Annotated in this window: 58 protein-coding genes (1 of these 58 running past the window's edge); 41 read left to right on the top strand and 17 right to left on the bottom strand. The window is 70.6% G+C overall.

All coding sequences use genetic code 11. The features are described 5' to 3' along the window. From VFR64_10910 to VFR64_10885, 6 genes are all read left to right on the top strand, one after another. On the top strand, positions 1-801 hold the 3' portion of the coding sequence (locus VFR64_10910; protein ID HET9490249.1) for an ABC transporter substrate-binding protein. The gene continues 741 nt to the left of window position 1, outside the view; the window shows 801 of its 1,542 coding nt (coding positions 742-1,542); its start codon lies off the left edge, out of view; it ends in the stop codon at positions 799-801. Positions 802-982: 181 nt separating this feature from the next. Further along, positions 983-1,987, top strand: a complete 1,005-nt coding sequence (locus VFR64_10905; GenBank protein ID HET9490248.1) for an ABC transporter permease — start codon at positions 983-985, stop codon at positions 1,985-1,987. Then, complete coding sequence (locus tag VFR64_10900; GenBank protein HET9490247.1) at positions 1,980-2,909, top strand: ABC transporter permease; 930 nt, start codon at positions 1,980-1,982, stop codon at positions 2,907-2,909. Before VFR64_10905 ends, VFR64_10900 begins: the two co-directional genes overlap by 8 nt. Before the next feature lie 39 nt (positions 2,910-2,948). After that, positions 2,949-4,004 carry an alpha/beta hydrolase gene (locus VFR64_10895; protein ID HET9490246.1) on the top strand — a complete coding sequence of 352 codons (1,056 nt, stop codon included), beginning with the start codon at positions 2,949-2,951 and terminating at the stop codon, positions 4,002-4,004. After that, the gene (locus tag VFR64_10890; GenBank protein ID HET9490245.1) at positions 3,997-5,301 is read left to right on the top strand and encodes a nitroreductase family protein; all 1,305 of its coding nucleotides are present in this window, start codon (positions 3,997-3,999) and stop codon (positions 5,299-5,301) included. The genes VFR64_10895 and VFR64_10890 overlap by 8 nt, the downstream gene beginning before the upstream one ends. After that, positions 5,294-6,349 carry an alpha/beta hydrolase gene (locus VFR64_10885; GenBank protein HET9490244.1) on the top strand — a complete coding sequence of 352 codons (1,056 nt, stop codon included), beginning with the start codon at positions 5,294-5,296 and terminating at the stop codon, positions 6,347-6,349. The genes VFR64_10890 and VFR64_10885 overlap by 8 nt, the downstream gene beginning before the upstream one ends. Here VFR64_10885 and VFR64_10880 read toward each other — a convergent pair. Together VFR64_10880 and VFR64_10875 are read right to left on the bottom strand one after the other, a co-directional pair. Next, positions 6,341-7,249 (bottom strand): NAD(P)-dependent oxidoreductase, encoded by a 909-nt coding sequence (locus VFR64_10880; protein ID HET9490243.1) that lies wholly within the window; start codon positions 7,247-7,249, stop codon positions 6,341-6,343. The genes VFR64_10885 and VFR64_10880 overlap by 9 nt on opposite strands. A 1-nt stretch (position 7,250) precedes the next feature. Further along, complete coding sequence (locus tag VFR64_10875) at positions 7,251-7,733, bottom strand: RidA family protein (GenBank protein HET9490242.1); 483 nt, start codon at positions 7,731-7,733, stop codon at positions 7,251-7,253. A gap of 399 nt (positions 7,734-8,132) precedes the next feature. Here VFR64_10875 and VFR64_10870 point away from each other — a divergent pair, with 399 nt between their 5' ends. The 5 genes from VFR64_10870 to ettA all read left to right on the top strand — a co-directional run bounded on the left by VFR64_10870 (position 8,133) and on the right by ettA (position 12,697). After that, positions 8,133-8,834 (top strand): sugar phosphate nucleotidyltransferase, encoded by a 702-nt coding sequence (locus tag VFR64_10870; protein ID HET9490241.1) that lies wholly within the window; start codon positions 8,133-8,135, stop codon positions 8,832-8,834. Between the two features lie 39 nt (positions 8,835-8,873). Next, positions 8,874-9,263 carry a response regulator gene (locus tag VFR64_10865; GenBank protein ID HET9490240.1) on the top strand — a complete coding sequence of 130 codons (390 nt, stop codon included), beginning with the start codon at positions 8,874-8,876 and terminating at the stop codon, positions 9,261-9,263. A 65-nt stretch (positions 9,264-9,328) separates the two neighbouring features. Beyond that, on the top strand, positions 9,329-10,462 hold the full coding sequence (locus VFR64_10860; GenBank protein ID HET9490239.1) for an HRDC domain-containing protein: 1,134 nt from the start codon (positions 9,329-9,331) through the stop codon (positions 10,460-10,462). 108 nt (positions 10,463-10,570) lie between these two features. After that, a complete protein-coding gene (locus VFR64_10855) occupies positions 10,571-11,017 on the top strand; it encodes a CoA-binding protein (protein HET9490238.1) in 447 nt (148 codons plus the stop codon). Beyond that, on the top strand, positions 11,018-12,697 hold the full coding sequence (gene ettA / locus VFR64_10850; GenBank protein ID HET9490237.1) for an energy-dependent translational throttle protein EttA: 1,680 nt from the start codon (positions 11,018-11,020) through the stop codon (positions 12,695-12,697). Here the strand turns inward: ettA and VFR64_10845 are convergent. After that, complete coding sequence (locus VFR64_10845; GenBank protein HET9490236.1) at positions 12,673-13,344, bottom strand: hypothetical protein; 672 nt, start codon at positions 13,342-13,344, stop codon at positions 12,673-12,675. The two genes, ettA and VFR64_10845, sit on opposite strands and share 25 nt — an antisense overlap. Positions 13,345-13,462: 118 nt before the next feature. Further along, entirely contained in the window at positions 13,463-14,230 is a 768-nt protein-coding gene (locus tag VFR64_10840) for a 3-hydroxyacyl-CoA dehydrogenase (protein ID HET9490235.1), read from the bottom strand. 101 nt (positions 14,231-14,331) lie between these two features. Here VFR64_10840 and VFR64_10835 point away from each other — a divergent pair, with 101 nt between their 5' ends. Continuing rightward, complete coding sequence (locus tag VFR64_10835; protein ID HET9490234.1) at positions 14,332-15,924, top strand: B12-binding domain-containing radical SAM protein; 1,593 nt, start codon at positions 14,332-14,334, stop codon at positions 15,922-15,924. Positions 15,925-15,928: 4 nt separating this feature from the next. On the opposite strand, the gene VFR64_10830 is transcribed toward VFR64_10835, so the two are convergent. Next, positions 15,929-16,126 (bottom strand): hypothetical protein, encoded by a 198-nt coding sequence (locus VFR64_10830; protein HET9490233.1) that lies wholly within the window; start codon positions 16,124-16,126, stop codon positions 15,929-15,931. Positions 16,127-16,202: 76 nt separating this feature from the next. Here VFR64_10830 and VFR64_10825 point away from each other — a divergent pair, with 76 nt between their 5' ends. Together VFR64_10825 and VFR64_10820 are read left to right on the top strand one after the other, a co-directional pair. Then, the gene (locus VFR64_10825) at positions 16,203-16,442 is read left to right on the top strand and encodes a hypothetical protein (GenBank protein ID HET9490232.1); all 240 of its coding nucleotides are present in this window, start codon (positions 16,203-16,205) and stop codon (positions 16,440-16,442) included. A gap of 80 nt (positions 16,443-16,522) precedes the next feature. Further along, positions 16,523-16,777, top strand: coding sequence for a GlsB/YeaQ/YmgE family stress response membrane protein (locus tag VFR64_10820; GenBank protein HET9490231.1), 255 nt, complete (start codon positions 16,523-16,525; stop codon positions 16,775-16,777). Between the two features lie 129 nt (positions 16,778-16,906). On the opposite strand, the gene cls is transcribed toward VFR64_10820, so the two are convergent. From cls to VFR64_10805, 3 genes are all read right to left on the bottom strand, one after another. Beyond that, positions 16,907-18,160, bottom strand: a complete 1,254-nt coding sequence (cls, locus tag VFR64_10815) for a cardiolipin synthase (protein HET9490230.1) — start codon at positions 18,158-18,160, stop codon at positions 16,907-16,909. 85 nt (positions 18,161-18,245) lie between these two features. Then, complete coding sequence (locus VFR64_10810) at positions 18,246-18,677, bottom strand: peptidoglycan-binding domain-containing protein (protein ID HET9490229.1); 432 nt, start codon at positions 18,675-18,677, stop codon at positions 18,246-18,248. 82 nt (positions 18,678-18,759) lie between these two features. Next, positions 18,760-19,839: a Gfo/Idh/MocA family oxidoreductase gene (locus VFR64_10805; GenBank protein ID HET9490228.1), complete on the bottom strand. Its 1,080-nt coding sequence runs from the start codon at positions 19,837-19,839 to the stop codon at positions 18,760-18,762. 198 nt (positions 19,840-20,037) lie between these two features. Here VFR64_10805 and VFR64_10800 point away from each other — a divergent pair, with 198 nt between their 5' ends. The 4 genes from VFR64_10800 (at position 20,038) to VFR64_10785 (ending at position 27,089) form a co-directional block, all read left to right on the top strand. Continuing rightward, a complete protein-coding gene (locus tag VFR64_10800; protein HET9490227.1) occupies positions 20,038-20,592 on the top strand; it encodes a hypothetical protein in 555 nt (184 codons plus the stop codon). Further along, positions 20,589-22,079, top strand: a complete 1,491-nt coding sequence (locus tag VFR64_10795; protein ID HET9490226.1) for a DNA polymerase Y family protein — start codon at positions 20,589-20,591, stop codon at positions 22,077-22,079. The genes VFR64_10800 and VFR64_10795 overlap by 4 nt, the downstream gene beginning before the upstream one ends. A gap of 210 nt (positions 22,080-22,289) precedes the next feature. Then, the gene (gene dnaE / locus VFR64_10790) at positions 22,290-25,985 is read left to right on the top strand and encodes a DNA polymerase III subunit alpha (protein HET9490225.1); all 3,696 of its coding nucleotides are present in this window, start codon (positions 22,290-22,292) and stop codon (positions 25,983-25,985) included. Between the two features lie 174 nt (positions 25,986-26,159). Beyond that, entirely contained in the window at positions 26,160-27,089 is a 930-nt protein-coding gene (locus VFR64_10785; protein ID HET9490224.1) for a hypothetical protein, read from the top strand. Between the two features lie 12 nt (positions 27,090-27,101). Here VFR64_10785 and VFR64_10780 read toward each other — a convergent pair whose 3' ends face one another. Both VFR64_10780 and VFR64_10775 read right to left on the bottom strand, forming a co-directional pair. Next, a complete protein-coding gene (locus tag VFR64_10780) occupies positions 27,102-27,776 on the bottom strand; it encodes a M48 family metallopeptidase (GenBank protein ID HET9490223.1) in 675 nt (224 codons plus the stop codon). Then, a complete protein-coding gene (locus VFR64_10775; GenBank protein ID HET9490222.1) occupies positions 27,773-27,958 on the bottom strand; it encodes a hypothetical protein in 186 nt (61 codons plus the stop codon). Before VFR64_10775 ends, VFR64_10780 begins: the two co-directional genes overlap by 4 nt. 272 nt (positions 27,959-28,230) lie before the next feature. Between VFR64_10775 and VFR64_10770 the strand changes: the two genes are divergently transcribed. The 4 genes from VFR64_10770 (at position 28,231) to VFR64_10755 (ending at position 31,078) form a co-directional block, all read left to right on the top strand. Next, on the top strand, positions 28,231-28,581 hold the full coding sequence (locus tag VFR64_10770; protein HET9490221.1) for a TraR/DksA C4-type zinc finger protein: 351 nt from the start codon (positions 28,231-28,233) through the stop codon (positions 28,579-28,581). A gap of 46 nt (positions 28,582-28,627) precedes the next feature. Beyond that, positions 28,628-28,939, top strand: a complete 312-nt coding sequence (locus VFR64_10765; GenBank protein ID HET9490220.1) for a BON domain-containing protein — start codon at positions 28,628-28,630, stop codon at positions 28,937-28,939. Between the two features lie 79 nt (positions 28,940-29,018). Beyond that, positions 29,019-30,431: a sigma-54 dependent transcriptional regulator gene (locus tag VFR64_10760; GenBank protein HET9490219.1), complete on the top strand. Its 1,413-nt coding sequence runs from the start codon at positions 29,019-29,021 to the stop codon at positions 30,429-30,431. After that, entirely contained in the window at positions 30,431-31,078 is a 648-nt protein-coding gene (locus VFR64_10755; protein ID HET9490218.1) for an ATP-binding protein, read from the top strand. The genes VFR64_10760 and VFR64_10755 overlap by 1 nt, the downstream gene beginning before the upstream one ends. On the opposite strand, the gene VFR64_10750 is transcribed toward VFR64_10755, so the two are convergent. Further along, positions 31,075-31,818, bottom strand: a complete 744-nt coding sequence (locus tag VFR64_10750) for a hypothetical protein (GenBank protein ID HET9490217.1) — start codon at positions 31,816-31,818, stop codon at positions 31,075-31,077. The genes VFR64_10755 and VFR64_10750 overlap by 4 nt on opposite strands. A 264-nt stretch (positions 31,819-32,082) precedes the next feature. Here VFR64_10750 and VFR64_10745 point away from each other — a divergent pair, with 264 nt between their 5' ends. The 3 genes from VFR64_10745 (at position 32,083) to VFR64_10735 (ending at position 35,054) form a co-directional block, all read left to right on the top strand. Then, positions 32,083-32,871 (top strand): glucose 1-dehydrogenase, encoded by a 789-nt coding sequence (locus VFR64_10745; protein HET9490216.1) that lies wholly within the window; start codon positions 32,083-32,085, stop codon positions 32,869-32,871. A gap of 146 nt (positions 32,872-33,017) precedes the next feature. Beyond that, positions 33,018-34,601 carry a phosphoglycerate dehydrogenase gene (gene serA / locus VFR64_10740; protein HET9490215.1) on the top strand — a complete coding sequence of 528 codons (1,584 nt, stop codon included), beginning with the start codon at positions 33,018-33,020 and terminating at the stop codon, positions 34,599-34,601. Between the two features lie 51 nt (positions 34,602-34,652). Then, positions 34,653-35,054 carry a hypothetical protein gene (locus tag VFR64_10735; protein ID HET9490214.1) on the top strand — a complete coding sequence of 134 codons (402 nt, stop codon included), beginning with the start codon at positions 34,653-34,655 and terminating at the stop codon, positions 35,052-35,054. A gap of 8 nt (positions 35,055-35,062) precedes the next feature. Here the strand turns inward: VFR64_10735 and zwf are convergent, their stop codons facing one another. Genes zwf through VFR64_10710 form a run of 5 tightly spaced genes read right to left on the bottom strand, consistent with a single transcriptional unit; the run spans position 35,063 to position 40,551 of the window. Continuing rightward, positions 35,063-36,541: a glucose-6-phosphate dehydrogenase gene (gene zwf, locus VFR64_10730; protein ID HET9490213.1), complete on the bottom strand. Its 1,479-nt coding sequence runs from the start codon at positions 36,539-36,541 to the stop codon at positions 35,063-35,065. Beyond that, the gene (locus VFR64_10725) at positions 36,525-37,832 is read right to left on the bottom strand and encodes a hypothetical protein (GenBank protein ID HET9490212.1); all 1,308 of its coding nucleotides are present in this window, start codon (positions 37,830-37,832) and stop codon (positions 36,525-36,527) included. Before VFR64_10725 ends, zwf begins: the two co-directional genes overlap by 17 nt. Beyond that, entirely contained in the window at positions 37,832-38,323 is a 492-nt protein-coding gene (rpiB, locus tag VFR64_10720; GenBank protein HET9490211.1) for a ribose 5-phosphate isomerase B, read from the bottom strand. Before rpiB ends, VFR64_10725 begins: the two co-directional genes overlap by 1 nt. 4 nt (positions 38,324-38,327) lie before the next feature. Then, a complete protein-coding gene (gene pgl, locus VFR64_10715; GenBank protein HET9490210.1) occupies positions 38,328-39,071 on the bottom strand; it encodes a 6-phosphogluconolactonase in 744 nt (247 codons plus the stop codon). Positions 39,072-39,102: 31 nt separating this feature from the next. After that, positions 39,103-40,551, bottom strand: coding sequence for a gluconokinase (locus tag VFR64_10710; GenBank protein HET9490209.1), 1,449 nt, complete (start codon positions 40,549-40,551; stop codon positions 39,103-39,105). Positions 40,552-40,590: 39 nt separating this feature from the next. Between VFR64_10710 and VFR64_10705 the strand changes: the two genes are divergently transcribed. The 15 genes from VFR64_10705 (at position 40,591) to VFR64_10635 (ending at position 53,405) form a co-directional block, all read left to right on the top strand. Then, positions 40,591-40,812, top strand: a complete 222-nt coding sequence (locus VFR64_10705; GenBank protein HET9490208.1) for a hypothetical protein — start codon at positions 40,591-40,593, stop codon at positions 40,810-40,812. Positions 40,813-40,846: 34 nt separating this feature from the next. Continuing rightward, on the top strand, positions 40,847-41,134 hold the full coding sequence (locus VFR64_10700) for a hypothetical protein (GenBank protein HET9490207.1): 288 nt from the start codon (positions 40,847-40,849) through the stop codon (positions 41,132-41,134). Positions 41,135-41,376: 242 nt separating this feature from the next. Continuing rightward, positions 41,377-42,435 (top strand): hypothetical protein, encoded by a 1,059-nt coding sequence (locus VFR64_10695; protein HET9490206.1) that lies wholly within the window; start codon positions 41,377-41,379, stop codon positions 42,433-42,435. A 215-nt stretch (positions 42,436-42,650) separates the two neighbouring features. Next, complete coding sequence (locus VFR64_10690) at positions 42,651-43,055, top strand: PaaI family thioesterase (protein ID HET9490205.1); 405 nt, start codon at positions 42,651-42,653, stop codon at positions 43,053-43,055. Between the two features lie 116 nt (positions 43,056-43,171). Then, positions 43,172-44,074, top strand: a complete 903-nt coding sequence (gene mmsB / locus VFR64_10685; protein HET9490204.1) for a 3-hydroxyisobutyrate dehydrogenase — start codon at positions 43,172-43,174, stop codon at positions 44,072-44,074. A gap of 50 nt (positions 44,075-44,124) precedes the next feature. Continuing rightward, on the top strand, positions 44,125-44,442 hold the full coding sequence (locus tag VFR64_10680) for a GYD domain-containing protein (GenBank protein ID HET9490203.1): 318 nt from the start codon (positions 44,125-44,127) through the stop codon (positions 44,440-44,442). Continuing rightward, positions 44,439-44,909, top strand: coding sequence for a 4Fe-4S dicluster domain-containing protein (locus tag VFR64_10675; protein ID HET9490202.1), 471 nt, complete (start codon positions 44,439-44,441; stop codon positions 44,907-44,909). The genes VFR64_10680 and VFR64_10675 overlap by 4 nt, the downstream gene beginning before the upstream one ends. Next, complete coding sequence (locus VFR64_10670) at positions 44,909-46,234, top strand: FAD-dependent oxidoreductase (GenBank protein ID HET9490201.1); 1,326 nt, start codon at positions 44,909-44,911, stop codon at positions 46,232-46,234. Before VFR64_10675 ends, VFR64_10670 begins: the two co-directional genes overlap by 1 nt. A gap of 5 nt (positions 46,235-46,239) precedes the next feature. Beyond that, positions 46,240-48,171 carry an aldehyde ferredoxin oxidoreductase C-terminal domain-containing protein gene (locus VFR64_10665; GenBank protein ID HET9490200.1) on the top strand — a complete coding sequence of 644 codons (1,932 nt, stop codon included), beginning with the start codon at positions 46,240-46,242 and terminating at the stop codon, positions 48,169-48,171. 102 nt (positions 48,172-48,273) lie between these two features. Continuing rightward, positions 48,274-49,158 carry a 2-hydroxy-3-oxopropionate reductase gene (locus VFR64_10660; GenBank protein HET9490199.1) on the top strand — a complete coding sequence of 295 codons (885 nt, stop codon included), beginning with the start codon at positions 48,274-48,276 and terminating at the stop codon, positions 49,156-49,158. Beyond that, positions 49,155-50,186: a GNAT family N-acetyltransferase gene (locus VFR64_10655; GenBank protein HET9490198.1), complete on the top strand. Its 1,032-nt coding sequence runs from the start codon at positions 49,155-49,157 to the stop codon at positions 50,184-50,186. The genes VFR64_10660 and VFR64_10655 overlap by 4 nt, the downstream gene beginning before the upstream one ends. Beyond that, the gene (locus VFR64_10650; GenBank protein HET9490197.1) at positions 50,183-50,539 is read left to right on the top strand and encodes a copper resistance CopC family protein; all 357 of its coding nucleotides are present in this window, start codon (positions 50,183-50,185) and stop codon (positions 50,537-50,539) included. The genes VFR64_10655 and VFR64_10650 overlap by 4 nt, the downstream gene beginning before the upstream one ends. A 9-nt stretch (positions 50,540-50,548) precedes the next feature. Then, entirely contained in the window at positions 50,549-52,123 is a 1,575-nt protein-coding gene (locus VFR64_10645; protein HET9490196.1) for a CopD family protein, read from the top strand. Between the two features lie 51 nt (positions 52,124-52,174). Further along, a complete protein-coding gene (locus VFR64_10640; protein HET9490195.1) occupies positions 52,175-52,633 on the top strand; it encodes an NUDIX domain-containing protein in 459 nt (152 codons plus the stop codon). Between the two features lie 13 nt (positions 52,634-52,646). Further along, positions 52,647-53,405 (top strand): VOC family protein, encoded by a 759-nt coding sequence (locus tag VFR64_10635; GenBank protein HET9490194.1) that lies wholly within the window; start codon positions 52,647-52,649, stop codon positions 53,403-53,405. Between the two features lie 4 nt (positions 53,406-53,409). Here the strand turns inward: VFR64_10635 and VFR64_10630 are convergent, their stop codons facing one another. Next, entirely contained in the window at positions 53,410-55,077 is a 1,668-nt protein-coding gene (locus tag VFR64_10630; protein ID HET9490193.1) for a hypothetical protein, read from the bottom strand. A 107-nt stretch (positions 55,078-55,184) separates the two neighbouring features. Here VFR64_10630 and VFR64_10625 point away from each other — a divergent pair, with 107 nt between their 5' ends. Next, complete coding sequence (locus VFR64_10625; protein ID HET9490192.1) at positions 55,185-55,586, top strand: luciferase family protein; 402 nt, start codon at positions 55,185-55,187, stop codon at positions 55,584-55,586. Positions 55,587-55,751: the final 165 nt, after the last annotated feature.

The following is a 55,751-nucleotide window of genomic DNA, read 5'->3' as shown; positions in this document are numbered from 1 at the left end:
GTGGCCCAGGTGCCCGCCTTCGACGTGGGCAAGCTGGAAAACAGCCCGGACATCCGGCTCCACGCCGTGCGGGCCGCCCGCATCCACATGCTGTTCATGAACCCCATCGTGCCGCCGCTCCAGAAGAAAGAAGTGCGCCAGGCCATCCACGCCGGCGTCGACATGGACACGATCCTCAAGACCGTGCTTGAGGGACGCGGTTACCGGCTCAGCCAGATGGTGGGGCCGACCCAGGTGATGACGTACGACCCGGACCTCAAGCCGGTGCCCTACGACCCGGCGCGGGCCAGGAAACTGCTGGCGGCTGGCGGCTATCCCAACGGCGTCGACATCGACTTCTACGACTTCGGCTCCTACAACGAATACCGGCCCATGGCCCAGGCCATGGGCGAGCAGCTGGCGAAGATCGGCGTGCGCCTGAACATCAAGTCGGTGGAGGCCGGCGTGTTCCGGCGCATGTGGTTCGCCAGCGAGATGCCGATGTACTTCATCTCCTACGGCAACGTGGCCGAGGACGCCTCGGCGTTCATCCAGACCTACTTCCGGACGGGTCGCGACCGGCGCTCCAAGCACAGCATCCCGGCCGCGGACGCGCTGTTCGACCAGCAGGAAGTGGAGGGCGACGCCAAGAAGCGCCAGACCCTGAATCGGCAGCTCATGCGGCTGCTCCAGGAGGAAAGCCCGGCGGTACCGCTCTACAACCCGCAGTACACGGTAGCGGCGCGCAAGCACGTGGTGATCCCGGCCGGGATCCCGAACGCCGGTGAGTACGTCTGGTTCGGCAAGATGGACCTCGCGTAAGCGGGTCCGGATCCGCCGGTGAGACACGCGCGCGGTCGCAGCTCGCGCGAACCGGGGAGGCATTGGAGGGGGCGTCTCGCCCCCTCCGATGAGAACAGGTGCGGGTGAGACACGCGCGCTGTCGCGCCTGGCGCGAATCGGGGAGGTATCGGAGGGGGCGTCTCGCCCCCTCCGATGAATAATGTCGAGCTTCCTCGCCACCCGGCTCTGGGCCAGCCTGGTCAACGTGGTCCTCATCACGGTGCTCATCTTCGCCCTGTTGCATCTGGCCCCGGGAGACCCGTCGGACCAGCTGGTACCGCCCGATGCCACCGACGCGGAGCGCGCCGAGGCGCGCCGGCAGTGGGGGCTGGACCGGCCGGTGACCGTGCAGTTCCTGGCTTACGTCGGCAACCTGGTCCGGGGGGACCTGGGGCGCTCCCTCTACTTCGACGAGCCAGTGGCTGGCCTCATCGCGGCCCGGGCCCCGGCCACCCTGGAGCTGGGTGGGCTGGCCTTGCTCTTCGTCATCGTGATCTCGTTGCTGCTCGGTATCGTGGCGGGGGCCCGCGCCCACAGCCTGCTCGACCAGGCGCTGATGGCGGTGGCGGTCTGCGGTGTCGCCATGCCGGCGTTCTGGTTCGCGCTGCTCCTGATCCTCCTGATCGGCGGTGGCTTGCAGCTGCTGCCCGTGGCCGGCCGCCTGTCGGAGACGGTGTCGCTCACGCCGATCACCGGCTTGCACCTGCTCGACAGCGCCCTTACGCTGAACGGCGCCGCCTTCTGGGACGCGGTCCGACATCTGATCCTGCCCGCGGCGGCCCTGTCGGGGCCGGGCATCGCCTTTCAGAGCCGCCTCATGCGCTCCAACCTCCTGGAGGTCATGCAGGAGGACTACGTGCGCACGGCGCGGGCCAAGGGTCTGCGCGAGGTGGCGGTGATCACCCGGCATGCCGTGTGGAACGCCCTCATGCCGATGCTGGGGGCCTGGAGCCTGCTGTTCGTGTTCCTGCTCTCGGGCTCCGTCATCATCGAGACGATCTTCGCCTGGCCGGGGATCGGGCGGCTGGCCGTGCAGGCCGTGGCCAACCGCGACTACCCGCTCGTGCAGGGCATCGTCCTGGTGTTCATCGTGCTCGTCGTCGTGGTCAACACGGCCGTGGACATCCTGGCGGCCTGGATCGACCCGCGGGTGCGCTATGACTGACGCCGACGCCGCCGTCACCACCACGGCCGGCGTCGCCACCTGGCGGGCCGAGGACGTCGTCGTCCGTCATCGTCCCGCCTGGTATCTGCGCCCGGGCCTCCTGCGCTGCGCGGTGGGCGGCGTCCTGATCGGCGCGGTCCTGATCGCCGCCGTGCTGGCGCCGCTGGTGGCGCCGACGCCACCGGCCGCCCAGGACCTGGCCCGGCGGCTCACGCCGCCGGCGTGGCTGACCGGGGGCAGCGCGGCCAATCTGCTGGGCACCGACCACCTCGGGCGCGACATCCTGAGCCGGGTGTTGTACGGCGCCCGGATCTCGGTGCTGGTGGGTGTCATCGCGCTCATCATCTCCGGGCTGGTGGGGACGGCGCTGGGCCTGCTGTCCGGCTTCTACGGGGCGCGAGTCGACCTGGTCATCATGAAGATGGTGGAGGTCTTCCTCACCATCCCGTTCGTGTTGCTGGCCCTGGTCGTCATGGCCCTGTTCGGTCAGAACCTCATCATCCTGATCCTGGTCATCTGCCTGAACCGGTGGATCCACTACTGCCGGGTGATCCGCAACGAGGTGCTCTCCCTGCGCGAGCGGGACTTCGTGACGGGGGCCCGGGCCCTGGGCGTCTCCCACGGACGCATCCTGGTGCGACACATCCTGCCCAACACGGTGGCCTCGCTCAGCGTGGTGAGCACGTTCTCGCTGGCCACCATCATCCTCATCGAGGCCTCCCTCTCGTTCCTCGGCCTCGGGGTGCCGCCCAGTGTCCCGACCTGGGGGCTGATGCTCAACGAGGCGCGGCCGTACATGACGCCGTCGTGGTGGACGTCGGTCTTCCCCGGGCTGGCCATCTTCATCACGGTGCTGGGGGTGAACCTGCTCGGCGACGGCGTGCGCGACGCCTACGATCCCCGCCTGCGCCGGAGCCAATGACGCAGGACGTCCCGAACTTCTGACCGAAGGAGCCTAGCGATGCCCGACGCAGTCGTCACGCAGGTGATCACGAGCTGGAAGCCCCGCATCGTCAACAACGGCGTCGACATGAACGACTACCAGTGGACGGTCGAGGGGCTGGAGCGGTGGGCGCAGTGGTACGACGCGTGGATGGGCCTGGGCCGCAAGCACGAAGAACTGGCCCTGGAGGCGGCGGGCCGAGGCCGGACCGTCACCGCGGGCGAGGCCTACTATCGGGCGGCCATCGCCTATCACTTCGCCGTCTTCTGCTGGGTGCACGACCTGGACGAATACACGGCCGGCCACCGCAAGCGCGTGGAGTGCTACGGGCGGGCGCTGGCGGCCCTCGATCCCCCCGGCGAGCGCGTGCAGGTTCCGCTCGAGGGGATCACCATGCCCGCCTACCTGCGCCGGCCGCGCGGCGTGGCCCGGCCCCCGGTCGTGCTGTTCCTCTCCGGCCTGGACTCGGCGAAGGAGGAGCACGCCACGTTCGAGCGCTTCTTCCTGAGCCGAGGCCTGGCGACCCTGACGCTCGACGGTCCCGGGCAGGGCGAGACGTGGTTTGCCATGAAGATGCGGGTGGACTTCGAGGTGACGGCCACCGCGGCCATCGACTGGCTGCTCACCCGCGCCGACGTCGACGGCACCCGCGTCGGCATCTGCGGGGTGAGCCTGGGCGGTTACCTGGCCCCGCGCTGCGCCGCCTTCGAGCATCGCCTGCGCGCGGCGGCCTCGTGCGGCGGCCTGCACAGCCTGGAGGATCGCCGGCTGGCCAGCGAGTTCCATCTGCAGCGGTGGTGTCACATCTGGGGGGCCAAGGACGAGGCCGACGTGCGGCTCAAGTCGAAGGGGGCCACGCTCCGCGACGTCGCCAAGAACATCACGGCGCCGCTGCTGGTCGTCCACGGCGAGCTGGACAATCTGATCCCGCCCGCCGAGGCGTATCGCACGTACGAGGCCGCCCAGGGTCCCAAGCAGTGGGTGTGCTACCCCGAGGGCAACCACGTCTGCAACAACATCATTTACAAGTACCGGCCGCTGGTCGCGGATTTCATGGCCGAGCACCTTGCCTGAGGATCCCTCGCTCCTGCTGGCCTCGCCCCACGTCGGGCTGGACCCCCGGCCCGACGTGCGGGCCGGGCTGCTCACCCGGCGCACCTTCCGGACGTTCCTGCGGCGCCCCGTCGCCGGCCCCACGCGGGCCGGCGTGCTGGACGCCGCCCGCTGGGGCTGGACGGCCGCGGACAGCGATCCGGTGCGCCTCATCGTCCTGGACGATCCCGACCTCAAGCGCCGGCTGTTCGCCCTCACCCGGGAGTCGAAGGCCATCTCCAATCACTGGGAAGGTCTCTTCCGCCCGGCCGGTCTGCGCGGCTACGTTCAGCACTGGACGGCGACGCCCTTCTGCATCGCCGTCTGCGCGGATCCTGGCGCGGGGCCCACCCACATCCACAACAACTGGAATCATCATCTCGCCGCCGCGGCGGCGGCGGAGAACCTGGCGCTGGCCGCCCGCGCCTACGGAATGGCGCTGGTGATGTACAGCCACTTCTCTCAGGAGAAGCTCAAGCGGCTGCTCGACGTGCCCTTTTCCTGGGACACCATCGGCGTGATGGGCGTGGGCTGGCCCGATCTGCGCCGCACCAACCCCAAAGTGCTGGCCGCCTCGCTCACGCGGCTGCCGCTCGCCGAGCTCGTGGCCGAGGAGCGGTACCGCGCCCCCGCCCCGGCCGCGCTGGCCGCCGACGGTGGGAGCGACGGCCGGGTGCCCGAGTTGCTGGAGACGGTCACCGGCGTTCGGTGGGTCACCCGGTTCCGCGACGAGCCGGTGCCGATGTCCAGCGTCGTCGAGATCTTGCGGGCGGGCCAGTGGGCGCCCTCGGCGGGCAACTTCCAGCCGGTGCGCTACGTCCTGCTGCGCGACCGCGCCCGGCTGGCCCGCCTGGGCGACCTGGCCCGCGAGTCCGTGGAGATCTCGGCGCACTGGGTGCCGGCCTACCGCGGCAGCGCCGGCGAGCATCCCGACTGGCGAGCAGTCCCGCTGGCGATCGCGCTCATCAGCGACCCTACCAGAGGCGGACCCCACATCCACGGCGAGGCCACTCACATGCACGCCGGCGGCCTGGCCGCTCAGAACATGGCGGTGATGGCCCACGGACTGGGCCTGGGGACGACTCTGGTCACACACTGGGTCGAGGAACAGGTGAAGACGCTCATCGATTGTCCCCGAGCGTGGGATCTGATCGGCGTCATGCCCTTCGGCGTGCCCGCGGAACGCCCGCCCCGGAATCCCCGGCCGCTGGACGACTTCGTCTATCAAGACCGCTTCGGCCGTCCCTGGCGGGCGGCCCAGGGAGAGGCCGATGCCTGACGCGCGCATCCAGGCGGCGCTGCAGCACTGGGCCCCGCGCTTCGTCACCCAGGGCGTCGACTACAACGACTTCGTCGCGACGACCGCCGGGCTCGAGCGCTGGGACCAGTGGCTGCCGGCGTGGTGCCAGATCGGGGACATGCACGCCGGCCTGGCGCGGGAGGCCGAGGTCAGAGGGCGGACGCGGACGGCCGGCGAGGCCTGGGTCCGGGCTGCGCTCTGCTATCACTTCGCCAAGTTCGTGTGGATGGTCGATCCTGCGCGACACCGCGCGGCTGCCGACCGCGCCGTCTCGAGCCTCTACGCGGCCCACCGCCACCTGGACCCCGGCGCCGAGCGCCTGGAGGTCGGCTTCGACGGCGCCGTCATGGTCGGCAACCTTCGCCGCCCGCCCGCTGCCGCGCGGCCCCCTCTCGTGCTGCTGATCCCCGGGCTGGACTCGGCCAAGGAGGAGTTCTTCAACTGGGAGAACGTGTTCCTCGCCCGCGGCATGGCCACGCTCACGATGGAGGGCCCGGGCCAGGGTGAGACGGGCTACCGCACGCACATCCGTCACGACTACGAGGTCGCGGTCAGCGCCATGCTGGACGCGGTCAAGGGCCGTCGCGACCTGGACCTCGAGCGTATCGGCGCCGCCGGCGTGAGCCTGGGCGGGTACTATGCCCCGCGGGCAGCGGCGTTCGAGGACCGCTTGCGGGCGGTCGCCGCCCTGGGCGGCCCGTACGGCTTCGCGCCGCTGTGGGACGATCTGCCGCCCATCACGCGGGAGACCTTCACCTATCACTCGGGCGCCCGCGACCAGACCGACGCGCGGGCCCGGGCCGCGCGCCTGGATCTCGAGGGTGTCGCCGGCCGGGTGAGGCAGCCCCTGCTGGTGGTCTTCGGCAAGCTGGACCGGCTGATTCCCTATCAGCACGCCGAGCGCCTGGCCGCCGAGGCCCCGAAGGCGGAGCTCGTCATGTACCCGGACGGCAACCACGTCTGCAACAACATCCCGTACAAGTACCGTCCGCTCGTGGCGGACTGGCTGCGGGAGAAGCTAGGGTAGCTCGGAGGGCTTGGCGCTGCGGGGAAGGCCGCTGAGGTCGGCCAGCACGTCGAACAGGACGCCGAAGTCGTAGTCGCCGAGCCCCAGGCCACGCGCCATGGTGAGCCATTCCTGGGTCAGGGCCGTCGTGGGCAGGGGCACGCCGACGGCGCGGCCCTGATCGAGCGCCAGTTGCACGTCCTTCTGGATCATGGGGACAGGAAACCACGCCTCCCGCGGCATCTGACCCACCACGAACGGGCCCCGGTACTTCACCATCGGCGAGGCGACCACCGACTTGAACAGCACCTCCACCGCGACGTCCCGAGGGATTCCCGACTTCTCGGCCAGCAACACCGCCTCGCTGAAGGCCAGCATCTGGACGGCGAGCCCGAGATTGGTCGCCACCTTCATGGTCTTGGCCAGCCCGAGGGGGCCGACGTGGGTGACAGCGGTACCGATGTCGAGCAGGTACGGCCGCACGCGGTCCAGCGCCTTGGGGTCGCCGCCGACCATGAACGAGGCCTGGCCCCGTTCCAGCGTGATGGTGCTGCCGGAGACCGGGGCGTCCAGCATCACCGCGCCGCGGGCGGCGACCGCCTCCCCGATCTCGCGGGTGACGGCCGGACTCACCGTGCTCATCTCGACGTACACGGCATCGGGCTTGAGCCCGGCCACGATGCCGCGCTCGCCCAGCGCCACGGCCCGCAGGGCGGTGTTGTCGGTGACCATGCTGAACACGACCTCGGCCGCCTCGGCGGCGGCACGCGGGGTGGGCACGAGCTGGAGCCCCGCCGCGACGAGGCTGCGGGCCTTGTCCGGGGTGCGGTTGTAGCCCACCACCTCGTGCTTGGCGGCCAGCAGGCGCTGGGCCATGCGGCTGCCCATCGCGCCCAGCCCGACGAAGCCCAGGACGGCCATGTCAGCGCCGGCCGGAGGGGGCGCGCCGCCGGCCGCCGCGCCGCCGACGGGCCGGGCGATCGTCGACGACGGCGATCACGCTGATCTCGACCTTGCAGCGGGCGTGAGTGGCCAGCCGGGACACCTCGACGGTGGTGGTCGCGGGCAGATGGTCGCCCAGGTATTTGGCCCAGACCCGGTTGAGGTCGTCCTGCTCGCTCACGTCGATGAGGTACCGCGTCGCCGAGACGATGTCGCTCAGGCCTGCCCCCGCGGCCTCCAGCGTCTTGCGGACGTTCTCCATGGTGAGGACGGCCTGCTCGTGCATCGTGGCGGGCAGGTCGAACTCCTCGTCGCGGTGCGGGTGGCTGTGATAGACCGGCGCCGCGGTCACGCCGGACAGGAAGAGGAGCCGCCCGCGGCGAACCACCAGCCCGGGCGCATACGGCATCGCCACGTCGGTCCGCCGATCGGCGTGGTGCACGATTTCCAGACGCCTCGTCATGATCGCCTCCGCGGCGGGCTGCATCCTACCACGCGCGTGGGGGCCCGACGCGACGATGTTTCTCCCCAGCCTGGGCAGTTCGTTTCCCACGGGCGGTCGGAGCATCGGCTGACCCACGCGATTCGCGCGGCATCGGAGTTGCGTGCTCTGCGACGCGGTGCTCGCTCATGGTCACGATCCCTGGGCCATCTTGCTCGCCGGCGGCGACGGACAGCGGCTGCGTCCGCTGACCGAGCGCATCGCGGGGGACGGCCGGCCCAAGCAGTTTTGCGCCATCCTGGGAGGCGACACGCTGCTGGAACGCACGCGCCGCCGGGTCACCCTGGCGGTCCGGCCCGATCGGCAGGTCGTGGTCGTCACCCGGCACCACGCCGATTACTTCGGCGATCTCGTCCTACCGTGCTTCCCGGCCGCCTGGTCGTGCAGCCGGCCAACCGCGGGACCGCCGCCGCGATTCTCTACGCCGTGCTCACCGTGCGCAATCTTGCGGGCGACGTGCCCGTGGCCGTGTTCCCTACCGATCACGAGGTCAGCGACGATCGAGCGTTCATGCGCCACGTTCAGCACGCGATCGAGGCGGCCCGGTTGTTTCCGGAACACGTCGTCGTGTTGGGCATCCAGCCGTCCCGGGCCGAGCCCGAGTACGGCTGGATCCAGCCGGCGCCGAAGCCGCTTCCCGTCAACGGGACGGCTGTCCATCGTATCCATCGCTTCTGGGAGAAGCCGGGCGCCGGACTGGCCCGGAGGCTGTTTCGACGTGGATGCCTGTGGAACAGCTTCGTCATGGTCGGCTCGGTGCCGGGGTTCCTGGCGCTGTTGGGGTCGGCGATCCCGGGGCTGACCCGACGCTTCACCACCCTCGCCCGTGCCCTGGGCGGACCACGAGAGTCCCTGGTGAGCGAGGCCGTCTACGCGAACGCTCCCGCCCTGGGCTTCTCCGAGCAGGTCCTGGCTCGCCTTCCGGGCCGGCTCCTGACCTTGCCGGTCGCCGGCACCGGGTGGGGCGAGCTGGGAAGCCCGGCCAGAGTGCTGGACTGCTTGCGCCGCACCGGCCGCCTTCCCGACTGGCTCGCCGAGACGGAGCTGGCACCGGGCGCCTGAGGCCCCGGCCGGCCTTCCGGCCGGAGGTACACTCCGGGCATGCGGTCGATCCTGCTGGTGGAGGCCGATCCCGAGGTGCGGCGGACGCTGGGCGATCAGCTCGCCGATCTCTTTCCCGAGGCGCGGGTTCTCATGACCGAGTCCGCCGAGACCGGGATCGAGCTGGCCCGCCGTACGTGGCCCAGCGTGGTGCTCGTCGACCTGGCGCTCCGGGGCAGCGGGGCGCTCGGATTCACCCGGCGTCTGCGCACGCTCGCCGCCGGCGCCACGGTGCCCATCGTCGCGCTCGTCCCCGGCGTCGACGGGCCCGAGGCTCTGCTTGTCGCCGAGGCGGCGGGCGTCATGGCATTCCTGCGCAAGCCCGTGGAAGAGGCTCACCTGGTCTCGGTGGTCCGACCGCTCCTGGACCGGCCGCCGCCGCTGAGCTGATCTCGCCACAGGCCCGGCGTTGACCGCGTCCCACGGGGCGGGCACAATCACCGGGGAGGTCGCGCATAGCCGTTCTCCGCTGGGTCCGTACCGAGCCCGACCTCATCCAGCTGGCTGACCGCCTGGGTGAGGTCGGGGAGATCTCCGTCGACACCGAAGCCGACAGCCTCTACCACTATCCCGAGCGCCTGGCGCTGATCCAGGTCGCCGACCGCACCGGGGCAGCCTGGCTGGTCGATCCCCTGGCCCTCACCGATCTCGCGCCGCTGGCCCCCGTGTTCGCCGCTCCGCGCCCGCTGGTCGTGCTCCATGCCGGGGACAACGACCTGGTTCACCTCAAGAGCCGCTTCGGATTTTCTTTCGCCGCCGTCTTCGACACCTCGCTGGCCGCCAGGTTCCTGGGGGTCCGAGCGCTCGGGCTCGACGTCCTGTTAGGGCAGTATCTGGGCGTCGAGCTGCCGCCATCGCGACAGAAGGACGACTGGTCGGTCCGGCCGCTCAGCGAGGCGCAGGAGCGCTACGCCGTCGCCGACGTCGAGCATCTCCTGGCGCTCAAAGACCGCCTGACCGAGGAGCTGCGGCGAGTGGGACGGCTGGCCTGGGTGGAAGAAGAATGCGCGGCGCTGGCTGCCGAGCCCGCCCCCGAGCGGGTGCCCGATCCCCAGGCCTTCCTGCGCCTCAAGGGGGCCCGCGACCTCAGCCCGCGGGGCCAGGCCGTCCTCCGGGCGCTGTACGAGCTGCGTGAGCGCCTGTCCCTGGCCGCCGATCGGCCGCCGTTTAAGATCCTGCCCGAGGCGAGTCTGGTCGCCATCGCCCAGGCCTCCCCCATGACCCTGTCGGCGCTGGCGAGCGTGCCCGGCTGCACGGAGCGCGTGGTGAATCGCTGGGGGCAGGCGATCGTCGATGCGGTCGCCGCTGCCCTGGCCCTGCCCGAGAGCGCGCTGCCCTCGACGACCCCCCCGCCTCGGCTGCCGGGGGTTCCCGCCGGCGTACGGCGCCGGATCGAAGCGCTTCGGGCCTGGCGCGTGACGGCGGCCCCTCAGCTCGGTCTCGACCCGGGCGTTCTGCTGCCCAATCGTCTGATCCGTCCCATCGCCGAGGCCGGACCGCGCAGCGGCGACGCCCTGGCGCGCGTTCCGGGCGTCCGTCGCTGGCGCGTCGAGGCGCTCGGCGCGCAGATCCTCCGCGCGATCGTGTAGCGCCGCCCGCCCGGGCCTGCGTGGGTGTTCATGAATTGTTGGGTCGTCGCACGGCGCGAGCAGAGGCTGAACGCGCGCTCGGCCCGGCGTGGGGCTAGAATCGGTGGCGTGGCGGACTGGACGGGGAACGTGGTGACGACGGATGAGGGGTTGCGCGCCATCTTGGGCGAGGTGAAGACCGTCGCTGTGCTGGGCGCCAAGGCCCAGGCGGACGAGCCCGCTCACTATGTGCCGGCGTACCTTGCCGCTCGGGGCTATCGCATCGTCCCCGTGAATCCGACCCTCGCCGGACGGGCGCTGTTCGGCCGTCCCGTCGTGCCGACGCTGGGCGATCTCGAGCAACCGGTGGATCTCATCGAGGTCTTCCGGCGGTCCGAGCATTTGCCCGCGCACGCCCGCGAGATCCTGGCCTTGCCCTGGCGGCCCCGGGTGGTGTGGTTCCAGCTCGGGATCCGCAACGACCGCGCCGCCGAGCTTCTGGCCCGCGCGGGCATTCGCGTCGTGCAGGACCGCTGTATGATGCCCGAGCATCGGCGCCTCGTGGCGGGAGGCTAGGTGGCCGGCGAGTACGCGTTCGTCATGAAGGATCTGCGCAAGGTCGTCCCGCCCAAGCGCGAGATCCTGCGCGGCATCTGGCTCAGCTTCTTCCACGGCGCCAAGATCGGCGTGATCGGCGCCAACGGCAGCGGCAAGTCGACGTTGCTCCGCATCATGGCCGGCGTCGACCGCGATTTCCTGGGCGAGGCCTTCCCGGCCAAAGGTCTGCGTATCGGCTATCTTCCCCAGGAGCCCCAGCTCGACGCCAGCAAGGACGTCCGCGGCAACGTCGAGGAAGGGGTGGCCGAGATTCGCGCGCTGCTCGACCGCTTCGAGGACGTCAGCGCCCGCCTGGCCGAGCCGCTGGACGGCGAGGCGATGGAGAAGCTCCTGGAGGAGCAGGCCCGGCTCCAGGATCGGATCGACGCGGCCAATGCCTGGGACCTGGACCACACGGTGGAGCTCGCCATGGACGCGCTCCGCGCGCCAGCGCCAGACTTGGACGTCAGCACGATCTCGGGAGGCGAGCGCCGCCGCGTCGCGCTGTGCCGGCTGCTCCTCTCCCGCCCGGACATGCTCCTGCTGGACGAGCCCACCAACCATCTGGACGCCGAATCGGTGGCCTGGCTGGAGCGCTATCTCAAGGACTACGCCGGCACCATCGTGGCGGTCACCCACGACCGGTACTTCCTCGACAATGTGGCCGGCTGGATCCTGGAGCTGGACCGAGGGGCCGGCATCCCCTGGGAGGGCAACTACTCGTCGTGGCTGGAGCAGAAGCGCCAGCGCCTCGAGCAAGAAGAGAAGGCGGACCTCGCCCGGCAGCGCACCCTCGAGCGGGAGCTGGAATGGGTGCGGATGGCGCCGCGCGCGCGCCAGGCCAAGTCCCGGGCGCGGCTGCAGGCCTACGAGGCGATGCTGAACGAGCCTCTGGAGCGCCGGACCGAAGCGCTGCAGATCGCCATCCCGTCAGGCCCCCGGCTGGGCGACCTGGTGATCGAGGCCCAGCACGTCAGCAAGGCCTACGGCGAGCGCGTGCTCATCGACGACCTGTCGTTCAGCCTGCCGCGGGGCGGCATCGTCGGCGTGATCGGTCCCAATGGCGCGGGCAAGACCACGCTGTTCCGCCTCATCGTCGGCCAGGAGAAACCGGACGCCGGCACGCTGCGGGTGGGGGAGTCGGTGCAGCTGGCCTACGTCGACCAGAGCCGGGAGGCGCTGGATCCCGCCAAGACCGTGTGGGAGCAGATCTCGGGCGGCGAGGAGCAACTCGCGTTCGGCGGGCGCCGTGTGGCGTCCCGCGCCTACGTCGCCTCCTTCAACTTCAAGGGCCCCGACCAGCAGAAACGGGTCGGGGATCTCTCGGGCGGCGAGCGCAACCGCTTGCACCTGGCCACGGTGCTCAAGAGCGGTGCCAACGTCCTGCTCCTCGACGAGCCCACCAACGACCTCGACGTCGACACGTTGCGCGCGCTGGAAGAGGCGCTCCTGGAGTTCGCCGGCTGCGCCGTCATGATCAGCCATGACCGCTGGTTCCTCGATCGCATCGCCACCCACATCCTGGCGTTCGAAGACGAAGGCCGGGTCGTGTGGGTGGAGGGCAACTACTCGGACTACGAAGCCGACCGACGCCGCCGGCTCGGCGCAGAAGCAGAGCGGCCGCATCGGCTGCGTCACAAGCGCCTGCCCGCCGGCTGACGCCGTCGCGGGCGCGCGCAAGACACGAGGACGTTCTCGCCCTCGCTACGCACGCGCCGGAGAGTGACCGCGGCGAACAGCGGCCGCAGGGCCGCGGCCAGCCGGTCCACCCCGCGGCGCCGGTGCCGGTTGATCACCAGCAGCCCATCGGGAGCGACCAGACCGGCCAGGCCGAGGGCCAGCGGCAGGGCCTCGGCGACGTCGCCGGCGTAGGCGGCATCCTCCATGATGAAGTGGAAGCGCCGCCGCGTGGAGGCCAGCCAGGGGACGACGCGTTCGGCTTCGCCGCACAGGAACTCCAGACCCTCTCGCGCATCGAGCCCGAACCAGCGGGTGGCCAGCCGGATGATCGTGGGGTCTCGCTCGATCACGCTGATGAGCCGCGGCCGGATACGTTCGGCCAGCAGATGCACCTGCGTGCCTCCCCCCAGGCCGACCAGCAGCGCGGTGGACTGCCGGCGTCGCGGGACGCCCGCCACCGCTCGCGCCCAGTACTCGCGGTCCAGGCGGGACCAGTCGCCGTTCAGCGGGTAGACGGACAGCGTGTCCCCGGCCACGATCAGCCGCCGCTCGGCCCGGTCCTCGACGACGCGGATCCGCCCCGAGAGCGGCGAACGGACCTCGGCGACCGTCCGGGAATGTTTCATCAACAGGGCACGGGCACCCGGGCTGTCGCCACGCCCGTGCCCCGCCGGAACCGCGCGCGCGGTCGCTCGGTCACGCGATCTGCGTCGCGATCATTCGCGCGCGGAGTCTCGTGCTCTACTACCGGGGAGCCATGCGGATGGCGCCGTCGAGCCGGATCGTCTCGCCGTTGAGCATCACGTTCTCGATGATGTGCCCGACGAGAGCGGCGTACTCATCCGGCTGGCCCAGGCGCTGCGGAAAGGGAACCTGACGGGCCAGTGAGGCTCTCACCGGCTCGGGCAGCGTGCCCAGCAGGGGGGTGTCGAAGATGCCGGGCGCGATGGTGACGACCCGGATCCCCGCCTCGGCCAGGTCGCGCGCGATGGGCAGCGTCATGCCGACGATGCCGCCCTTGGAGGCCGAATAGGCCGCCTGCCCGATCTGCCCGTCGAAGGCGGCGACCGACGCGGTGTTCACGATCACACCGCGCTCACCGTCCGGCGACGGCTCGTTGCGCGCCATGACCGCGGCGGCGAGCCGGATGCAGTTGAAGGTGCCGATCAGGTTGACCTGGATGACGCGCGTGAAGGCCTCGAGGTTGGCCGGTCCCGACTTGCCCAGCGTCTTCATGGCCGTCCCGATGCCTGCGCAGTTGACGAGGGCGTTGAGGCCGCCGAAGCGCGCCCGCGCCGTCTCCAGAGCCGCCTCGACCTGCTCGGCCCGGGTGACGTCGGCCGGCGCGAACAGCGTTCGCGCTCCCAGCGCGCCGGCCACGGCGGCTCCGGACGACGTCGGCAGATCCAGCAGGCCCACGCCGCCGCCGGCGGCGGTCAGGCGGGCCGCGGTCGCCCGTCCGAGCCCGGAGGCGCCTCCGGTCACCACCGCCTTCACCGAGCGCAGATCCATGCCGTCCTCCGCGCCGAATTCTAGCCGATCGTCCAGCCATTTTCCCACGCGCGCGGTGCTGAGCGTCGGGGCGGTGAATGGGTTATGCTTGCCAGGCCCATATGCGGACGCGCTACGTCCCGCTCACGCGCCGGCGCCTCCTCTGTGTTTCCCCGCGCTACGCTCCGTCCTTCGGAACGTTTCATCACTCCTATCCCTTTTTCGGGCGTCGGGTCCGGGCGTTCATGCCGCCCCAGGGCTTGCTGGTGGTGGCCAGCTACCTGCCGGCCACGTGGGAGGTCCGCTTCATCGACGAGAACGCGGCCCCGGCGGCCGCGCGTGATTTCCGCTGGGCCGACGCCGTGCTGGTGTCCGGCATGCACGTCCAGCGCAGGGCCATCGAGGACATCATCGTTCGCGCCCACGCGATGGGACGGCCGGTGGTGCTGGGTGGCCCGTCGGTCTCGAGCTGTCCCGAGTTCTACCCCGACGCCGACCTCGTGCATCTGGGAGAGCTCGGGGACGCCACCGACCGGGTGATCGAGTGGATCGACCGCAGCCGGGGCCGCCCCGAGCACCAGCTGCGCTTCGAGACCGGCGAGCGGCTGCCCCTCGCCGACTTCCCGATCCCGGCCTACGACCGTATCGCCGTGCAGCGGTACTTCATCGCCAGCATCCAGTTCTCCAGCGGCTGTCCCTACACGTGCGAGTTCTGTGATATCCCCGCCCTGTACGGACGGAACCCCCGACTGAAGAAGCCCGAGCAGGTCCTGGCCGAACTGGACCAGCTCGTGGCCGGCGGCGCCACCGCCGTCTATTTCGTCGACGACAACTTCATCGCCAACCAGCGGGCCACCCAGGAGCTCTTGCCGCACCTGGTGGCCTGGCAGCAGCGCAACCGTTACCCGGTGCGCTTCGCGTGCGAGGCGACGCTGAACATCGCCAAGAACGATCGGGTGCTGGCGCTCATGCGGGAGGCGGGGTTCATCACGGTCTTTTGCGGCATCGAGACGCCGGAGGTGGCGGCGCTGCGCTTCATGTCCAAGGATCAGAACCTTCGCATGCCCATCCTGGAGGCGGTGGCCAAGCTCAACGGGTACGGCCTGGAGGTCGTGTCGGGGATCATCATCGGCCTGGACACGGACACCCCCCAGACGGCCGATCACCTCATCGAGTTCGTGCGCGCCTCCCACATCCCCGTGCTCACCATCAATTTGCTATACGCCCTGCCCAAGACCCCGCTGTGGGGGCGGCTACAGGCCGAGGGGCGGCTGCTCGCCGACGGCGATCGGGAGTCGAACGTCGTCTTCAAGCTGCCCTACGATACCGTGCTCGGCACCTGGCTACGCTGCATCCAGACGGTGTACGAGCCCGACGCCGTGTATGCGCGGTTCGCCCACAACGTCGCCCATACCTTCCCGAACCGGATCGCCTTTCCGCCCAGCCCGCACCGTGGCTCCTGGCGCAACCTGGTCATGGGCCTCGGAGTGCTGGGGCGGGTGATCTGGCGGGTCGGCGTCCGCGGCGACTACCGAAGAACATTCTGGCGCTTCGCCGCGCCGCTGCTCCGTCGTGGCGACATCGAGCAGGTCATCCAGACCGCCGTCGTCAGCCACCACCTGATCGCCTTCACCCGGCAATGCCTGGACGGCGCCCGTGAGCCTTCGTTCTACGCCCCGGTGTCGCCGCCGGGCCGAATGGCGGTCGCCGGCTAGCGCCTCAGGCCGCTTCGGCGGCGTGCCAGAAGTCGTCCTCGCGCTGGGGCCGGGTCAGGCGCGGCGGGATCTTCCCTCGGTGGAAGAAATCGCACATGATCCGGTTGGCCGCGGCCCAGTCATCGCCGTAGACGCAGTGATGATGCGGACAGAGCGACGTCTCTCCGGTCAGTTGCAGCCCACACGCGGCGCAGTAGCTCATGCCCCTGGCTCTAGCGAAGGCCGTGCCAACCGTCACCCAAGAATTTTCCTACACGTCTCCCGTTATGCGGCGTAGGATGCGGGGCGGTCTCGAACCCGACGTCGTCAACGGTGGAGGTCACGCCCTGATGCGTATCGGACTGTGGGCTGCGTTCTTTCTCGTCTGCAATGTTCTCGGGGTGGAAGTCTTCCGGGCCGCCATGACGCTGCCCTTCGAGGACGCCGTCTTGCCGGCCGTCCTCTCCATCCCTCTGATCGGCCTGACCGCCTTCAGCGCACGGGGGATCGTAGCCGCCTGGCAACGACGAGACGAGTAAGTTTTACAACAATGCACGGTGGCATCCGCTGTGCACGCCGATGTCCGTCGGTGTAATTTCCACCCGGGAAGGAGTTCGCGATGGACATCATCCTGTGGATTCTGTTCGGCCTCGTCGTCGGCATCGTCGCCAAGTTCATCATGCCGGGGCGCGATCCCGGCGGGATCATCATCACGATCGTCCTCGGGATCGTCGGCGCCCTGCTCGGCGGGTGGGTGGGTCGGGTGATGGGGCTGTACCGGGAGGGCGAGACGGCCGGGTTCATCATGGCCGTGATCGGCGCCGTCATCGTGCTGGCGCTCTACCGCCTCGCGTTCTCCAGCCGCCGCGCATAAGCGCGGACGACACCGTTCGGTCACAGCGCCCGGGGGTGACGCCTCGCGCGAATGGGGGGGCTGGAGGGGGCAGTCGCTGCCCCCTCCAGGCTAAAGAAGAGATGTCGCGGCGACCGCCGGGTGACCCAGCTACAGCTGGTGGCGAATCGGGATCGTCAGCTTCTCCAGCACACGGTCCATGAACCCCCGGCGACTCCAGGTGCTGTACTCGACCTTCCTGGCGTGGGTGAGGTCTTCTTCGAAGATCTCCTCCATCCGGCGGCCCACCGCACGGCTGTAGGTGACGACGTTCAGCTCGTCGTTGAGCGCGAACGAGCGGTTGTCCAGGTTCGTGCTGCCGATCGTGGCGAACACGCCGTCCACGACCATGGTCTTTGCGTGCAGGAGCGCCGCCCGGTACTCGTAAATCTCCACGCCGGCCTTGAGCATCCGACCGTATCCGCTCCGACTGGCCTGGCGGACCAGGTTGTGATCGATGCGCCCCGGCACGAGCACCACCACACGGACGCCGCGCTTCACCGCGGCCGCCAGGGCCTCCTCCATGGCGTCGTCGGGGACGAAGTATGGGTTGGTGATGAAGATCGAGCGGCGGGCCGCCGAGATGGCCAGCAGGAGCGTCGTATAGATGGCGTAGGTGCCGGCGGCCGGCGAGCTGCGCACGATCTGAGCGTACACGTTGCCCACCGGCTGCACCGGGCGGGGGAAGTAAGCTTCCCCTCCTAGCACGATGCCGGTGGCCTCCAGCCAGTTCTCGGCGAATGCCCCCTGCAGGAACTCGACGACGGGACCCCGCACGCGGACGTCGGTCTCCCGCCAGAAGCTGGCCAGCTTTCCGTCGCCGAGCCACTTGTCGCTGACACCCGAGCCGCCGGTGAAGCCGACCTTGCCGTCGACGACCAGCACCCGCCGGTGGTTCCGGTTGTTGGCGCGCCAGATCTGCCAGGGCTTGGGCAGCCGAAAGTAGGCGACGTGGCATCCGGATCGCTTCATCAGGTCGACGTATTCGCCGGGCATGCCCGCCGCGCCGAACGCATCGAGCAGGACATTGACGCCCACGCCGGCCCGGGCCCGCTCGGCCAGGACTTCGGCCAGGGCTCGCGCGATCTCGCCGTCCTCGTAGTAGTACTGGGCGTACGTGATCGTTTGCCGGGCCGAGCCGATCGCCTCGAACATCGCCGAGAAGATGTCGTCCCCGTTCAGGAGCACGTCGACGGCGTTGCCGCTCACGATGGGCGCGGCGGAGTAGGCCTCGAGCGTCGGGAAGAACGACGGCTCACCAAGCTGCAGCGGCGGCAGCACCACGTGGGGATGGACGCGCGTCGCGCATCCCGCCGCCAGGAGGATGAGCAGGGGCAGGAGGTAGAGCAATCGGAGGCTGCGCACGATGATCATTGTGCCAGGAGCGCGGGGCGGCGGTTGACCGGACAGCCCGGCCGGGCCGCCGCCCGGCGCCCTGAAGCGGCGAGAACTACCGGCCCTTGGTCGGGCTGGTGGTCGGCGACGCGGACGGGCTCGCGCCGTCGGCCTTGGCCTGCACGCCCAGCTTGGCCATCGTCTCGGCGTCGAGACGGCCCGTTTCGTTCAGCTGTTCGGACTTTTGGAACTCTTTCAGGGCCGCCTGGGTCTTGGGGCCCATCATCCCGTCGGCCGCGCCGGGGTCGAAGCCCTTCTGCTTGAGCGCCTCCTGTGCAGCCTTCACCTGCTCGCGGTTGCCGGTGCGTGCGGCCCGGCCGGCCTTGGAGGGATCCGACTTCATGGCGTCCGGCTTGGCGGCCTCGCCACCCGACGTGCTGGGTGCCATCGGCGTCTGGGACGTCCCGCCGCCCGTGGTCTGCGCGAGCGCGGGACCAGTGAGCATGGCGACCGCTAGGGCGAGCGCCAGTACACTCCACCTGTCCATGTGTGACCTCCTTCTTCTCGTGCCTGTCATGTCCTTCGCGGACTTCCGGTATGTAGAGAACGCAACGGACGTGCCAGGCAGTTCAGCTCGCCTGTTGGCGCTGGCCGGGGGACCGGACGGCCTCCTGCTCCGCTCCCGGCGCCGCCATGCGGGCCAGCCGCGGCAGGGTCACCGGCCGGCCGTCCCGCGCCGAGCGGTAGATCGCCTCGATGACGCGGACGTCTTGAAGCCCCTCGACACCGGTGGGCTCGGGCACGCGCTCTTCCCGCACGGCCGTGGAGAAGTGGCTGAGCACTGCCGCGTACTCGTCCGTCGGCTCGAAGGAGGTCTCCTGCCGCTGCTCCCGCTGCAGCAAGATGAGGTGGCCGGAGGCCTGCGGCTCGTAGGCGTTGGCCACGTGGATCCAGCCGTCTTCTCCGAAGATGGTGAAGCCGGACGACGGCTCCTCTCCGAAGCTCGCGTGGAAGTGGGTCAGGCGCTCGTCGGGGAACCGGATCAGCGCCACCGCGCTCTCGTCGACGTCGCCGCCGTAACGACGGCTCGTCCTGGCCGTCATGGCCATGACCTGCGCGGGATCGGCGCCGAACACGCTGCGCGCGGCGTGGATGCACTCTACTCCCAGGTGGTAGACGGTGCCACCGCCCAGCCGCCGCTGCAGGCGGATGCTATCCGGGGCCTCCACGCGCGTGGTCAGGTCCGAGCTCAAGGTCTTGGGTAACCCGATGTGCCCGCCCCGCACCAGGGCCAGGGCCTCGAGGACGGAAGGCCGGAACCGCAACCGGTAGGCGATCATCAGTTTGACGCGGTTCGTCTGGCAGGTGCGGATCATGCGGCGGCACTCGTCGGCGGTCACCGCCATGGGGGGCTCGCAGAGGACGTGGACGCCGGCGCGGGCCGCCTCCACCGCGTAGTCGGAGTGCATCGAGTTCGGCAGGGCTATGTACAGGACGTTCACATCCTCGCGCTGCAGGCACTGGCGCAGCTCCTCGTAATGGTAGGCGGCAGCATGATACTGCTGGGCCACCAGCTGGGCCTTGGCGCGATCGCCGGAGATCACCGCGGCGAGGCGAGAATGCTCGGTGCTGCGCGCGAATGCAGGCAAGATCGCTGTACGCGCGGTGTTGCCGAGCCCGACCACCGCATACCCGATTTGCCTGGCCATTTTCGCTTCTCGAGTTTCCTCGCTGTCGCTTTCTGTGCCAGGCAAGGTGCAAGCGCGGGGCCACATCGGTGGATTCTGTGCCAGTTTCGATCGCAACCGGATCGTGCGCCGCGATCCCACTTTATCTGGTGGTGACCGCCGCCAGAGCACCAATATCTGGCTCCTTGTCATAGGCTCAACACGTGATAAGTAATGGGCATGATCGTGCCGGGCGAGATCACGGAGATCGTCGGTGCGCCGTCGTCCGGACGCACGAGCCTGCTCGTCGATTGCTTGCGCGAAGTCACGCAGCGCGGGGCGGTGGCCGCGCTGGTAGACACCGACCACGCCTTCGATCCCTCGACCGCCGCGCGCGCCGGGGTGAATCTCCGGCGCCTGCTGTGGGTGCGTTGCGGCGGACGTCACGATGTCGCGCTGCGCGTGGCTGATCGTCTCGTGCGGTGCCCCGGGTTCACGGTCGTCGCGCTCGACGTCGGCGAGCGTCCGCCGCGCCTGCCTCTCACGCTCGCATTCCGACTGCGGCTGGCCGTTCGCCGGTCGGGCGCGGCCTTGCTCATCCTGGCGAGTCGGCGCATCGCCGGTCCCGGCGCGGCGCTGGCCGTCCAGGCCGTCCGGCGGTCGCTGGAGTGGAGCGGTCCGCGCGGCGCGCCGACGCGCCTGGCCCGCGTGGGCACGGCCGTGCGCCTGCTCCGCGGGCGCGGCTCCCTGGGCGGCGTCGTCCCCTCTGACGTCACCCGGTGGTGGACGGCGTGAGCTCGCCGGGCGGCCGCGTCGCCTGCGTGTGGGTGCCGTTCTTCGCAGCGGCGGCCGCCGAGCGCGGCGAGCCGGTGCTGGCCGAGCGCGCCCTGGCGATCGTCCGGGGAGCGCCGCCGGTGACGCGGGTGGTCGAGGCCAACGCCATCGCCCGCGAGGCCGGCGTGCGGCCGAGGATGACCGAGAGCGAGGCCCGTGCACGCTGCCCCGACCTCGTCTGCCGAGCGCTCGGCGAGGAGACCCTGGTGTCGGCGCAGCATGCGCTCGTCGAAGCCGCGCTCGCCGTGTCCCCCCGTGTGGAAGACACCGCTCCCGGGCTCGTCCATGCCGATGTCGCCGGCCTACAACGGCTGTTCGGTGACGACGGCGCCGTGGCAGAGCGCCTGGTGCGCCAGGCCCGAATGGTGGGCCTCGCCGCCCGCGCTGGTGTCGCGAGCAGCCGAACGGTCGCCGGAGTCGCCGTGCGGGCCACGAGCCGCCGGGTCGCCGTGGTGCCGCCCGGCGGTGAACGGGCGGTGCTCGCGACCGCGCCGCTCGCGGTCCTCGACCTGCCGGCGACCACCGCGGCGACCCTGGGGCGTTGGGGGGTGCGGACGCTGGGAGAGCTGGCGGCGCTGCCGCGCGCGGGGCTGGCGGAGCGGCTGGGCCAGGAAGGCTTGCGCCTCCACGATCTCGCTTGCGGGCACGATCGTGATCCGTTCCGGCCGTACGTCCCCCCACCGTTCTGGGAGGAGGCTCAGGACCTCGACTGGGAAATCGAGGATCTCCAGATGCTGGCCGTCGTGCTGGATCGTGTGCTCGAACGGCTCACCGCTCGCCTGGGCGCCGCCCACGTGTGGGCCGACCGGCTGGATCTCCGCCTCCGGCTCACCACAGGCGAGCGGCACGAGCGCGCGATCGCCCTGGCCCAGCCGGCGTGTGAGCGCGCGGTCCTCGTCCCGCTCATCCGCTGCGAGCTCGCCGCGCGGCCACCCGCGGCGGCGGTGACCGCGGTGGCGGTGAGCGCCCGCGTCGTGCCGGTCGCGCCCGGGCAAGGACAGCTAGGACAGCCCCCGGCGCCGCGCCAGCGCGATCTGGCTGCCCTGGTTGCTCATCTGACCGAGCTGGTGGGGCCCGACAACTTCGGGTCGCCGCGGCTCGTCGATTCCCATCACCCGGACCCGGTCACGCTGGTGCCTTTCGTTCCCACCGAGGAGGGCGATCGCGCCGGCGCCGCGCCGGTATCGAGCGTGGTCCTCCGGCGGATCCGTCCACCAGTGAGGGTGCAGGTGGTGGCGGCGGCCGACCACCCGGCGTCCGTGCAGTGGGCCGGCGTGGGCCGGCGTGTCGTCGCGTGCGCCGGGCCCTGGCGAGTCTCGGGAGAGTGGTGGGACGGCCGCGCCTGGGCTCGCGACGAGTGGGACCTCCTCCTCGACGACGGCACGCTGTGCCGGCTCGCCCTCGATCGCATGGCCAACCACTGGGTCCTGGATGGCATCTACGACTGACGGCGCGCCACGGGCGTGGCGCCCGAAGTCGGGCCGCACGCCCCGCAACCGAGCAACCGTGGCGGGTGATCGCGGCGGGGTGCGGGCGTGGCGAAGCCCGGGTGCCCGCACCCTGTGATGTCGCGACGCACGCAGCGCAACCGAATCACCACCGCGGGTGATCGCGGCGGGGCACGGGCGTGGCGAAGCCCGGGTGCCCGCACCCTATAAATGTTCATCGAACTGCACGCGCAGTCCGCGTTCACGTTTCTCGAGGGTGCCGAGCAGCCGGATGTCTTCGTGGCCGAGGCGGCGCGCCGGGGGATGCCGGCGCTGGCGCTGGTGGATCGCGACGGGCTCTACGGCGCCGCGCGGTTCCACCAGGCCGCGGTGCGAGCGGGCGTGAAGCCGCTGGTGGGAAGCGAGCTCACCCTCGACGACGGCTCGCGGCTGCCCCTGCTCGTGGAGGATCGGGAGGGCTACCGCAACCTTTGCCGACTCATCACCCGGACGAAGCTCGGCGCTCCCAAGGGCAAGGCCGTGGCCACGCTGGACGACCTGACCGGCCACGTCGACGGGCTGGTCTGTCTCACCGGTGGCGCACGGGGCCCACTGGCGCGCCGTCTGGCCGCGGGTGGCCCGGAGGAGGCGCGGGCCTGGCTCGACCGGCTCGTGGGGATCTTCGGACGCTCCAACTGCTTCGTGGAGGTGCAGCGTCACTTCGATCGGGACCAGGAGCGCGTGCTGGAGGCGCTGGTCACGCTGGCCCGGCGCGCGCGGGTGGCCCTCGTCGCCGCCAACCAGCCGCTCTACGCGCGGCCGGGCGGTCGGGCGGTCGCTGACGTGTTCACCTGTATTCGCGAGAAGGTCGATCTCGACCGCGCCGGCACGCGCCTGGGCCCCAATGCCGAGCGGGAGCTGCGTGATGGGCCCACGATGACCCGGGTGTTCAGGGATCTGCCCGACGCGGTCCACCAGAGCGGCGAGCTGGCCCTGCGCCTGGGCTTCACGCTGAAGGACCTCGGCTACCGGTTCCCCGACTTTCCGCTGCCGCCCGGTGAGACCGCCCCGGCGCACTTGCGCCGGCTCGTGGACGCCGGCGTCCGGCAGCGCTACGGCCGCGGTCGGCTGGCCGCGCGGGCCCGCCGGCAGGTCGATCACGAGCTCGACATCATCGGCCGGCTCGACCTCGCCGGCTACTTCCTGATCGTCTGGGACATCATCGAGTACTGCCGCACCCACGACATCCTGGTGCAGGGGCGGGGCTCGGCGGCCAACAGCGCCGTGTGCTACGCGCTCGGCATCACCGCCGTCGATCCCGTCGGCATGGACCTCCTGTTCGAGCGCTTCCTCTCGGAGGCGCGCGGCGAGTGGCCCGACATCGACATGGATCTGCCCAGTGTCGAGCGCCGGGAGGCGGTGATCCAGTACGTGTACCGCCGCTACGGCCGGCTGGGCGCCGGCATGACCGCCAACGTGATCACCTATCGGGGCCGCAGCGCGGCCCGGGAGGTGGCCAAGGCCCTGGGGCTGCCGGCCGAGTTCCAGGATCGCCTGGCCCGGCTGGCCCCCAACTGGGGCTATCAGGACCCCAACGATCTGCTCACCCGGCACCTGGCCGAAGCGGGGTGCGACCCGCGCCATCCGCGGATCCGCGCCTTCGCCGCGCTGTGGACACGGCTGCAAGATCTGCCCCGTCACCTCGGCCAGCATTCGGGCGGGATGGTCATCGCCGCCGGCCGGCTCGACGACGTGGTGCCCCTCGAGCCGGCCACCATGCCGGGGCGCGTCGTGATCCAGTGGGACAAGGATGACTGCGCGGCGCTGGGCATCATCAAGATCGATCTGCTCGGCCTGCGGATGATGTCCGTGCTCCAGGAGGCGATCGCGATCGTGCGGGAAACCGGCGCCGACATCGATCTGGGGCACCTGCCGCCGGACGATCGCACCGTTTACGCGATGCTGCAGCGGGCCGACACGATCGGCGTCTTTCAGGTGGAGAGCCGGGCCCAGATGGCCACGCTTCCCCGCATCAGCCCCGAGCGGTTCTACGACCTCGTCGTCCAGGTCGCCATCATCCGTCCCGGCCCCATCGTGGGCGACATGGTGCATCCCTACATCCGCCGGCGGCGCGGACGCGAGCCCGTCAGTTATCCGCACCCGAGCCTGGAGCCCATCCTCGAGCGCACGCTGGGCGTGCCCCTCTTCCAGGAGCAATTGCTCCGGATGGCCATGGTGGCCGCCGGCTTCACCGGCACCGAAGCCGAGGAGCTCCGCCGGGCCTTCGGCTTCAAGCGCAGCGAGCGGCGGATGGCCGAGGTGGAGCAGAAGCTCCGGGCGGGAATGGCCACCCGGGGCATCACCGGCGTCGCTGCCGACCAGATCGCGCACGCCATCACGGCGTTCGCGCTGTACGGCTTCCCCGAATGTGTCGCGGGCGGGACACGCGTGATGGACGCCGACACCGGGCGGTGGATCACGATCGAGGATGTCGCGAACGGCAAAGTCCGGCTGGCCAGCACGCTCGCCTGTGCCCCGGGCCTGCGTCTGAGCCGTCGGCGCGTGCTCGAGGCCAGGTCGAGCGGGCCCCGGATGGTCTACCGGCTCCGTACCGCGCAGGGCCGAGAGATCATGGCCACGGCCGAGCATCCTTTGCTCACCGCGACCGGATGGCGCCCGCTGGCCACCCTCGGCATCGGCGAGCATATCGCCGCCGCGCGGACATTACCGTCGGTCGGAGGTACAGGCCGGCCGCGCCATCAGCGGATCGGGTCGCTCGGCTGGGATCGGATCGTCGCCATCGCGCCGGTCGGCGTCCGAGCCACCTATGATCTCGAGATCGAGGGCGACCACAACTTTCTCGCCAACGACCTCGTGGTCCACAACTCGCACGCGTCCAGCTTCGCCCTGCTGGCCTACGCTAGCGCCTATCTCAAGGCTCACCATCCGGCCGCATTCTACGCCGCGCTGCTCAACAACCAGCCGATGGGCTTCTATCACGCCGCCACGATCATCAAAGACGCCCAGCGTCACGGCCTGACGATCCACCCGATCGACATCACCCGCTCCGACTGGTTGTGTGCGATCGAGACCGAGACCGATGATCGGGACTCTGATCGGGCAGGAAAACCAGCGCCGGGTGAGATTGCGGCGGGGCACGGGCGTGGCGACTTTCAACCGAAGGGGGCTACGCCCCCCTCGGGACTCCCCCGGCCGGGTGCCCGTGCCCTGTTCAAAATCAGACTAGGCCTCCGCTACGTGAAGGGATTGCGCGAGAGCGCCGGGCGGGCCATCGCCCGGGCGCGCGGCGAGCGCCCATTCGCTTCACTCGCCGACCTCGCCCGGCGGGCCGGTCTCGAGCGCGACGAGCTGACCGCGCTGGCCGCCACGGGGGCGCTCGACGCCCTGAACGGCACGCGGCGGGCGGCGCTCTGGCAGGCCGCCCGCCCGGTGCTTCCGGGGCTGCTGCAAGCCGCCGAGCCGTCCACCGAGCCGAGCCCGCTCCCGGAGATGAGCGTGGCCGAGCGTCTGGACGCTGATTACGCGGGCACCGGCGTGACCCTCGGGCCCCATCCCCTGGCCCTGCTGCGCTCGACGCTGGCGCGCCAGGGAATCGTCCGGGCCGGCGACCTGGCCCGGGTCGCCCATGGACGTGTTGTGCGGGTGGCCGGCAGCGTGATCGTGCGGCAACGCCCGGGCACCGCCAAGGGATTCGTCTTTCTTTCCCTGGAGGACGAGACGGGCATCGCCAACGTGATCGTGACCCCGCAACTGTTCGAGCGACACCGCCTCGTGCTCGTCGCCGCGCCCTACCTTCTCGTGGACGGGATCCTCCAGACCCAGGACGGCGTCGTTTCCGTCCGCGCGCGGCGGGTCCGGCCCCTGCAGGGACCCGGCGGCGCCGTGCCGTCGCACGACTTCGGCTGACCCGGCGCTCGATCCGACCGGTAACACTGAGAACTCGTTTTCCCACCCCCCCGCCAGACGTGGCAATTGAATTGCTTGCTTCACGCAACAGATGCAGGCACGTCGGCTCCTATTCCTCGCCGAACCCTCCTCGGGCGTCCCCGGAGCAGGCGAGGGGTGGCGGCAGGGGGGGCGATGAGCACGCGTGTCGAAGAGATCGACGGCCGTCGGATCCTGTTCACAAACCCCGAGGCGCTCCTGTGGCCGGAAGACAGAGTCACCAAGGAGGATCTGCTCGGCTACTACCTGGACATGGCCGACCACCTCATGCCATTCCTGGTCGACCGGCCATTCAGCCTGCTCCGGGCTCTGGACAGCGGTGAGTACGTCTACCAGCGGGCGGCGCCTCCCGGCCTGCCATCGTGGATCACTACCCGGCGGATCCGCAGCGACCAGACCGCCCAGGGCTACGCCGACTATCTCATCGGCCGGGAGCGGGCCGCCCTGGCCTACCTCGTCAACCTGGGCTACATCTCCTTTCATCCCTGGGCGTCGGCGGTGCAGGCCATCGATCGTCCCGACGTGATGCTGTTCGACATCGATCCCACGGAGATCGCCTTTCGCGAGGTCCGCAACGCCGCCATGCTGGTGCGGAGCCTTCTGGCCGGCTTCAAGATCCGCAGCTGGGTCAAGACCTCCGGCGGGCGCGGCCTGCACGTCATGGTGCCCCTGGAGCCCGTGTACAGTTACGATCAGGTGCTGACTGCGGCCTCGGTGATCACCCGCATGGCCCGCCAGCGGGAGCCCTCGCTCTTCACCTTCGACATGCGGCGGGCCCGCCGCCGCGGCAAGATCCTGATCGACGTGCTGCGCAACCGGCGGGGAGCCACCCTGGTGAGCCCGTACTCGGTCCGGGAGTATGCGGGCGCCGCCATCTCTGCGCCCCTGGAGTGGCGGGAGCTCGAGCAGGGCATCTATCCTGAGGATTTCCATCTGCGCAACGCTCGCCAGCGCCTGCTCGCCCAGGGGGATCCGCTGGCCGGGTTCCTCGCCGCCCGGCAATCGCTGGGTGCCCTGCTGGGAAGCGCCCGGGTGCGGCGCGCCCAGGAGCGACGCCGCGGCTAGCCAGCCGCGGCGTCAGTTGATCTGCCGCAACGCCTCGATCCGGTCGCCCGTGGCCGGGTGAGTCGCGAAGAACCCGCCCTCGCCGCTGGCGCCTGCAGTCTCCTGGAGCCAGGTCAGGGTCTCGATCATCTGCTCCTTGGGCTTGCCGATCCGCCGCAGGAGCTCTACCCCGTGGCGATCGGCGGCGTACTCCTCGTTCCGGCTGTATCCGCGGGCGATGAGCTGGCCGGCGATCGGCGTGATGGCGGCGCTGCCCGGAAAGAGCTGGTCGAGGATCATGACGCCGATGTTGAGGCCGGTGCCCAGGACCTGGGCCTTGGCCACGTGACCCAGGTCGTCATGGGCCACCTCGTGGGCCAGGATGGCCTGAAGCTGCTCCTCGTTGGCCTTCTGCAGCAGACCGGTCGTCACGTAGAACTCACCCCCGCCCGCGTTCGCGGCGTTGATCTGGCCATTGTCAACGATGCCCACTCGGACCTGGTCGAGGGACCGCTTGTTGTCCATGGCGCGGATGAGCGGCACCATCACACGCTGCAGCCGTTGGGCCTGGGCCTGATCGAGGGGCCGGCTCGTGGTCGAGCTCTGGGGCCGGGGGCTGGGCGCCGGCTGGGGGGCGCTGGTTGCTCCCGCGCATGCCGCGGTCAGGCACGCCGCCAGGGCAACCGCGCTCAGGCGGGGGATCCTCATGACCCCACCTCCTCGAGGCTCTCGAGAAGGGCTTCGCCGCCGGGATCGACGGTTCTGCCCTCGGCGATGCCCCCGAAGTAGTCGATGTATCGGTCGATGGCTCGGGGATGGTCGCGCTTGAACAGCCATCGCGCTGCAACCGGGAAGCCTGTCCTGGCATCTATGACCATGGCGTGATTCATCCGTGATCTCCCTCGATACGTGATCGCTCGGGGATCTGCCGGTGCAGCGGGCATGCCAGCGCGCGCATCGCCGATTGAACTTATGGGCGGCCGATAGGGGACCGATTGAAAATTATTCCTTAATTTGATGGTAGGACTTTCACGGGCCGAGGGTGCGGCCAGCGGCGGGGCGCCGCGTTGTGTTCCAAAAATCCGCAACAACGCAGGGGCGCGTACGGTTGGCACGGCACCTGCCTGTGTAGAGTGGCACGGAGACGGAGGAGGACGGACCGATGCGAACGGTGAAACGTGACCTGGAGCGGAAACGGCAGGCGTTGAATAACGCGATCCAGTCCAGCATGGGCTCGGCGCGCGATAGCGACAACAGCCGTGAGGTCCTGAAGGATCCTTACGGAAGCGCCTGGCTGACCCACGACGGCGAGGTCACGGCGGCGGTCGTCGACCGGCGTGCCCGTGAGCTGCAGGAAGTCAACTCCGCGCTGGAAGACATCGAGTCCGGCCGCTATGGCATCTGCCGGGACTGTGGCGAGACCATCGCTCCGGCCCGGCTGCGTGTGATGCCGTTCGCGATTCGCTGCGTGGGCTGCCAGGCCAACCGGGAAGGCACCCGGCGGGCGGCCTGATCGTCGCGCTATGTGTGTGAACATTCACTCAGAGTAGGAGATCGCAATGGGACGTGCGTTCAAGACTCTCGCAGTGGTCGCCGTCATCCTGTCGCTGCTCAGCGGATGCCGCGCCATGACCGGGAAGACGACGGGTCAGACCATAGACGACGCCAGCATCACGGCGTCGGTGAAGTCCAAGCTGGTCGCGGACAAGGCCGCGAATCTCACCCGCGTCGACGTTGACACCAACAACGGCACTGTTTACCTTAACGGTACTGTCGAGACGCCGGAGCAGAAGACCCGGGCCGAACAGCTCGCGTGGCAGGCGGGCGGCGTCAAGGCCGTCGTCAACAACCTGCAGGTCCAACGCAAATAAGCCCGGGGGGAAGCTCTCGTTGGTCGCGGCGCGGGGTCTCGTTGGCCCCGCGCCGCGACGGCTCTTTCAGCAGCCGCTCGTGGGGGAGACAGTGAGCCCGACGCGACGTGAGCAGACCAGAAGCGGCAAGGTTCTGGTCGTCGACGACGAGCCAGCCGAGCGTGAGGGTCTGGCCCGCCTCGTCGGCCAATGGGGGTACGAGGTCGAGACGGCGTCCTCCGGGGAAGAGGCGCTGAACCTGGTCGAGACCCAGCATCCGGCGGTCGTCCTGACCGACCTCGTCCTGCCCGAGATGGATGGGCTCACCCTGCTCCAGAAGCTCAAGGAGACCGGGCGGCCGCCGATCGTGTTGCTGGTCACGGGGCACGGCACCGTGGAGAGCGCGGTGGAAGCGATGCGCCACGGGGCGTTCGACTACCTGACGAAGCCGGTCGACGCCACCCGGCTGCAGGTGCTGCTCGAGAAGTCCATCGAGCAGGAGTCGCTGTCGCGGGAGGTGAACTTCCTGCGCCATCAGCTCCGCCAGAAGGGCAGCTTCGGGCAGCTGGTCGGGCAGTCCAAGGGCATGCAGGAGGTCTACCGCTGGATCGAGCTGGCCGCCACCAGCACGGCGCCGGTGCTGGTCTTCGGCGACAGCGGTACCGGCAAGGAGCTGGTGGCCCGAACCATCCACGACCTGTCCAGTCGCCGCAACAAGCCCTTCGTGGCGATCAACTGCGCGGCCATCCCGGAGACGTTGATCGAGAGCGAGCTGTTCGGTCACGAGCGGGGTGCCTTCACGGGCGCCAGCGAGCGGCGCCTGGGGTGCTTCGAGCTGGCCGACACGGGCAGCCTGTTCCTCGACGAGATCGCCGAGATGGACAACTCCACCCAGGCCAAGCTGCTCCGGGTCCTCCAGGAGGGCAACTTCCGGCGGGTGGGCGGGAAGACGGAGATCCAGGTCGACGTCCGGGTGATCGCGGCGACGAACCGGGTGCCTACGGAGGCCATGGCGCAGGGCCAGCTGCGGGAGGATCTCTTCTATCGCCTCAACGTCTTCCAGATCCGCTTGCCGGCGCTGCGGGAGCGCAAGGAAGACATCCCGCTGCTGGTGCGCACCTTCATCGACGAGTTCAATCGGCAGGACAACCGACAGGTGCGGGGGCTGACCCCCGAGGCCGAGAAGGTGCTGGATCGCTACAGCTGGCCGGGCAACGTCCGTGAGCTCCGCAACGTCATCCAGCGGGCCGTGGTCCTGGGCGGCAGCGGCCTCATCGGCACCGAGCATCTGCCCGACAATGTGCTCCGGAGCACGGAGCCGCCCCGGCCGCCCTCGAGCGGATCAATCGTCCCCATTCGCGAGATGGAGCGGGAGCTCATCCTGCGGGCACTGCAGGAAACCAATCAGGACAAGCGCCGGGCCGCGGCCCTGCTCGGCATCAGCCTCAAGACGCTGTACAACAAGCTGGCCAAATACGGCATCCAGGCGGTGAAGTCGGCGCGCATCACCTGATGGGCTCGCTTCCCGACGATCTGGATCGCCTGCTGCACGATCTCCGTGGGCCCCTCAACGCGCTGACGATGCACCTGGAGGTCCTCAAGCGTCTGAGCCGCGGCGACGCCGGGGCCCTGCAGAGCCTGGAAGCGATCCACCAGGAGGCCAGCCGCCTGGCCACGCTGCTGCCGGCCGCTTTTTCGGTCATGGCGCTGGAGCTCCGGCCACCGGCGCGCCTGGACCTGGGCGGGCTGGTCCGGCGGGTGGTGGACGCGGGGCACCCCGGGCGGGTGAGCGTCGTCGAAGGAACCTGGCCCACGGTCCTCGGCGACGAGTTGCTCCTGGCTTCGGCCGTCAGTCATCTCATCCGCAATGCCCTGGCTGCCACGGAGGCGGCCGGCCCCGGCCGGCGGCCACCGGAGGTGAGCTTCCGGCCCGTCGGTGAGGGGCGGGTGGCGCTCGTCGTGCGGGACTGGGGCGTCGGCTTACGGACGACCAACCCGCGCGCCCTGATCCGGCTCGCCGTGTCGGCGAGCAGCGGCCGGCCAACGCTGGGGCTGGTCACGGCGGAGCGGGTCGCGCGGCTTCACGGCGGCGCCCTCGTGTTCGGCAACCCTTCCGAAGGCGGCGCCGAGGTTTCGCTTCTACTGCCCGCGGCTGGCTAGGAGGCCAGTGCAGGAACGGCCGCCGGCTGGTCGAGCCACATCCTGACCTGAGTCGCCGGGAGCACCGCCACGTCGTCCGTGCGGGCGAACAGCGCGTGCGTGATAGAGGCATACGGCATCTGCTCGTACACGGCCTCGCAGAGTAGCCCTTCCTCGGGCGTGCTGAAGGTCGTCTCCAGCGGCTCGAACGTCTCCAGGACGTCGGGCAGGTAACGGTGGCCCAGCCTGATCAGGGTTCGGGCCTTGGCGATCACGACGCGGGTGTTCACCAGGCCGTCGCCCTCCCAGAGGGCCACGAGCTCCGCCGCGGAGGGCCGGGGCAGGAAGCGCCGCACGGCGCGGACGGCATAACGCTCCAGGTCGTCGATGGGGGGGCCAGGCTCGATCCAGGCCGACGCCGGGTCAGGGCCGGGCGGAGAGGCCCCCAGCACGATCGGCAAGTCGGGGCGGATCGCCACCGCGGCCACGGCCTTACTCACGTGGCTCATCAGGCGCCCCTCGCCGTCCGTGGTGTAACTGCCCGGAAACAGCGCGACCACCGCCTCTGGATCCGTAGCGGCGATCTTCAGCACCGGCAAGTAGGCCTCGGCGGCTGTGCCGCGCCACGCAGGCTGCACGACACGGTTGATCTCGGACAGCTCGCCGGGCGCGGTGCTGTAGGATACGGTCTGTCCGCGAGTGAGAACGGTCACGAGTCGCTCGGCGGGAATCAACCGCGCGGCACGCTCGAGCGTGCGCATCAGCAGGGTCGGACACGAGGCCGCACGGCTCCACGAGCCATCGCTTCGGTGTCGCGCTTCCATGCCGCCGCCGAGGACAACACCCCAGAGGTGGCGAGCCGCATGAGTGTCGACAGGGCGGTGCTGAATCATATTCATGCCGGGCGTCGTTTTGCAGAGAGCGTGCCACGCGCCCATGCTCGCTAAACCCACGAAACCGCGCTCGGTGTCGGCGGCGCGGCATTGGAAAACCTGCAAATCGACGGCGAATCCTGTAGATGTTACATGGCACTCGGCTTCACTGGAGGAGGACGGGAGGTGTTCGATCTCAAGGGCAGAGTCGCGGTGGTCACCGGGGGCAACGGCGGAATCGGCCTGGGCATGGCGCGCGGTCTGGCCGCAGCCGGCGCGCGCGTCGTCGTGGCGGCGCGGGATCAGGACAAGTCGCGGGTCGCAGTGGCCGAACTGAGCCGCCTGGGCCCAGCGGCGCTGGCGATCCCGGTGGACGTCAGCGACGAGGCGTCGGTGACGGCGCTGGTGCGCGCCGGCCGCGAGCAGTGCGGGCGGATCGACATCCTGGTCAACAATGCCGGCACGAACATCCGCAAGCCGGCGCACGAGCTGAGCCTGGCCGAGTGGCATCAGGTGCTCGATACCAACCTCACGTCGGCCTTCCTGCTCGCCCGGGCCGTCTACCCCGTGATGAAGACCGGCGGCGGCAAGATCATCAACGTCGGTTCCATGATGTCGATCTTCGGCGCCTCGTTCGCGCCCGCCTACGGCGCCAGCAAGGGCGGGATGGTGCAGCTCACCAAGTCGCTGGCGGCGGCGTGGGCGCGGGACAACATCCAGGTCAACGCGGTACTGCCGGGCTGGATCGATACCGACCTCACGCGCCGGGCGCGTCAGGAGGTGCCCGGGCTGAACGACAACGTGCTGCGACGCACGCCGGCCGGACGCTGGGGGGTCATCGACGATCTCGCCGGCGTGGCCGTGTTCCTGGCCAGCCCGGCTTCCGACTTCATCACGGGGGCGGCGATCCCGGTGGATGGCGGATATTCTATTCAGGGATGATTGTTAGCCTGGAGGGGGGCACGAGGCGCGCCCCCCTCCAAACCTCACTCTTTAGCCTGGAGGGGGCAGGGTGCCCCCTCCAGACCTCCCCATTTCACGCGAGGTGAGACTACGGGCGAGTCTCAACCCAGTACAATAGGCGCGGGATGCATGTGCTGGTCGTCGATGCGGTGGCTTCGGAGGGGTTGGCGTACCTGAAGGAGCAGGGGTGCACAGTCGAGCAGCTCCATCGCCCGCCGGTCGAAACGTTACACGCCCGTCTGGCCGAGGCCGACGCGCTGGTCACCCGGTCGGGGACCGCCGTCACGCCCGCGCTCCTCGCGCACGCGCCGCGCCTGAGAATCGTCGGCCGGGCGGGCGTCGGCGTCGACAACATCGACGTGGAGGCCTGCTCCCGGCGGGGGATCGTGGTCGTCAACGCCCCCTACGGGAACGTGGTCTCCGCGGCCGAGCACACCGTCGCCATGGTGCTGGCCTGTCTGCGTCGTGTCCCCGAGGCCCACGCGGGCCTCAAGGCGCGTACCTGGGACCGGTCCATCTACGGCCGCGAGCTGTACCGCAAGACCGTGGGGATCGTGGGTCTGGGGAAGGTGGGCTCGCGGGTGGCCGCGCGCCTGCGCGCCTTCGAAACGGACCTGCTGGTCTATGACCCCTACATCGGCGAGGCCCGCGCCCGCGAGGTGGGGGCGCGGCTGGTGGACCTCGACACCCTGGTGCGTGCGGCCGACATCGTCACCGTCCACGTGCCCCTGACCGAAGAGACGGAGCACATGATCGCGGCCGGCGAGCTGTCCCGGATGAAGCGGGGGGTGTGGATCGTCAACTGCGCGCGGGGTGGGGTGATCCACGAGGGGGACCTGCTGGCCGCCCTGGAGTCCGGCCAGGTGGCCGGCGCCGCCATCGACGTCTGGAGCGAGGAGCCGCCCCGGTCCGAAGAGCTGCGCCGCCTCATCGGGCACCCGCGCGTCGTCGTGACGCCGCACCTGGGCGCGAACTCGGCCGAGGCCCAGGTCAACGTGGCGGTCGACGTCGCCCGCCAGATCGTTGCCTTCCGGGACGGCGAGCTGGTCGAGCACGCCGTCAACATCCCGGTCGGTTCACCCGCGGCCCTGGCCGAGCTGCGCCCGTTCATCGGGCTGGCCGAGCGCCTGGGGCGCTTCTGCGTGCAGCTGGATCCCGAGCACCTGGCCCGGGTGGAGGTGACGGTGGCCGGGCAGTTGGCCCAGGCCGACACCGAGCTGGTGGCCCGGGCCGTGCTGGCGGGCTTGCTGGCTCCCGTGATGGCGACGCCGGTGAACCTGGTCAACGCCCATCTGGTGGCGCGCGAACGGGGCGTCGAGGTGAAGCTGAGCCGGGAAGCGGAGACCCACGGCTACAACAGCCTGCTGACCGTCACCACGCACACGTCGGAAGGACGCAAGATCATCGCGGGAACGGTGTTCGACGGCCAGCCCCGCATCGTCCGCCTCCGCGACCTCTATATCGAGTTCACGCCGGAGGGCTACATCCTCGTGCTGTCCTACGAGGACCGCCCCGGCATGGTGGGCCGCATCGGTACGACGCTGGGCAGCCTGGGGGTCAACATCGCGTCCATGCACGTGGGGCGGAAGACGAAGCGGGGGCGCGCCATCGTCGTGCTCATCCTCGACGAGGACCTGACCCCGGGCCAGGTGACCGAGGTGGCCCGGGCCATTGAGGCCGACTTCGCCCGGTTTATCCGTCTGAGCTGACCGCGTCTTATTTCTTTGGTGGCCGGCGGGCCCACTTGTTAGGCTGACGCCGTGAAAGCCACCAACGTTCTCGCAGTCCTGCTCGTCGGCTCACTCGCTGCAGCGTGCGCCACCGGCCAGTCCAAGGTTTCGCGGAGCGAGTTCGAGGACATCCCGGTCCCCCGGGGCCTCACCTTCGTGGAGGACCGGGCCACGGTCATCGAGTCGCCGTCCGTGAAAGCGGCGCGCCTGTACTATCGGGGCCGGATCGAGCTCAATAGCCTGGGCGTGGCCATGCGGACGACGCTCGAGGCGAACGGCTGGCGGAGCGTCAGCAACACCACGAACGGCTCGCACGGCATCACGCAGGTGTTCGAGAAGAATGCCAACTCCCTGCAGGTGCGCCTGTGGGAGGGCTGGTGGTTCACCTACGTGGAGCTCACGGCGAGTCGCGCGCTCCAGACCGCGAAGTAGCCGTTCGCTTACGGGTTGCGCCAGGCGCCGCCGTCGCGGCCGATGAGGCTGTCTGCCTCCGGCGGGCCCCACGAGCCCGCGGGGTAGGAGGCCGGGGCCCCGGCGCGCCAGCCTGTGAGCACGGGATCCAGAATCGCCCACGCCTGCTCGACCCAGTCTCCTCGCGCGTAGAGCGTGGCGTCACCGTGGATGGCGTCCAGGAGGAGGCGCTCGTACGCTTCGGGGGGCTGGCCGCCGAATACCTCGCCGTACCGGAAGTCCAGCGTCACCGGCCCTAGCCTGAGATCCTGGCCCGGGATCTTGGCGTTCACGGTGAGCGCGATGCCCTCGTCGGGCTGAATCCGGATCACCAGCGCGTTGGGCGCCACGCCGGCGGGATGGCGGCGAAAGATCAGGTGGGGCGTCCGGCGGAACCAGATGGCGATCTCGCTGACCTGCTTGGGCAGGCGCTTGCCCGTGCGCAGAAACATGGGGACCCCGGCCCATCGCCAGTTGTCGATCAGCAAGCGGAGCGCCGCGAAGGTCTCCGTCCGGGAGTTCGGGCTCACGCCCTTCTCGTCCCGGTAGCCTTTCACGGCGCGCCCCTGCACGAAGCCGCCTGTGTACTGGCCGCGGACGGCGACCGCGTCCACGCTGGCCGGATCGATCGGACGGATCGCCTGCAGCACCTTGTTCTTTTCATCGCGGACGGGCGCGGCGTCGAAGGTGACCGGCGGCTCCATGGCGATCAGGCACAGGAGCTGGAGCAGGTGATTCTGCACCATGTCCCTCAGCGCGCCGGCCTCCTCGTAGTAGGCGCCGCGATCCTCGACGCCGAGGGTCTCGGCCACGGTGATCTGGACGTGGGCCACGTGGTCCCGCGTCCACACCGGCTCGAACAGCTCGTTGGCGAACCGGAAGACGAGGAGGTTCTGGACGGTCTCCTTGCCCAGGTAGTGGTCGATCCGATACACCTGCTCCTCGCGGAAGAAACGGCCGAGCTGCCGGTTGAGGGTGCGCGCGGAGGCCAGGTCCCGCCCGAAGGGCTTTTCCACGATGATCCGGGTCCATCCGCCGGCGTCGCGCGAGAGACCGCTCGTGCCCAGGTGCTCGACGATCGGATCGTAGAGGCTGGGCGGCGTGGCGCAGTAGAAGAGCCGGTTCTCGGGACCGCGTCCGCGTTCGATCTCGGCCAGCAGGGCTCCGAGCCGCGGATAGAGCGCCGGGTTCTTGGGATCGCCCGTCAGGTAGGTGAGCGCGCGGGCGAACCGGTCCCACACCGCCTCCGAGGGCGGCTGGACGCGACCGAACTCGGCCACGGCCTCCCGCATCCGGCGCCGGAAGTCGTCGTCGGCCATCTCCGTGCGGGCGATGGCGACGATGGCGAAGGGCTCGGGGAGCGTGCGCGAGGCGTAGAGCGCGAACAGCGCGGGGATCAGCTTCCGCCGCGTCAGGTCACCCGACGCGCCGAAGATGATCAGGGTGAAGGGATCATCGGCGGACGGCATGGCCCCCGAAGGCGCGGCGCAGCGCGGCGAGCAGGCGGTCGGCGAAGGAGTTCTCACGGCGCGAGCGGAAGCGCGCGAAGAGGGCGGCGGTGATGGCGGGCGCCGGCACGGCCTTTTCCACCGCGTCCTGGACGGTCCAGCGCCCCTCCCCGGAGTCCTCCACCCAGGCGCTCAGCTCGGGATCGGTGGCCAGCACGTCGGCGGTGAGCTCCAGGAGCCACGAGCGCAGCAGCACGCCGGCCACGGCCGTGGCGAGCTCCCAACGAAAGAATTCGCCCCCCACGTCCACGCGGTCGGTCAGGGGAAGGTGAACGACGGGGTGTCCCGCCGCCTGCAACGCTGCCAGTCGGCCCGCCAGGTCGGGATCGGGGCCGAGGCTCAGCGCCACGAACAGCCGGTCGCCGCCATAGACCTCCGGGGTCCCGAGGGGCTCCTCGTTCACGACGATGAGCCCGCGGCCCTGCTTGCCGGTCGACTCGGTCAGGAGCTGCTCCAGCCAGGCGCCCAACGCGCGGATCGGTGGCGACAGCACGAGGGTGACCTTGTCGCGTCCCGCGCGGGCATTTCCGCCCAGCGCGGCGCCCAGCCGCAGGGCGGGATTGTCGGCGGCCGCGATCCCGGGGCCGCAGGCGGCGGCCATGGTGGCGGCGCGATCCAGCAGGCGCCCGATCTCCACGCCGATCAGCGCGGCCGGCACCAGGCCGAACAGGGACAGGGCCGAGAATCGCCCGCCGATGTCCGGCGCATTGAGGAACGTGCGACGGAAGCGATCGTCCGCAGCCAGACGCTCGAGCGGCGTGCCGGGATCGGTGATCGCGATGCAGTGCGCGCCCGGGTTCGGCACCTGCGCGTCGAGCTCGGCGCGGAAGAACCGATAGAGGGCGAGCATCTCGGCCGTCGTGCCCGATTTGGAGGACACCACGAAGATGGTACGGGCGAGGTCCAGGCCGTCGCGGGCGGCCCGGATGGCCCCGGGATCCGTCGTGTCGAGCATGGTGAGGGCCAGCCCGGCCCCCGCCGGCGGAAACGTCGCGGCCAGGACCTCGGCGGCCAGGCTCGAGCCGCCCATGCCGAGCAGGACGGCGTCCGTGTAGCCCTCGGCGCGCAGCCCGGCGGCGAACCGGCTGAGCTCGCCGACGTGGCCCCGCGTGGCTGCCGGAGCGTCGAGCCAGCCCAGACGCTGGGCGATCGCTGCCTGCACGGGGGCCACGTCGCTCCAGAGCGCCGCCTCCTTCTTCCAGATCCGGGGCCCGACGGCGCGCCGCTCCAGCTCGTCCAGGGCGGTGGTCATCACGGAGCCCGTGGGCCAGGTCTCGGGGGGGACGCCGTGGAGCCCGCCATCGCGGCCTCCAGCGCCAGGACTTTGGCCAGGCGCCGCACGTGACGCTCCGCCCCCGAGAAACGAGCGCTGACGAACGTGCGCGTGAGCTCCACGGCCTGCTCCTCGCTCACCACCCGGGCGCCCATGCAGATGACGTTGGCGTCGTCGTCCTCCCGGGACTGCCTGGCCGTGAAGAGGTCGTGGCACAGCGCGGCCCGCACGCCGCGGATCTTGTTGGCCGCGACGGAGACGCCGGCGCCGCTGCCGCAGATCAGCACGCCCAGGTCGGCGTTCCCGTCACGGACCGCGCTGCCGACGGCGCGGGCGAAGTCGGGATAGTCGGCCGGGGCGGTGGAGTCGGTGCCGCAATCGATCACCGCGTGGCCGTCCGCGGCCAGCGCAGCCTTGACCTGGTTCTTGTAGACGAACCCGCGATGGTCACCGCCGATGGCGATCCGCACGGCTCTAGCGCCGGAGCTGGGAGGCGGCGGCGTGGTCGAGCATCCACACCAGGCGGCCCTTCTCGGGCTGGACCATGCCCGCGGGCAGCAGGGCCCGCTCGTCCAGCACGGCCCTCACGGCCTTGGCCTTCTCCGGGCCCGACACCAGGAACAGGACGTTGGTAGCCGCGTTGAGCACGGGCAGGGTCAGCGTGATGCGCTGCGGGATGGCGGCGGCCGTCGCGTGGACCGCAGCGACGGGCCGGAAGATCTCTTTGAGCACGGGCGACCCGGGAAACAGCGAGGCGGTGTGGCCGTCCAGCCCCATGCCCAGCAGGACCAGATCGAATCGGGGCACCTCGCCGCGACGAAGGCCGAGGACCCGGGCCAGCGTGCGCGCGTACGCCACGGCCCCGGCGTCCGGATCCGGGGCGTCGCCGGGCATGGCGAAGACCTGCTCCGAGGGCAGCGGCACCTGATCGAGCAGGGTCTCCCGGGCCATCCGGTAGTTGGAATCGGCGTGGTCGAGCGGCACGCAGCGCTCGTCCCCGAAGAAGACGAACGTGCTGGCCCAGGGCATCGCGTCGCGCCGGGGCGCTGCGGCCAGCCGCGCGTAGGTTCGGCGCGGGGTGTCGCCGCCGGCCAGCACCAGCATGAAGCGGCCGCGGGCGGCCACGGCCTCGAGGGCGCTGTCGACGATGCTCTGGGCGGCCCGGTCGGCGAGCTCGGCCGCATCGGCGACCACCACGACCTCGGAGGCGGCTTCCATGCCCCGATGATACCGCGGGCCTCTCCGGCGATCAGCCCAGCGTGGCGTCGAGCCGGCGCTGGCGCTCGAGCGCCCGGCGCAGGCGGGCGTGGCGGGCCGCGTCCGGGTGGAACGTCTCGCCCGGCGGGACGGCCAGACCGTCCAAATCGGACAGGCGGCCCAGGGCCTCCAGCGCGAGGAGGGCGGCGCCCCGGCTCGTCATCTCGTGATCGCGGGCGACCAGGACGGGGTGGCCCAGAGCATCGGCGATGATCTGGGTCCACGCGGGCGAGCGCGCCAGCGCCCCGCCCGAGGCGACGATCACATGCGGTTCGGCGGCGTGCGGGCGCAGCAGCCCGTATACGAGCGACAGCCGCAGCGCCACGGCCTCCAGCCACGCGCGCAGGATCTGCAACGCGGTCGTTTCGCGCCCGAGCCCGGCCACGGTCGCGCGCCGATCGTCGCGCCACCCTGGTGCGCGCTCGCCGGCGAGCAGCGGCAACACGGTGAGGCCGTGGCGATCGGGCTGGCCGGCGGCGAGGGCGCGCTCGGTCTCGGCGTCGTCCGGCAGCCGGAGCACCTCGCGGCACCACTCGTACACGTTGCCGCCCTCCGACAGGGCGCCCCCCACCATGCCCAGGCGCCGGTCCAGGCGATAGCGCCAGAGGCCCGGGGGTGCCGTCGCCGTCGCCCTCGTGGTCACCCGGAGCGCGGCCGAGGTGCCGAGGTTGAGGGTCATGCGGCTGGGCTCGACGCAGCCTGAGCCGATATTGCTGGCGGCGCCGTCGCCCACCGCCGGGAACCAGGCGGCGCCCCGCAGGCCCGGCCAGCGACGTGACCACTCGGGGAGCAGCCCCCGGCGGCCGTCCCGGCGATCGCAGAGCGGGAACAGCCGGTCCGGCTCCAGGCCGGCCGCCGCCAGGGCCTCGACGTCCCAGCGCAATCCCTCCAGATCGAACAGCCCGGTGCCCGAGGCCATCGAGATGCTGGTGGCGGCCGCGCCGAAGAGGCTCAGGTCGAGGTACTCGCCGAACGATCCCCAGCGGACGACGCGCAGGACTTCGGCGGCGCGCTCGCGGGTCAGCCAGCGCAGCTTGGCCGGCCAGTAGGAGGCATGCAGGTGGCACCCCGTCCGCGCGTGGAGCGCCGTCTCGTCCAGGGCCTGGCGCAGGAGCGACGCGTCGGGGGCGCTGCGGGTGTCGGCCCACATGTAGATGGGAGTGAGCGGACGGCCGGTCGCGTCGAAGCCGAGGAGGCCGTGCCAGAAGGTGGCGATCCCGACGGCGGCGACGTCGGGCGCCCGCGGCCCCGCCACCACCGCGTCCAGACAGGCGATGACCGCGCTCAGCAGGCGCCGGGGATCGTGCTCGACCCCGCCGTCGGGCGTCAGCGTCGGCGCCAGCGTGACCCGATGCACGCGCCCGCCCACCACCTGTCCCGTCTCGTCGTACACGCTGGCGCGCACGGACGAGGTGCCGACGTCGAGAGCGACGACCGTCATCGCGATCCGCCTGACGTCACGTGGGGTACCATACCGCTCATGAGCGAGACGTGGGAAGTCCTCACGCTGCGGGGCCTGGCCGCGGTGGACGAGCGGGCCGACGAGTTCACGGGGACCCTGGTGATCCATCGCGTGGGCAGCGCCGAGCCGGTGGAAGCCGTCACTGTCCGGGTCAAGCGCTCCATCCTCACGGAGCTGCACGTCACGCTGGGACGGCTGCTGGCGCGCTCCACCGGGCTGCCTCGCCGCGGAGTACAATGACGCGTTGCGCTCATCAGGACGCCAGGAGGTGCCCATGCCACGCATCCGGGTGTTGAGTCCAGTGGGGGTCGAAGCGAGCGAACGGGTGAGCGTGCCTCCGCTGCCCGGCGACTTCGGCAACCTCACCGTGGGCTTTCTCGACAACACCAAGCCGAACTTCGACCGCCTGGTCACGGAGCTCGGTCGCCTCCTGCGCGAGCGGCACGGCGTCAAGGCCGTCGTCCACCGGCGCAAGGCGAACTGCTCGTCGCCGGCGCCCGCGGAGCTGGTGGTCGAGCTGGCCAAAGCCTGCGATGTCGTCTTCGCCGGCTCCGCGGACTGAGGGTCCTGCACGTCGTGGAGTCTCCACGACGCCCTCGAGCTGGCCAGGGCCGGAACCGCGTCCGCGCTGATCGCCACCACCGCGTTTCAGGAGGTCGCCGTCCGCCAGCTCGCCGCCCGGGGCGTGGCCGGCCTGCCCCTGCTGGTCGTGGAGCACCCGCTGGGCGGCGAACGGCCCGAGGCCATCGTCCGCCGCGCTCAGCAGGCCGTGGAGCAGCTGCTCAGCCTGCTCGGTGAGCGCTGATGGCGCCGTCGGCGGCCACGCTCGACGTCGACGACACGCCCGAGGCGCTGCTGGAGGCGTTCGTCGAGCGGGGCTGGTGCGATGGGCTGCCTATCGTGCCTCCCACCGAGGACCGCGTGCGGGCCATGCTGGGCGGCGCTCCCGCCGACCGCTCATTGGGTCCCATGCCGCCGCTCTGGCATGAAGCCACCCTGCAGGCGCTCGCCGTCAACGCGGTGATGGCCGGGTGCCGGCCCGAGCACCTGCCCGTCATCGTGGCCGCCGTGGAGGCCATGCTGGATCCGGCCTTCAATCTCTACGGCGTGCAGGCCACCACGCATCCGGTGGCGCCCCTGCTCGTGGTCAACGGACCCTACGCGCGCGAGATCGGCCTGCACGCCGGCAGCGGTTGCTTCGGGCCGGGCTTTCGGGCCAACGCGACGATCGGACGGGCCATCCGCCTGATCCTCATGAACGTCGGTGGCGCCTGGCCGGGTCGTCACGACATGGCGACCCAGGGCAGTCCCGCCAAGTTCAGTTACTGCATCGCCGAGAACGAGGCTGCCTCGCCGTGGGAACCGTTGGCCGCCGGCGACGTCGTCACGGTGTATGGTGGTGAGGCTCCCCACAACATCAACGACCACGTGTCGACGACGGCGGCGGGCATCCTGGCCACCGTCGCCCACACCGCCGTCACGCTGGGTTCCAACGTGGGCTGGTACCTGGCCCAGAGCCAGCTGCTCGTCGTCCTGGGTCCCGAGCACGCGCAGACCATCGCCGCCGAGGGCCTGGGACGAGCCGACGTCCAGCGTTTCGTGTACGAGCACGCGCGGCTGCCACTCAAGACGCTGAAGCTCGGGGGCATGTGGGGGGCCCAGGACTGGCCCCCGTGGATGATGGCTCTCCGCGACGACGATGTCCGGCCGCCGCGTGTCCCCGGGCCGGAGGACGTGCTGGTGGTGGTCGCCGGCGGGCCGGGCAAGCACTCCAGCGTGGTCCCCAACTGCTGCTTCAGCCGGGCCGTCTCGCGACCGATCGAGCCAGAGGGGGCAGAGGCCCCCTTCAGACCTGATTCTTAGCCTGGAGGAGGCACGAGACGCGCCCCCTCCAGACCCCCCCATTTCGCGCGAGGTGTGACACGGGCGAGTCCAACTCGTCCAATTCAAGGTGCGGGCGGCGAGCAGGAGCAGCGCGCCGACGATGACCATACGGGCGACGCCGATGAGCAGTGGCTCGGCACGACGCCGGCGAGCACCGGAGCATTACAGGCCGGGGTTCCGGTGAGGAGGGAACCGTGACGATCGATCCGACGGCGCTCGACGAACGGCACCGGGGCACGCTGAGCGAGCTGCTCGGAATCCGCTTCGTGGAAGCGCTGCCCGACCGGGTGGTGGCCGAGCTCGCCATCCGCGACGAGCTGCGCACGGTGGGCGGGCGGCTGCACGGGGGCACCCTGATGACCCTCGCCGATGTCGCGGGGGCCACCGCCACCATGCTCAATCTGCCGCCGGGGGCGTCGACGGCGACCCTGGAGTCCAAGACCAACTTCTTCGCCGCCGGGCAACACGGCGTGGTGCGGGCGGAGAGCACGCCGCTGCACCGGGGCCGCACCACGATGGTGTGGCAGACGCGCGTCACGGACGGAGCCGGGCGCTTGCTGTCAATCACGATCCAGACCCAGATGGTCCTGAAGCCATAACAGGGGGGCAGAGTGACGCGAACGGCTGACACGACGAGACGGAGCCACACGCACCTCGGGCAGGCCACCCACGCGTCGAACCGGGCTCGCGGACCCCGCTACAAAAGGAGGCCGTCATGAAGATCGGCTTCATCGGGACCGGCACCATGGGGCAGCCGATGGTCAAGAACCTGCTGGCCCGCGGCTTCTCGGTCACCGCCTACGACGTGGCGCCCGCGGCGCTGCAAGCCGCCGTCGCGCTGGGCGCCACCGCGGCGGGCTCGGCGGCCGAAGCGGCCAAGCAGGGACAGCTCGTCGTGACGATGCTGCCGTCGTCCTCGCACGTGGAGGCGGCCTACCTGGGTCCCGCCGGCGTGCTCGAGGGCGTGGCGCGCGGCCGGCTCTGCGTGGACATGTCGACGATCGATCCCGCGGTGTCCCGCCGGGTGGCCGTCCGGCTGCGCTCGGCCGGCGTGCGGTTCCTCGATGCGCCGGTCTCGGGCGCGGTCCCGCGGGCGGTGGCCGGCACGCTGACCATCATGGTCGGTGGCGATCCCATGGATCTCGAGGAGGCCCGCCCGGCCCTGGCCGCCATGGGCAGCACGATCATCCACGTCGGCGCGGTGGGCTCCGGCGAGGTGGCCAAGCTCTGCAACAATCTCATCGCCGGCGTGGCCATGGTGGCGGTGAGCGAGGCGTTCCGCATCGCGGAAGGGTTCGGCGTCGATCCGCGCATCCTGACCCAGGTCATCGCCAGGTCGTCGGGGAACACCTGGGTGATGGAGCACGGCCATCCCGTGCCAGGCATGGTGGAGCAGGCGGCGGCCAACCGCGATTACGCTCCGGGATTCATGACGGATCTCATGGCCAAGGACCTGGGCCTGGCCGTCAACGCCGCCCGCGAGCTGCGGGTGCCGGTGGCCGTGGCGCCGGCCGCCCAGCTGCTGCTGCGGCTGGCCTCCTCCCACGGCTACGGGCGCAAGGACTTTTCGTCGGTCTACGACTTCCTGCGCGCCTCGAGCCAAGACGCGCCCGTGTGATCGGAGGGGACGGTGTTATACTACCGGCCGCTGCGAAAGGAGATCCAGCCGTGAGCCTCTACATCATGCTGAGCACGCTCTCGGAGTCGGGCCGCAAGGTCGTGCGGGAGCGTCCCGGCTGGATTCGCAAGGTCAACGCCGACGTCGAGCGTATGGGCGCGCGGGTGCTGGCCCAGTACGCCGTCCTCGGCCCCTACGATTTCGTCACCGTCATCGAGGCGGCGGACAACGCCACCATCTCGCGTGTGTCCGTCGAAGTGGGCGCGCGGGGCGGGGCCGCCGGCATGACGATGGCCGCCATCCCCCTCGACGAGTTCATCGAGCGGCTGGAGGGCGGCGGCAAGGGGAAGGCCCGAAAGAAGCGATGAGCGTCCTTCGAATCATCCCGGAGCGCTGCACCGGCTGCCTCCGCTGCGAACTGGCGTGCTCGTACATGCAAACCGGGACGTACCAGCCGGCCAAGTCGGTCATCCGCGTGTCCCCGTTCGAACGCCACACCTCCTACGCGCCGTACACTTGCACGCAGTGCGCCGAGGGCTGGTGCATGACGGCGTGTCCGGTCGGCGCCATCACGATCAACGCCGCCGGGGCGAAGGACGTCGTGGACGACCTCTGCGTTGGATGCAAGCTGTGCACGATCGCCTGCCCCTACGGCACCATGTTCTACGACCCCGGCACCCGGAAAGCCTTCAAGTGCAACCTCTGCGGCGGCGACCCCGCCTGCGTCCACGCCTGCCCCACCGCGGCCATCCTCTACGAGGACGTGCCCACGGCCGACTGGCTCGGCGACTTCGCCGCCGAGCGGATGGGCCGCGTCCTGGCGGAGGCGCGCTGATGCCGGCGCGTCATCTGATCATCGGCGGCGGCACGGCCGGCATGAACGCGATGCGAACGATCCGCGAGGAAGAACGCGAGCGCTCGGAGATCACGCTGGTCAGCGTCGAGAAGCCCTACTCCCGCATGGTGCTCCCGTACTATCTGGACCGCTCCATCGCCGAGTCCCATGTCTTCACGGCGGCCGCGGCCGTGCTGGCCCAGTGGGGCGTGAAGACGCACCTGGGCCGGCGCGCCGTCAAGCTCGGCACGGCGGCCAACGCGTGCACCCTGGACGACGGCACCAGCGTGGAGTATGACGACTGCCTGATCGCCACGGGCTCGTCGCCGGTGAAGGCCCCGGTGCCGGGCGCCGACCTGCCCGGCGTCCACTCGTTCTGGACGCTGGACCAGTGCCGGGCCCTGATCGCCGACATCCGGCCGGGCAGCCACGTGGTCATGGTGGGAGCCGGATTCATCGCCTTCACCATCCTCAACTCCATCCTGGCCCTGGGCGCCACACTGACGATCGTGGAGATCGCCCCGCGCATCCTGCCTCGCATGGTCGACGCCAAGGGCGCCGAGCTCGTGGAGGGCTGGCTGCGCCGGCACGGCGTCACCGTCCGCGCCGGCGCCACGTTGACGCGGATCGAGGAGGCGAAGGGCCGCAAGCGGCTGCGCTTCGCCAGGGGCCCCGACATCCAGGCCGACGTCGTGATCATGGCCACGGGGATCCGGACGAACCTCGACTGGCTCAAGGATTCCGGCATCAAGATCGAGCAGGGCATCCTGGTCGATGACCATCTCCGGGCCAGCGTGCCCAATGTCTACGCCGCCGGCGACGTGGCCGAGGGACCCGATCGCGTGTCCGGGGCGCCGGCGCTGCACGCCATCGAGCCGACGGCGCAGGAGCACGGGCGCGTGGCCGGCGCCAACATGGCGGGCAAGGACGTCCGCTACCCGGGCAGCCTGCTCATGAACATCGTCGAGGTCTGCCACCTCGACATCGCGTCCTTCGGTGCCTGGGACGACGAGGGCGCCGAGGCGATGGTCGGGCTCAGGCCGGACCGGCCGGCCTACCGCAAGCTGCTGTGGCGTGGCGATCACCTCGTGGGCGCCATCATCCTGGGGCCGTCCCGCGACATCTGGACCACGAACGACGTGGGCATGCTCAAGGGCCTGGTGCAGACTCAGACGGCGCTCGGCCACTTCAAGGACGCGCTCCGGCGTAACCCCTTCGACATCAAGTCGGCCTACATCGCGTCCGGGACGACGCGACGGCTGCTCGACGAAACCGTGCTTGGACGCCCGTCCAGGGCGCCCGGCACCACCCCGGTGGCGGTGTGACCCCGATGACGACGAGCGCGGCACCACGGAGCAAGACGGCAGCATCCACGACCCGCCTGCCCGGCGCCTACGCCGGCCAGCTCCTCCGGGTCGATCTGACCAAGAAGAAGTGCTGGGCCGAGCCCTGGAGTCCTCAGGAGATGCGCGACTGGCTGGGCGGCGCCGGCCTGGGCGCGCTGATCCTCTACCGGGAAACCGGCACCAGAGGCGGCAAGGGCAACGTGTCGTGGGACCATCCCGACAATCGCCTCGTCCTGGCCACGGGCCCGCTGGCCGGGCTGCCGGTGTGGGGGACGGGCGGCCTCACCGTCGTGACCATCGGAGCCATGACGAACGGGCCCACCTCGACTCAGGCCAACGGCTTCTTCGGCACCAACCTCAAGTACTGCGGTTACGACGCCATCGTGATCCAGGGCCAGTCCAAGGACTGGGTCTACCTCTACATCGACGACGAGGTGATCGAGCTGCGGGACGCCAAGCCGCTGCTGGGCCTGGACACCTGGGAGACCCAGGACGCGCTGGGCCGCATGCTGGGGCTCACCGGCCACCAGCTGTCCGTGTACACCTCCGGCGTGGCCGGCGAGAAACTCGTGCGCTTCGCCGCCATCCACGGCGACTACGGCCACGTGGCCTCCAAGAACGGCTGCGGCGCCGTCATGGGCGTCAAGCGCCTCCGGGCCGTGGCCATCGTGAAAGGCACGCGGGCCCTGCGGGCCGCCGACTATCGCGGCGTGGTGCAGGCCGCCGACGACATCGCCCACGACCTCAAGACCGACCCGTCGGCCAAGTCGCTGTACGAGTACGGGACGCTGCCCGGCGTCGTGAACCTGGGGAAGCTCGGCGTGCTGCCGATCAAGAACTACACCACCAACGTGCCCTATGACGACCTGAGTCGGTGGGAGGCGCCCAAGCTGCGCGAGGGCTTCGATCACCGCGGCCACCAGTGCAACGCCTGCGGCATGCATCACTGCCACATGCAGGTCATCCGCAGCGGCGACTTCAAGGGCGCCATCGTGGACGAGCCGGAGTACGAGGGCTGGTCGGGGGCGGGCTGGACTATCGGGGCCACCGATCAGCAGGGCATCTCCTGGCTCAACACCCAGCTCGACCGGGCCTGCGTCGACGTGAACGAGTTCGGCTGGCTGTGCGGCTGGGTGATGGAGTGCCAGGAGCGCGGGCTCATCACCAGGGATCAGCTGGGCTTCGAGCTGAAGTGGGGCGATATCAAGGGGGCGAACCAACTCTTACAAATGCTGGTCAAGCGTGAGGGCTTTGGCGACGTGCTGGCCGAGGGCGTGAAGGTGGCGTCCGAGCGGTTGGGCGGCGCGGCCCGGGACGCCGCCATCTATACCGCGCAGGGCGCCTCCCCGCGCGGGCACGACCACCGTGGGCGCTGGGACGAGATGCTCGACACCTGCACGGGCTCCACCGGCACGCTGGAGTCCGGCGTGCCCGTGCACGTGGCCGAGCTGGGCCTGCCTACGCGCATCAATCCCTTCAACGGCGAAGAGGTGGCCACCCAGGTCGCCGGCATCCGGGGCCGCCGCCACTTCGAGGACTCTCTGGGCATCTGTATCTTCACCGGGCGTACGCGGCTGGAGAACCTCGCCCGCGCGCTCAGCGCGGCGACCGGCTGGCCGTACACGCCCGACGAGGCGATGCGCTTCGGTCGTCGCACGGCCGCGATCTTCCGAGCGGTCCGCCTGCGCTGCGGCATCGGCGTCGACAAGGAGTGCCCGTCCGTGCGCTACGGCTCCACTCCCCACGACGGCCCGGCCAAGGGCCAGGCGATCGGGGAGCAGTGGGAGAAGATGCTCGAGACGTGGTACGGCAAGGTCGGCTACGACCGCAAGACCGGGAGGCCGCTTCCCCAGACTCTGAAGGACCTCGGGCTGGACTGGCTGGCCCGGGATCTGTGGGGGACGAAGGGCCGGTAAGCGGGGGCCCCCCCGGCGCTACGCGCCGGATTAGGCCTTGATTCGCCGTATCCCCATGTGGTACTAACGGCGCGTTCCACCACCTTGCCTCTGGGGAGTCGCATGCCGCAAGTTATTGGATTTATTGGCCTCGGTATCATGGGGCGCCCCATGGCCCGAAATCTTCTCAAAGCTGGTTACCCACTGGTTGTCCACAGCCGGAGCCGGGGTCCGGTGGATGAGCTGGTGGAGGCCGGGGCCAAGGCTGCCGGCTCGCCGCGGGAAGTGGCCGGGCAGGTCGACGTGCTCATCACGATGCTGCCGAACTCGCCGGACGTGGAGCTGGTCGCCCTGGGCAAGGACGGGATCGCCGAGGGCGCGCGCCGGGGGCTGATCTTCATCGACATGTCGACGATCTCGCCCATCGTGTCCCAGCACGTCGGCAAGACGCTGGAGAGCAAGGGCGTGCGCATGCTGGATGCGCCGGTCTCCGGGGGCGAGAAGGGCGCCATCGACGGCGTGCTGTCCGTCATGGTGGGCGGCGACAAGGCCGTGTTCGACCAGGTGCTGCCCGTCTTGTCGACGATGGGCAAGACCATCACGTATCTGGGGCCGCTCGGCTTCGGCGGCTTCACCAAGCTCGCCAACCAGATCATCGTGGCCATGAACCTGACGGCCCTGGGGGAGGCGCTGACGCTCGCCAAGAAGGCCGGCCTGGACCGCGAGCTGACCCTCAAGGCGCTGGCCGGTGGTCTGGCGGGCTCGCGGGCCCTGGACCAGAAGACGCCGAACTACGTCCAGAACAGCTACCGGCCGGGATTCAAGGTGGACCTGCACTACAAGGATCTCGGGCTCATCATGGAATCGGCGCGCGCGCTGGGTGTGCCGCTTCCCGCCACCGCCGTGGTCCAGGAGCTTTTCAACGCGCTCCGGGTCAAGGGGCGGGGGCAGCTCGACCACTCCGCGGTGATCACCCTGCTCGAAGATCTCGCGGGTGTCTCCGCGTGAGGGCCACCGTCGATCGGCTGGGCGCGGATTCTCAGGGGCGGTTCACCAAGGTCCACGTCCGGCGTGTCCGCAAAGGGGATCTCTCCCGGGTCCGCGACGTCATCGACCAGACGTTCGGCGACTTCCTGGAGCGGCAGCTCGGCACGCGGCCGCGCCAACCCTTCAGCGGCGCCCAGTACGTGCACCACCGCTGGCTCATGGAGCCGTGGGGCTGCTTCGTGGCCGAGGAGGACCGCACCAAGCTCGTCGGCGCCGCGCTCGGGGTTACCTGGGGCAGCGTGGGGATCCTGGGGCCGGTCGCCGTCCTGACCAACTACCAGAACCAGAGGATCGGCCAGCAGCTCATCCAGGCGGTGCTCGACTTCTTCGACGAGAACAAGACGGCGCTGCAGGGCTGTGTGACCTACCCCACGAGCCCCAAGCACCTCGCGCTCTACCACAAGCTGGGGTTCCGGCCCAAGGCTCTGGCCGCGGTGACCAGCCGGGCCCTCGACCAGCACAACGGGCGGCCCCCGTTGCTCCGGGCGGTGAAGCTCCCGCTGTCGGTCCGGCGCTTCTCCACGCTCGAGGAGGCCAAGAAGAAGGCGGTGCTGCCCCGGCTGCACCGTATCACCACCGCGATCTGTCGGGGTCTGGACGTGGCCAAGGAAGTGGAGATCGTCGACGGCCTGGCCCTGGGCGACACCCTGCTGCTCGAGCGCGGGCGGGATGTGCTCGGCTTCGCGATCTACCACACCCCGGGCGTGAGCGAGGCCCCCATGGGCGCGCTCTACGTCAAGTATCTGGCCATCGATCCCCAGCAGAGGCGCGTCGAGCTCCTCGAGCAGTTCATCTCCGCCCTCGAGGAGCAGGGGCACGAGCTGGGGCTCCAGCGCGTCATCCTGCCCGTCTACACGCGCTACACCACCGCGTACAGCGCGCTGCTCCGGGCGGGGTACCAGGTCGACTTCACGATGGTGCGCATGCAGCGGGGCCGCCAGGAGGATTACGAGGACCCCACACACCTGGTGCTCGACGACTGGCGGTGACGCCGGCCGCCGCGCTGCTCGCCGGCGCGCTGTGGCTCGTCCTGCCCGCCGCTGCCGCCGGCCATTCGCTGTTGCTGGAGTCCTCGCCGCCGGCCGGTGCGCAGACGGCGAATCCCCCGTCGGTGATCGAGCTGGTGTTCAACAACCGCGTGGAAAAGCGGCTCTGTCGTGTGCGCCTGGTCGACGGGCGGGGAGCGGCCCGGACGCTGGCGATCAGCCCCGGCGGGCCGTCCGACCGCCTGCAGGTGTCCGCGCCGGCCCTGGGACCGGGCTCCTGGCGAGTGGAGTGGGTGGTGATGTCCGCGGACGGCCACGTGGTGAGCGGGGCGTTCGCGTTTCGCGTCGGCCCCTGACGGCGGTTCATGGCCGGCTTCGCCGACGTTATCCTGCGCGGTCTGTTGCTCGTCTTCACCTGTCTGGCGGCGGGCGGCGTGGCCTGGGTCGGCGTCGTCCTCGGCGCCACGCCACACACCAAGCCTGACGCGCACGTCGCTCGGGCGCTGCGATCGGTCGCCCTGGCGGCGGTCCTCGTGGCGCTGGCGCAGGCGGCGGTCATGGCGGTCGCGCTGGCCGATCTCGCGGCGCGCCTGCAGGCGCTACCGCTCGGGGCCTTTCTTGGCGCGCCCTTCGCCGGGGGGGCGGTGGCGCGCATCGGGCTGGCGCTCGGCCTCGGGCTCACCGCCGCGCGTCTGGCCAGCCGCCCCGGCGGCGTGCCGGCCTGGGCGGCGCTGGGCGGGCTCGCGGTCGCGCTGGCCGCATCGGGCGCGGTGCTGAGCCACGCGGCGGCCCGTGCCGAGGGCCGCGGCGTCCTGCTCATTCTGGATGCCGTGCATCTGCTCGCCGTGACGACCTGGGTGGGCGGCCTCGGCTACCTCGTCCGCCATGCCTGGGGCGCCGCCGATGCGCCCCCCGGCCGCGACGAGCGCATCGCCCGGCGATTCTCCTCGCTGGCCCTGGCCGGGGTGATCGTTCTCGTCGGCTCGGGCGTCCTGCTCACCCTGTCCTACGTCGGCGACCCGGGCGCTCTGCTCGGCACGGCCTACGGGATCATGATCCTGACCAAGGTTCTCCTCCTGGTCGCCATCCTGCCGCTCGGCTGTGCGAATTTCCGGCTGGTGCGGCGGACGGCCGGTCGCCTCGACCGGCGCCTGGCCCGGACGGCCGAGGCCGAGCTCGGGATCGCCGTGACGGTGCTGTTCGCAGCGGCGTCCCTCACGGCGCTGCCGCCCGCCGTCGACGTGCGGGCCGAGCGGGCCACGATCGGCGAGGTGGCCGAGCGGTTCCGGCCGGCCACGCCGCGTCTCGCCAGCCCGCCGGTCGAGGAGCTGCTAACCACCGCCCAGCCGCTCGTGGCCCCGCCGGCCGAGCGTACCGACGTGGAGCGCGCGTGGTCGGAGTACAACCACCACTGGGCCGGCCTGGTCGTGCTGAGCATGGGCCTGCTCGCCGTGCTGGAACGGCTCGGCGTCCGCGGGGCCCGGCACTGGCCGCTGGCCCTCCTCGGCATGGCCGTCTTCCTGTTCTTCCGCGCTGATCCGCGGGCCTGGCCGCTGGGACCGGCCGGGTTCTGGGAGAGCATGACGCTGCCCGACGTGCTCCAGCATCGTGCCTTCGTCGTCCTCATTGTGGCCTTCAGCGTCTTCGAGTGGATGGTCCGGACGGCGCGCCTGCCGCTGAGCCCGTGGGGCTACGTCTTTCCCGTGCTGTGCGCGGCCGGCGGGGCCATGCTGTTGACCCACTCGCACGCGATGCTCGGGCTCAAAGCCGAGTTCCTCACGGAGGTGACCCACGCCCCGATCGGCATCCTGGGGACGCTGGCCGGATGGGCGCGCTGGCTCGAGCTCCGCTTGCCCGAGGCGGGCTCGACGCCGGGCTGGCTCTGGCGCGCCGCCCTCGTCGCCGTCGGTCTGCTCCTGCTCTTCTACCGGGAGGGCTGAGGGCGTCATCGGCGGCTTGCCCCGGACGGGCGGGTCGGCTACGGTAAGCGCGTGATCACGCTCGAGCCCGATCCGTCCGGCGCCAAGGGCATCCGGGCCAGCGTCTCCGCGGTGATCTTCGACCGCCGTGGCCGCCTGCTGCTGCAGCAACGCTCGGACGGCGGCCAGTGGGGTCTGCCCGGCGGTTCCGTGGAGATCGGCGAGTCGGTCACCGAGGCCGTGCGCCGCGAGGTGCGGGAAGAGACGGGGCTCGACGTCGCGGTGAAGCGGGTGGTGGGCGTCTACTCCGATCCCCGGCTCCAGGTTGTCCGCTATCCCGACGGAGCGGTCTGGCACTACGTCAACGTGTGCTTCGAGTGCGCGGCGCGTGGAGGCGCGCTGTCCACGTGCGACGAGACGCTGGCCCTGCGGTATTTCTCACCCCGCGGCCTGCCGGCGACGCTGCTGCTGAACCACCGGGTCCGCATCCGGGACGCCCGGGCGGGTCGGGCGGCCGCCTTCATCCGCTAAGGAGCCGGCTCTCGTGGTCCGCCGCCTCCACCATGTCGCCATCGTGGTCCGCCGCGTGGCCGAGGCCTACCGCTTCTACCGCGACACGCTGGGCCTGCCCCTGCTCAAGGAAGCCAGCATCCCCGAGCAGGGCGTGCGGGCGGCGTTGCTGGCCGCGGGTCAGAGCGAGATCGAGCTCATCGAGCCCCTCGATGCCGCCAGCGGGGTGGCTCGCTACCTGGCCCGTCACGGGGAGAGCCTGCACCACCTCTGCTTCGAGGTGCCCGACGCCGCCGGCGTGCTGGGCGAGCTCGACGGGCGCGGCGTCGAGCTGATCGACCGCGTGCCCCGTCACGGGCTGGCCGGGCAGATCGGGTTCCTCCATCCCCGGGCTTGCGCGGGAATCCTCGTGGAGCTGGCGACGCCGGATGCCGAGCCCGCGCCGCCGCCGTCGCCGGTCGACCTCAAGCGCGTGGTCATCGGAGCCAGCGACCCCCGGGCCACCGCGGGCCGCTTCACCTCGCTGCTGGCCCTATCGGAGGTGACCACCAACGGCGGCCGGCGCGTCCTGCTGGCGGCGGGCCAGGGCACGCTGCTGATCGTGCCCGCCGACGAGGTCGGCGGGCACGCGGGGATGGTGGCGCTGTCCTTCGTGGCCGAGGAATTCTCGGCGCTGGCCCAGGCGTGCGAGCGTGCCGGCGTGAAGCACCTGCGGGGCACCGGCGAGATCACCGTCGATCCCGCCTCCAGCCACGGGGTCCACCTCCACATCTCCCGCTACCGCTTCCCCTGAGGGGCTACTCCGCGGCGATGCGCTCGAGCTCGGCCCGGGAATACGTGCCGAGGCTGCGGAAGTCCAGGTCGACATAGCTCCGGATCCAGTGCATGGCGATCTTGCTCGCTTTCCGGTAGCGCTCGGCCGTCTCGCCATCGGGTCGGGTCAGCCGGAGGATGTCCTCGGTCTCCTCGCCGACCAGGCGAGTGACGAGCGCGAAGTCGTGGACCGCCGCCGGCCCCTCGGTGGGCCGCACGCGATGACGGATGCGCTGGGCGATCTGGGCCACGGACATCCGGCCGGTGGCCAGGTCCTCCATGAGCGCGGGATGGATGCCGGGCTTGCCGGCCAGACTGTCGATCCCTTTCGCGCCCCGGCCGTTGAGCCACCCTTCCACGTACTCCACGAGCATCCGGACGTTGCGGCGCGTGCCCTCGAGCGTGATCGGGCCCTCGGGGACCTCGATGCGCACGGGGTAGCGGTCGGGGTCCGCCATCTCGGGGCCGGGCTTCCAGCCGCTGGCCAGCAGTCGCTTGAAGGGATCCGCGGCGGTCTTCATGTGGAAGATGTGCGCGACCCAGCCCCGGATGAAGCCTTGCCGGGCCTCCCATTCCTTGTCGGCGCGGATGGTCTCGCCGGCCACGCGGTTCACCTCGGGATCGGAGCTGGGCAGGGCCGTGGCCATGCCGCCGATGGGCACGGCGCCGCGCTTGAGGCAGATGGCGACGAGCCGGCGGAAGATGTCGGCCAGAAACGGCGTCGTCTTGATGTCCACGCCGAAGCGGTCGGGCCAGACCGACCCGGGATCCGCCATGACGTATTCGAAGATGCTGGCCTTGAGATCCCAGCGCGCGGCGTTGAGGCCGGCCGCGTACGGCCCCAGCTCGTACAGCATCTCCTCCATCTCGTACACGCAGGGGAGCGACTCGACGAGGACCACGGCCCGGATGGTCGCATCGGCGAGCCAGGGCAGCCGCTGGCGGCTCACCGCGAAGAGGTCGCGATACAGGCGCGCCTCGGGGGCGAACTCCAGCTTGGGCAGGTAGAAGTAGATTCCCTGGCTGCGCTCGGCCTGGGCCCGGCCGGCGTAGTACAGGGTGAGCGCCGTGCCCAGGATGGCCGCGTTCACCGGCTGACCGTCGATCGTCACGTCGGGCTCGGGAAGGTGGATGCCCCGATCGCGGTGCATGAAGAAGGGCAGCTCCCCCTCGGCGATCCGGTACTCCCGGCGGCGCTCGGGATCTGAGAAGTAGAGCTCGCGGTGGACCGCCGCCACGCGGTTACGGGCGGCCCGGACGGTGTCGATGAGCCGGTGGCCGCCCGAGTCCTCGTCGTCGTCGAGGTCTCCCTCGGCGCGCTCGCCCTCGGGCCCCGGGTTCAGGGCGTTGATGAACATCGAGGTGATCGAACACGGCCCCGAGATCTCGATGCCCGGCCGGAGCAGGTCCGCGGGGACGGGCGGGACCTTCCAGTCGCCCGTCGTCGCCGCGCTGGGCGGCGGGTGGCCAGGCATGACGCCGCGGGCGAGCGCCTGGTGCAGGGCTTCGGCGCGCCGGGCGAGCAACTGGCGGATGCGGGGGGAAAGCTCGTCGTGGAGGCCGACGAGGTACTCGAGGAAGGCCGGCGTGAACAGCTCCGCGGCCCCCTCCACGGGCGTCCAGCGCACACGATGAGCTGCCGAATCGCCCACGAACCGCTCCTTCGTCGCCGCGGGGATGGCGAGGCCGGGCCTCGACGTGCAGACGAAAAACAATTGCCATGCGGGGGCACCACTGTCAATGGCAGAATCCGACTTCCATGAGCCCGCGGTTCCGCGGCATGGGACGGGGGCGGCGGACCCGCCGCACCTTGAGCCGGGGTGGCGCCGGCCCGGCCCAACCGCTCAACGACGCGCTCGGCCGCTGGCCCGGCGTCAAGATCACGCCGATGTTCGGCCGCTGGGGCTACTTCGTGGGCGCCCGACTGTTCGCCTGTTTTCCTCTGCGGGCCAAGCAGCGCGACCTGTGGCTCCGGCTCAGCCCGGAGGATCAGGCCCGCGCGCTCCGCGACGGGCGCTTCCGGCCCCACCGGCGCTTCGCGCGCCGGGGCTGGGTGGAGCTGGACGTGGCCGGGCCCGCCGAGCTCGGCTTGGCGTTGCCCTGGCTCCGCCGGGCCTGGGCCCTGGCCTCGCACGAGCCGGAGCCGACGAGCGAAGCCTGACCGTCAGCGCGCCGCCGCCGGTGGCGCCTGGGCCTTGGCTTTGGTCTCGATCTGGTCGATCTTCACCAGGGGGACGAGGAGCCAGGCCAGCGCGGTCACGACGGCCGAGATGAGCACGAGCGGCGTGAAGCCCAGCGCGTCGTAGAGGTAGCCGCCGGTGATCTG

It is taken from the genome of Candidatus Methylomirabilota bacterium, from assembly GCA_035709005.1.
GTDB lineage: Bacteria > Methylomirabilota > Methylomirabilia > Rokubacteriales > CSP1-6 > 40CM-4-69-5.
The sequence above is the reverse complement of the archived record's forward strand: the minus strand, read 5'-3'. Positions and strand labels throughout refer to the sequence as shown.

What these genes read in the sequence shown, in the direction of transcription:
- VFR64_10905 (HET9490248.1), top strand. Translation starts at nt 983, where the DNA reads ATGTCGAGCTTCCTCGCCACCCGGCTCTGGGCCAGCCTGGTCAACGTG.
- VFR64_10900 (HET9490247.1), top strand. Translation starts at nt 1,980, where the DNA reads ATGACTGACGCCGACGCCGCCGTCACCACCACGGCCGGCGTCGCCACC.
- VFR64_10895 (HET9490246.1), top strand. Translation starts at nt 2,949, where the DNA reads ATGCCCGACGCAGTCGTCACGCAGGTGATCACGAGCTGGAAGCCCCGC.
- VFR64_10885 (HET9490244.1), top strand. Translation starts at nt 5,294, where the DNA reads ATGCCTGACGCGCGCATCCAGGCGGCGCTGCAGCACTGGGCCCCGCGC.
- VFR64_10880 (HET9490243.1), bottom strand. Translation starts at nt 7,249, where the DNA reads ATGGCCGTCCTGGGCTTCGTCGGGCTGGGCGCGATGGGCAGCCGCATG.
- VFR64_10875 (HET9490242.1), bottom strand. Translation starts at nt 7,733, where the DNA reads ATGACGAGGCGTCTGGAAATCGTGCACCACGCCGATCGGCGGACCGAC.
- VFR64_10865 (HET9490240.1), top strand. Translation starts at nt 8,874, where the DNA reads ATGCGGTCGATCCTGCTGGTGGAGGCCGATCCCGAGGTGCGGCGGACG.
- VFR64_10845 (HET9490236.1), bottom strand. Translation starts at nt 13,344, where the DNA reads ATGAAACATTCCCGGACGGTCGCCGAGGTCCGTTCGCCGCTCTCGGGG.
- VFR64_10840 (HET9490235.1), bottom strand. Translation starts at nt 14,230, where the DNA reads ATGGATCTGCGCTCGGTGAAGGCGGTGGTGACCGGAGGCGCCTCCGGG.
- VFR64_10835 (HET9490234.1), top strand. Translation starts at nt 14,332, where the DNA reads ATGCGGACGCGCTACGTCCCGCTCACGCGCCGGCGCCTCCTCTGTGTT.
- VFR64_10830 (HET9490233.1), bottom strand. Translation starts at nt 16,126, where the DNA reads ATGAGCTACTGCGCCGCGTGTGGGCTGCAACTGACCGGAGAGACGTCG.
- VFR64_10825 (HET9490232.1), top strand. Translation starts at nt 16,203, where the DNA reads ATGCGGGGCGGTCTCGAACCCGACGTCGTCAACGGTGGAGGTCACGCC.
- VFR64_10820 (HET9490231.1), top strand. Translation starts at nt 16,523, where the DNA reads ATGGACATCATCCTGTGGATTCTGTTCGGCCTCGTCGTCGGCATCGTC.
- VFR64_10810 (HET9490229.1), bottom strand. Translation starts at nt 18,677, where the DNA reads ATGGACAGGTGGAGTGTACTGGCGCTCGCCCTAGCGGTCGCCATGCTC.
- VFR64_10805 (HET9490228.1), bottom strand. Translation starts at nt 19,839, where the DNA reads ATGGCCAGGCAAATCGGGTATGCGGTGGTCGGGCTCGGCAACACCGCG.
- VFR64_10800 (HET9490227.1), top strand. Translation starts at nt 20,038, where the DNA reads ATGATCGTGCCGGGCGAGATCACGGAGATCGTCGGTGCGCCGTCGTCC.
- dnaE (HET9490225.1), top strand. Translation starts at nt 22,290, where the DNA reads ATGTTCATCGAACTGCACGCGCAGTCCGCGTTCACGTTTCTCGAGGGT.
- VFR64_10785 (HET9490224.1), top strand. Translation starts at nt 26,160, where the DNA reads ATGAGCACGCGTGTCGAAGAGATCGACGGCCGTCGGATCCTGTTCACA.
- VFR64_10780 (HET9490223.1), bottom strand. Translation starts at nt 27,776, where the DNA reads ATGAGGATCCCCCGCCTGAGCGCGGTTGCCCTGGCGGCGTGCCTGACC.
- VFR64_10775 (HET9490222.1), bottom strand. Translation starts at nt 27,958, where the DNA reads ATGAATCACGCCATGGTCATAGATGCCAGGACAGGCTTCCCGGTTGCA.
- VFR64_10770 (HET9490221.1), top strand. Translation starts at nt 28,231, where the DNA reads ATGCGAACGGTGAAACGTGACCTGGAGCGGAAACGGCAGGCGTTGAAT.
- VFR64_10765 (HET9490220.1), top strand. Translation starts at nt 28,628, where the DNA reads ATGGGACGTGCGTTCAAGACTCTCGCAGTGGTCGCCGTCATCCTGTCG.
- VFR64_10755 (HET9490218.1), top strand. Translation starts at nt 30,431, where the DNA reads ATGGGCTCGCTTCCCGACGATCTGGATCGCCTGCTGCACGATCTCCGT.
- VFR64_10750 (HET9490217.1), bottom strand. Translation starts at nt 31,818, where the DNA reads ATGCGCACGCTCGAGCGTGCCGCGCGGTTGATTCCCGCCGAGCGACTC.
- VFR64_10745 (HET9490216.1), top strand. Translation starts at nt 32,083, where the DNA reads ATGGCACTCGGCTTCACTGGAGGAGGACGGGAGGTGTTCGATCTCAAG.
- serA (HET9490215.1), top strand. Translation starts at nt 33,018, where the DNA reads ATGCATGTGCTGGTCGTCGATGCGGTGGCTTCGGAGGGGTTGGCGTAC.
- zwf (HET9490213.1), bottom strand. Translation starts at nt 36,541, where the DNA reads ATGCCGTCCGCCGATGATCCCTTCACCCTGATCATCTTCGGCGCGTCG.
- VFR64_10725 (HET9490212.1), bottom strand. Translation starts at nt 37,832, where the DNA reads ATGACCACCGCCCTGGACGAGCTGGAGCGGCGCGCCGTCGGGCCCCGG.
- pgl (HET9490210.1), bottom strand. Translation starts at nt 39,071, where the DNA reads ATGGAAGCCGCCTCCGAGGTCGTGGTGGTCGCCGATGCGGCCGAGCTC.
- VFR64_10710 (HET9490209.1), bottom strand. Translation starts at nt 40,551, where the DNA reads ATGACGGTCGTCGCTCTCGACGTCGGCACCTCGTCCGTGCGCGCCAGC.
- VFR64_10705 (HET9490208.1), top strand. Translation starts at nt 40,591, where the DNA reads ATGAGCGAGACGTGGGAAGTCCTCACGCTGCGGGGCCTGGCCGCGGTG.
- VFR64_10700 (HET9490207.1), top strand. Translation starts at nt 40,847, where the DNA reads ATGCCACGCATCCGGGTGTTGAGTCCAGTGGGGGTCGAAGCGAGCGAA.
- VFR64_10695 (HET9490206.1), top strand. Translation starts at nt 41,377, where the DNA reads ATGGCGCCGTCGGCGGCCACGCTCGACGTCGACGACACGCCCGAGGCG.
- mmsB (HET9490204.1), top strand. Translation starts at nt 43,172, where the DNA reads ATGAAGATCGGCTTCATCGGGACCGGCACCATGGGGCAGCCGATGGTC.
- VFR64_10675 (HET9490202.1), top strand. Translation starts at nt 44,439, where the DNA reads ATGAGCGTCCTTCGAATCATCCCGGAGCGCTGCACCGGCTGCCTCCGC.
- VFR64_10670 (HET9490201.1), top strand. Translation starts at nt 44,909, where the DNA reads ATGCCGGCGCGTCATCTGATCATCGGCGGCGGCACGGCCGGCATGAAC.
- VFR64_10665 (HET9490200.1), top strand. Translation starts at nt 46,240, where the DNA reads ATGACGACGAGCGCGGCACCACGGAGCAAGACGGCAGCATCCACGACC.
- VFR64_10660 (HET9490199.1), top strand. Translation starts at nt 48,274, where the DNA reads ATGCCGCAAGTTATTGGATTTATTGGCCTCGGTATCATGGGGCGCCCC.
- VFR64_10645 (HET9490196.1), top strand. Translation starts at nt 50,549, where the DNA reads ATGGCCGGCTTCGCCGACGTTATCCTGCGCGGTCTGTTGCTCGTCTTC.
- VFR64_10625 (HET9490192.1), top strand. Translation starts at nt 55,185, where the DNA reads ATGAGCCCGCGGTTCCGCGGCATGGGACGGGGGCGGCGGACCCGCCGC.